This is a genomic window from Marinobacter sp. MIT930201 (genome assembly GCF_047122665.1).
Classification (GTDB): Bacteria; Pseudomonadota; Gammaproteobacteria; order Pseudomonadales; family Oleiphilaceae; genus Marinobacter; species Marinobacter salarius.
In genome coordinates, this window is sequence record NZ_CP138916.1 from 57,672 (window position 1) to 115,342 (window position 57,671).

Below are 57,671 nucleotides of genomic sequence, written 5' to 3' on the forward strand. Positions count from 1 at the left end.
CGCCGATTTTACCCGCTCACGCTCTGCCATGGGGTTCTCAGTGTCGTTCAGGCCGTGGTACCGAGTGCAGTATTCGTCAACCAGCCCGTCAAGCTGGTCCTCTGAAAGCAGCCCCACATCCACTACGAATTTCTCTTCACGTGGGTCCGGCTGGGGCTCGTGGCCTGCTTCGTCGGTCATTTTCAACTCCACCTCAAAGCAGCCATGGTAATGGGTTTGGCGAGGCTGTAGAAGACCGATTATCAGGCTTTTTTTCACCACTTGGCGTTGACCGCTCGGTCAGGCTGCCTTAAACCGGGAAATCAGTTGACGCATGGTGACCGATTCCTGTCTCAGGTATTCACTGATCTGGCGGGTGTTATCAACACTGGTGATCAGGGAACCCGAACTGTCATCAAGCGCCCTTGACCGCCGCCCGACACGGTCAATCTCTTCCCTCTGAACCGCAACCGCATCCCCAATTTCAGCACTGCGAAGCTCCAGCTCCGTGAACTGACTCGCAAGACGCTCCAGGTGGTCTTTCAGGGCATCAAGGTTCCGCCGGTTCATGCCACCGGCATCGCGCATTTCGTCCAGCAGGTCCTCAACGCCGGAAACCCCGGTTACCAGGTCGGTCACCCATTGGCGAATTTCCCTGGTGGAGTCCGACGTACGCTTCGACAGGGTGCGCACTTCGTCTGCCACCACGGCAAATCCCCGACCGTGTTCGCCGGCACGGGCCGCTTCAATCGCTGCATTCAATGCCAGCAAATTGGTCTGCTCCGCGATATCGGCAATGACGCCGATCACGCTCTCGATTTTGCCCGAGGATTCACTCAATGCCTGGATAGATAGGGACACCCGGCCAATTACCTCCACCGTGTGTTCAGCTGCCTGCTCACTGTTTCTGAGCCCTTCCTGAACCACCGCATTGGCCGCCACGGCATCTCGAACCGTAGTGGCTGAGTTCTCGGTGGCTAAATCAATGGCCGACGCCTGGTTCGCAATGGCCGCCATTGACTGGCTGACATCATGAATCTGCCGGCGGGTAGTATCAGTGGACGCCTGGACGTCCTCTGCCTGAGAGTCCAACGATGTGGACCGGTCATTGATGCTGTGGGCAGCCGTTCTCACTTCTCCGATAAAGAGCTCAAACCGGCTAACCAACCCTACCAGCGCGCGCGTCACACCAGCCACTTCATCGTGTCCGGTAATAACCGGGCGCCGGGAAAGATCTGAGGTCTCGTCCATTTCCCGGAGGCCGGACTCCAGCAACTGCAGGCGGCCAATCACTGAGCGCCGAAGCCAGAGCGTCATCAAGACCACAGACATCAGGAATACAGCAGAGCCCGCCAACAGCCAGATTTTCTGGGCATCCAGAAAGGCCAGCAGGTCCTGACTACGAACTTCAATGATGTTGCGGCTGGCTTCCTTACGGTTGTTGATCGCCGTGAGCATCGGGCCGAGGGCCGGGAACAAGTCAAAATCCACCACTTGCCCTACTCGATAGTAGCTCCGTCCTTCGATACCCGGTCTCATGGATTCGATGAGCGCCAGCACGCTCTCGAACAACGCTCGATTATCCGTCGCCCACTCGCTCAGCCCGGCATTGTCCTCGATAGCACGCCAGTGCTCCGGCAGCACCTCGGTCAATGCCTGGAATTCCGCATCGATTTCATCCCAGAGCATCAGCTGCGCCTTGATCTTGTAGGCGAGGTCCTGCAGCCGGCGATGGTCCTGTTCAAGATCTTCCAGCAGCCACGACTCCATAAGACTTTCCCGAACCAATGCCTCTGAAGCGGACTCCGCACGGGTCATAATGCTCGATGACAGGGCCGCCAATGCGGCCAAAGCAAACACCGATAGAAAGGAAAAGAACAGAATACGGCTGCGGACAGTTCTGAGCATGGTATCTCCACTGGGGGTATCGTCCAATGGAGCTTATGCCTGTTTTGTGACACTTTTATGTCGCGAATGGCGCCATTTTCCAGTCGGAAAGCCTCCGATAGACCATCATCGAATGTCGAATACGCGGGAAATCCCCTACGCTCATTCTTTTACCCATTGCGCCCAGCGCGATATTCTTTAGGTTGGCACTGATTCCGAATAGGCGTAAACGATGGTCCACAGCAAGCCTTTCTCACAGGCCTGTGTAAATAACAGGCAACCAATACTGGAATGCATCAAAACGGTGTTCACCGAGCCGGCCACCATATTGGAAATTGGAACGGGAACGGGGCAACACGCTGTTTATTTTGCAGCAGAGCTCCCCCACCTGACGTGGCAGCCCAGTGATCGGCCTGGAGGCGCCGATCATTCCCTCGGCTGGATCCAGGAGGCTGACCTTGCCAATATTCGCCCACCTCTAGAACTGGACGTTTCCCTGGGAAGCTGGCCGGTAGACACCATTGATGGCGCCTATTCCGCCAACACGGCTCACATCATGTCGTGGGAAGAGGTAGAGGCAATGTTCGCCGGGCTGGCTAAACGCCTCATTGCCGGCGGCCTGTTCTGCCTCTATGGGCCGTTTAATTATGAGGGGCAATTTACCAGCGACAGCAATCGACAGTTCGATCACCACCTGCGGAGTCAGGCCCCGCACATGGGCATCAGGAACATGGATGACATGCTGGAACTGGCGGGCCGAGTTCGGTTCGGGCTTGAAAGCGATTTCGAAATGCCTGCCAACAATCGACTGCTGGTATGGCGCAAACTGTAAAAAGCCACTCTATGTCAGGAGGGATCACGCAATGAGCCACCAGAGACTCACAATGCTGATCAGCGGCAAGGTCCAGGGCGTCTGCTATCGCGCCTCCGCGGCCGACATGGCCAACAGCCTGGGTGTTACCGGCTACGCCAGAAACCTGCCGGATGGCCGCGTAGAAATTGTTGCAGAGGGCTCACCGGCGTCACTGGTTTCGCTCAGACAGTGGTGCCGGGACGGCCCTCCCTCGGCAATCGTCGACAAAATCAACACCACCGAAGACTCTGCAACCGGTGAGTTCACTAACTTTGGAGTTCGGTAACCACCGGCTGGATGACACTACTCGGAACATTTCTTCACACCCTTGAGACCACGCTGCCGGTATTCGCCATGGTGTTTATCGGCCTTGGTCTCAGGCGGCTCGGCTGGATCGATACCAACTTTATTAACACGGCGTCGGCACTGGTCTTCCGCGCGACTCTGCCAACCCTGGTATTCCTCAGTATTGTACGCGCGGACCTGGATACCACCCTCAACCCCGCACTGCTTGGATTCTTCGTAGCCGCCACCCTCGCCAGCTTCCTCTTCTGCTGGCTTTGGGCCATACGTGCCGCACCAGCGATTGACCGGGGTGTGTATGTGCAGGGCGCTTTCAGGGGCAACTGCGGTATTGTGGGCCTCGCCCTGGCGGCCAGCCTCTATGGCGACTTTGGGCTTTCCGCCGGGGGTCTTCTCCTGGGCGTGGTCATTATTTCCTACAATGCGCTCTCTGTGGTTGTCCTGACAGCCTACCAGCCGGGCCAGACGGCCAGCTGGGGGCGCATTCTCGGTGATATCGGGCGCAACCCGCTCATTCTGGCGGTGGTCATCGCCGTTCCCTTCGCCTGGTCCGGGTTACAACTGCCGAACTGGCTGATGACCAGCGGTGACTATTTCGCCTCACTTACCTTGCCCCTGGCGCTGATGTGCATTGGCGGCACGCTCTCCTTGAGCGCCATGCGTACCGATCGCAAGCTGGCGATCAGTGCCAGTGTGATGAAGATGGTGACGTTACCGGTATTGTGTACGTTCGCTGCCTGGCTGGCCGGGTTTGAAGGGCGCGAACTTGGGCTGATGTTCCTGTTCTTCGCCAGCCCGACAGCCGCCGCCAGTTTTGTCATGGTCAAGGCGCTGGGCGGCAACGACCGCCTGGCAGCCAATATCGTGGCTTTGACCACGTTAATGGCCAGTGTAACGGTTACGGCGGGGGTGTTTGTGTTGCGGACGGCAGGGGTGGCTTAAGTGACATGCAATAAAAAACCCCAGCATCTCTGCTGGGGTTTTGTATTGGCGGAGAGGGAGGGATTCGAACCCTCGATACGCTATTAACGTATACACACTTTCCAGGCGTGCGCCTTCAGCCACTCGGCCACCTCTCCAATACTCTTTAAATAATCCGTTCCAAATCAGCAACGTTGTCGCTCATTTGAGGGCGCAAACTCTAATGGTTTTATCCCGGTTTGGCAACTCCAATTTTCAAATCCTTTTCCGACCAACCTCGATGCCCACAGAAACATGATGGCCGTCTATGCGATAATGGCCAAGATAGCCGATTCCCTAGACACTGTCCGGAGGCGACCCGTTATGATGATGAAAGCCGACGAATCCACGCTGGTACTGATTGACCTCCAGAAAAAACTCATGCCTGTCATCAGCCACGGAAATTTAATGCTGGCAGAGAGCGTTAGACTTGCGCAGATTGCCAAGCTGCTTGATGTGCCGGTGATTGCCACGGAACAGATCCCGGAGAAGCTTGGACACAACGACGAACAGATCAGTGCTCTCGCTGATCAAACCTTGTCCAAGACTCACTTTGATGCCTGCGGTGGAGGGCTGGTGGAGGCCATTGCCGATAACCGGAAACAGGTGGTTATTGGCGGTTGCGAAGCGCATGTATGCCTGTTGCAAACCGCCCTATCCCTCCTCGCTGCGGGTTTTCGTGTATGGGTGGTGGAAAACGCGACCGGCTCACGCCATGACAACGACCGGGATGCTGCCCTGGAACGAATGCAGCAGGCCGGGGCCGTTATCGTAACGCTTGAGATGGTGGCTTTTGAGTGGATGCGGGACTGCGAGCACCCACGTTTCCGGGAAGTTCAGAAACTGATCAAGTGACGAAGCGAATATCACCAATGCTGTCACTGGAATTACATCAGGGTTCCAGTGAGACACATTAGGGAAACTCTTGCTGAATTGGGGCGCCCCAAATATTTACGTTTACGTAAAGTAGATGTATCTGCCTGTTACCGCTGGAATTTTCAAAATCACCAAAAAATGCATGAATTTCAACCATTGACGACGATGTAAAAGCTATCTAGTCTTCTCTCGTTGAGCCCCAAAAGGGTATCAACACATGAAATCATGCCAACCGGCCTATCTGCCGGGGCACAACAACAATATTGACCACGGAAGCCGTGATCCGGCCTGGTGGAAGAGGATTTCAGCATGTCACTGGTAAAACAGTCCCTGAGCATGGGCCCATGCGCCCACACCCTGCAACACCCTACAGCTCCTTTCCTTTCTCTGACGTTTTGTGCATCCCGATCGCTCCGGCCGGATCTTTTACGACTTCCCACATTCGTGCAATCACCAAATCCGACCGGCAGCTAATCGCGTCCAACACCCGATAGCGATTGAGTTTCGGTAGCGCCCGCAATCTACCCGCCGGCCTCCGTAACTAAGGGCGACCCCCTGTGCAAGAACAACCCGGAGCAAAAGGAATCCAAACAATGACTGTATTTACCCATCCTGAATTCGACCACCACGAACATCTGACGTTTTGCTGCGATCCGGAGACCGGGCTGCGCGCCATTATCGCCGTACACAATACCTCTCGTGGACCCGCTCTAGGCGGATGCCGCATGTATCCCTACGCCAGCGACGACGAGGCTCTGACAGACGTGCTCCGCCTGTCACGAGGAATGACCTACAAGTCGGCACTGGCCAACCTTGATCTCGGCGGCGGCAAGTCCGTCATCATCGGCGATCCACGCCAGCACAAAACCGAAGCCTTGCTCGAATCCATGGGCCGCTTCCTGGAACAGCTCGGCGGACTTTATATCGCTGCCGAGGATTCGGGCACCAGCGTAGCCGACCTCCAGGTTATGGGCCGCAAAACATCCAATGTGGCTGGTATCAGCGAACGCCCGGGTTTTGATGGCAGGCCCAGCAACGGCGACCCCTCTCCCGCTACCGCCTGGGGCACCTTCGTGGGCATTAATGCTGCCGTTAAACACAAGCTCGGCCGCAGCGACCTGGAGGGGTTGAATGTGGCGGTACAGGGCATTGGCAACGTTGGTTACCGCCTGGCCCGACACCTCAAAGAAGCAGGCGCGAAGCTTTGGGTCTACGACGTCCACCAGGATCAGATGGATCGCGCAGTGGCAGAGTTGGGCGCCACCCCGGCTACCGCCGACGAAATCCTCTACCTGCCGGTAGACGTGGTTGCGCCCTGCGCCATGGGCGCCGTCCTGAATGATCACTCCATTCGTAAGCTACAGGCCACCATCGTGGCCGGCGCCGCTAACAATCAGTTGGCTACCCCGGCTCATGACCAGGCCCTGTTCGAACGTGGAGTGCTCTATGCCCCAGACTTTGTAATCAACGCTGGCGGCATTATCGACGTGTGTTACGAGCGCAAGGGCCCCGACCCCCAGGCCGTCCGCAAACACGTTGATTCCATAGCCAATACCCTGGAGGAGATCTTCCAGCGCTCGGATCGCGATGGCCTGCCCACCGGGCAGATCGCCGATCAACTCGCAGAGGAGCGATTCCGGCATAAATCCCGTTGATGGCGGCTAAACCGCCGCCACTCACTCCCCCGAAAACAAAAACAGTAAGCAGGAGAATACAATGAGTAATGCTTCTTCATCCGCTGAAGGCGGTGCCATGGGCCAGGCGACAGCGAAGCGTGGGCTGTGGTCTTCGCGCCTGGCATTCATACTTGCCGCAACAGGCTCAGCGGTGGGCCTGGGTAATATCTGGAAATTCCCCTACATCACCGGTGAAAACGGCGGTGGTGCCTTTGTTCTGGTTTATCTGCTGTGCATTGCGGCGGTGGGTCTTCCGATCATGATGGCTGAAGTACTAGTCGGTCGCCGTGGTGGTCTCAGCCCCGTCAACAGCATGCGGGCCATAACCAGCCAGGAAGGCCTGAAACCCGCCTGGCGCTGGGTGGCTGCCGTCGGGGTTCTGGCGGGGTTCCTGATTCTATCGTTCTATTCTGTGATCGGCGGATGGGCGATTTCCTATGTGGGCACCGCCGCCACGGGCCAGTTGGCTGGCCAGTCGGCAGAGTCCATAGGTGCCATCTTCTCCGGCCTGTTGGGCGACCCGATGAAGCTGCTTCTGTGGCACACCCTGTTCATGGCGTTGGTCATGATTGTGGTTGCACGAGGCGTACGTTCCGGGCTTGAACGCGCTGTCAGTATTCTGATGCCAGCCCTGTTCGTGCTCCTGCTGATTGTCGTGGGCTATGCGATGACCACTGGCCACTTTGGTCAGGCCGTCGCCTTCCTGTTCCAGCCTGACTTCTCAAAGCTCACCACTTCGGGCGTTTTGGTTGCCCTGGGCCACGCGTTTTTCACGCTCAGCCTCGGCATGGGTGTCATGATGGCCTACGGCTCCTATCTGCCCAAAAACATCTCCATCGCCAAAACCTCCGTGACCGTCTCGATCATGGATACCGCCGTGGCCTTGTTGGCCGGGCTGGCTATCTTCCCGATCGTATTCGCCAACGGCCTTGAGCCAGGCGCCGGCCCCGGCCTGATTTTCCAAACCCTGCCACTGGCGTTCGGCCAAATGCCCATGGGCAGCCTCTTCGGTACCCTGTTCTTCGTGTTGCTGATCTTTGCCGCCTGGACATCCGGCATTTCCCTGCTGGAGCCGATTGTTGAATGGCTTGAGGAACAGAAAGGTATGAACCGCACGGTGAGTACCGTCGGGGCAGGCATCGTGTGCTGGTTATTGGGTGTGGCCTCCGTGCTTTCGCTAAACCTGTGGTCGGACGTGACACCGCTGGGCATGTTTGCGATGTTCGAAGGCAAAACCATCTTCGACCTTCTGGACTTCCTGACCGCTAATATCCTGTTGCCCCTGGGCGGACTGCTGGTCGCCGTGTTTGTCGGCTGGACAATGTCTCGACAGGCGCTGGAAAGCGAACTGGGCATGTCAGCGGGCACATTCTCGCTCTGGTATCGCGTACTGCGTTACTTCACACCCGTTGCTGTAGCCATCGTCTTCGTCTACAACCTGGTATAAACATTCAAGCGGGATGCCGGCCCCTATTCTGGGGCCGGCTCATCAGCCAAACGGCCATCAAGACACCGTGTAACACCAGGAACGGTATGGCAATCAGCAACAATCCATTCCAGTCAAACGCCGCCAATACCGCACCAGCACTCAGTGCAGCTGTCGCCTGCGAGCCGAATACCATCAGGTCGTTGAGCCCCTGAACACGGAACCGCTCCTCATCGCGATATCCCTGCGGTAATAGCGTGGTGCCGCCGACGAACAGGAAGTTCCAGCCTACCCCCAACAGGATGAGTGCAAACAGGTAGTGGTGAAAGCTGATACCGCTGAACGCCAGGGCCACACACCCCAGATAGGCCAGCAATCCCAGGCCCATCATCCTTGGAATACCCACCACACGAATGAACCAGCCACTGATCAGCGACGGCAAATACATGGCCATGATGTGAATCTGAATGACCCACTTGGCATCTTCAAGCGGGTGGTCGGCCACTTCCGTCATACTCAGTGGTGTTGCCGTCATGATAAAGCTCATGAGGGCATAACCGATGGCCGCGGAACTGATCGCCGCCCAAATGACCGGTTGCCTCAGGATGTCAGACATCGGGCGACCGCCCTCCCCCAAGGCTTCCCGTACTCGCTCCCCGCTGGCGCGGTACCCGAAAACCAATACGACCATGGCAACCACCTGCACGACACTCAGTGCAAGCCATCCCCCCATGAAAGGGTACTCGGCTTGACCTCCACCGCCCAAAAGCGCAATTTCCGGCCCCAGCCACGCCGCTACTAGGCCGCCTAGAAGCACCCTGGCTGCTGCGGAGCCAGCCATCTCGGGCGCTACCGACTCCATGGCCGCAAAGCGGTATTGGTGAACCACCGCCAGCCCGGTTCCGCCCACAACCGCCGCAGCGCACAAGAACGGGAAACTCGCACTCCAGGCTGCCAGCGCACCGAACAACCCGGACACCACACCCGCCAGCGTGCCAAGCAACATAACCGGCTTGCGCCCCAGGCGTTCCATCAGCCACGTAGCAGGCTTTATAGCCAGGACCGTTCCAACTACCACAAGGCCCACGGGCAAGGTTGCCCACTCAGGTGATGGCGCCAGAAGACGTCCGTGAATGCTTCCGATAAAGACGATGAAAGGCGCTGTACACATGGCAAGCGCCTGGGCGGCGACCAGTATCCATACATTGATCGGCATTGGGTGGGCCTATTTCTTGCGGTAGATGATCCCAGGGTGGCACTGCACCATTTCGTAGAGATGAGGCAACCCGTTCAGCGATTCCGATGCTCCCAGTATCAGGTAACCACCGGGATTGAGAGTGGCATGGATACGGGTCAGGATGTCCTTTTTAAGCTCTGCCGAAAAGTAGATCAGTACGTTCCGGCACATAACAATGTCAAACTTCCCGAGCATGTAGCGTTCAAGCAGGTTCAGCTCCCTGAATTCCACCATGCTCTTGATTTGCGGTCGGATCTGCCAACTGCCATTCATGGCGGGAGTGAAAAACTGCTTTTGCCGCTCGGGTGACAGGCCCCGGCCAATGGCGATCATTTCGTACTCGCCACGGCGCGCAACCTCTAGAACGCTTTTGGAGATGTCGGTGGCGGTGATCTTCACATCCCGCAGCCTACCCGGCCGCTGGCGACGAAATTCTTCAATAATCATCGCTACCGAATAGGGCTCCTGGCCTGTCGAACAGGCTGCAGACCAGATACGAAGTGACTGCGCTGATTTTCTGTCGCCGAATTCCGGCAGCAGCTTTTCCTGCAGGATGCGGAACGGGTGATTGTCCCGAAACCAGAGGGTTTCATTCGTCGTCATCGCGTCGATCACGACTTCCTTCAAACTGCTACGTCCGGTTCGCTTCACGCGATCCAGCAGATCACCCAGGGTACTTAGCTTGTTCTCTTCCATGATCCGCCGTAAACGGCTTTTTACCAGATACTGCTTGTTCTCCCCGAGCAAAATGCCACACGCATCCTGCAGGAATGATTTAAAGGCCTCGTATTCCTGTGGCGTTATTTCAGCTTTCATTGGATCTCATTATCGAGTGAGTCGGGAGTAACGGAGGAGCGTCACTGCTCGCGGTCAACAATCTCCATGACCCTTTCAGCCAACTCATCGGGGCTGAACTTAGCCATAAAATCGTCAGCGCCTACCTTCTGCACCATCGCCTTGTTGAACACGCCACTCAGGGACGTGTGCAGCATGATAAATACATCCTTGATTGCAGGCTCATTTTTACACTTGGTGACCAGAGTGTACCCGTCCATTTCCGGCATTTCGACATCGGATATGATCAAACACAGGTGATCGATGGCGCGAGAGCCATCTGCCGTAACTTCTTTTAGGTAATCCAAGGCCTGCTTGCCATCATTTTTTGTCACCACTTCCATACCGATAGCCGTGAGGCAACGCTCGATCTGACGTCGGGCCACTGCGGAATCATCCACGACAAGCACTGGCAGATGACCGGGCACCCGCTCTGAACTGCGGTTGCGAACGTCTTCGGTGACATCTTCCTCAAACGGCGACACTTCAGACAGGATCTTTTCAACATCGATAATCTCAATCAGCTTGTCTTCAAAGTGCGTTACCGCTGTCAGGTAAACGTCTTTGCCCGCCCCCTTGGGTGGCGGCAGGATGTCTTCCCAGTTCATATTCACGATGCGGTCGACACCAGCCACCAGGAAACCCTGGGTTTTTCGGTTGTACTCAGTAATGATCACGAAGCTGGTGGCCATCTCTTCCTTGGGAATACCGGGAAGCCGGATTGACATACCAAGGTCAATGATAGGGATGGTCTCGCCACGAATATGGGCCACGCCCCGAACCATAGGGCGACTGTTCGGCAACGACGACAGCCTGGGGCACTGCAACACTTCCTTGACCTTGAAGACGTTGATGCCGTACATCTGCCGGCCACGAAGGCGAAATAACAGAAGCTCCAGACGATTCTGGCCCACCAGCTGGGTGCGCTGATTTACACTGTCCAATACCCCTGCCATCGTTTATATCTCCCACTCGAAACGTCTTGCTGCCGGCACGCATCTTGCTGCGTTATTCTAGAAAGTCGCGTGGAACCGGCTATGTGCCGGTTTATTGACTCACTCGATAGGCTTAACGGCCGAATCCGGAAATCATTAGGATATTCCTGAACTCGGGGCTTTACCCGGTTAATGACAGCATAGGACAAACTGCCGCGTATGCGCATTACCAATTTCGCCATCATATTGTTATTCGCCGTAACAGCCGGCCCGGCAATGGCCTCCACGACCACGGCCGAACAAATTCAAAGCAGCGCGGAACAATTTCTGGAGGCATTTTCAGAGGCTCAGGCAAACGAAGGCTTTACGGTTTCCCACGATACTGGCCAACTCGACGCACGCCTCTCGCTCGCAACCTGTGATACCCCACTCAGCGTATCGTTCAGCGGCGACCCCTGGAGAACCACCCAACCCTCGCTACTGGTTTCCTGCGAGGGCGAGCGCCCCTGGCGCATGTTCCTTCCGGTATCCGTCACGATAACCGGTGAAGCCATGGTCGCCGCCCGCCCCCTGGGGCGCGGCGAACGACTGACAAAAGCGGCAATACAGTCGGATAACGTGGTGGTGAATTCGATTCGACGGGGCGCAATAACCAATGTCGACCAGTTAATGGGCATGGAAATGCGCCGCGGCGTGAACGCCGGTACCGTATTTACACCGGATTTGGTGCTGGCTCCGGCAGCGATCGAACGCGGAGACCATGTTATCATCAGCGCCCGCAGCGGAAATTTTTCGGTAAACTCAAGGGGTAAGGCCCTGGCTAGTGCCGGGATTGGAGAACAGGTTCTGGTTGAGAACCTCTCGTCCTCCCGCACCGTGCGTGCCCGTGTGACTGCTCCCGGGCATGTCGAGATTCCCATGTAACCTCGTTCCCGGCATTGATTCACCGGAAACGGCAATCTGTTGCCGGTTTTTTGGAAAGATGACAAGAGTGTCATTTAACTCTTGCAAAAATCGCTAAAGAAACGTCAGGCCATGCCGATAGACAGGTATGAAATTTTGGAGCCGCCCAACGCGGCCGACCAGTTAAGCAGGTAACGTTATGTCAGTTGACTTTAATGGAATAGGCCCAGGCCAGGTCAACACCCAGAAAACCACGGCCGATAAATCTTCCGCTACCCAGAGCACTCAGCCCTCTACAGCTGAGCAGGCAAAGACCCAGGCGCAAGGCGCCCGTGGTGAAAATGTCAATTTGAGCAGCCAGGCGAAGAACCTGAAACAGCTCGAACAAAAGCTCGGCAGTTATCCGGAAATGGACGATGACCGTATCGAGCAGATCCGCTCTGCCCTTGAAAGCGGCTCCTACAAGGTTGATGCAGAGAAACTGGCCCAGAAAATGCTTGAGATGGATGAAAGCATTTTCGGGTGAGTAGATCATGGCCGCAATTGATGAACTGAAAGACCTTTTATCTCAGGATATCCGTCAACTCGAATCCCTGGCGGATGTCCTGCAGCAGGAAAAAGCCTGCCTTTCCACATCTGATATCCGTAAACTCGAATCACTGACTGGCGAGAAAAACACTCTGTTGGGTCAGATTCGTGAACGGGCCAAACTCAAAATCCGCCTTCTGGTGTCGATGGGGTTTCGACCTGAAAACGGAGCACCCTCACGGTTTATTCTCAGCGCCGGCCTGTCAGATGTTTACGACTTGTGGCGGGAGGCCGACGAACGCCTTAAGACCTGTCACCAGTTGAATAGCAATAATGGGCGGGTTGTCAGTCACCTTCAGAAGCGCCTTTCACGTCTTACTGATATATTCCGCGGCGTTTCCGGGCACCAGACCCTCTACGGTGCTCAGGGCGAGCAAAAGGCCGTATCACACCGTACCGTTCTGGCGAGCGCCTGACGGCTTCTGGGCTCCGCAAACGTCGGAGCCCAACGCATCCCATCAGCGAGTATAGATCGTCATCTGTGAATCGGGATGGAAGCGGATATTGTCGAGTGCAATGTTCCCCATGGACGGTCCCTGACTGCCGCTGACCCGTATATTGTCCATGCGGATCTGTTCGATCCTTTCCGGGAACGCCAGGGTGAGTCCGCCATCGTCACGAACCGTGTAACGGGGAACATCATCCCGATAATGCACACCGGATATCGTAAGATCAGAATCCAGGAAGTTCAGCACCGGCACGAAAATGTTCGCTGTTAGTTTCAGGCCTTCGATGACATCCGGATCAACCTCTCCTGTCCCGTCGTTACTTCCGGTCATGGCAGATACCGTGGCGATACGATCCAACAAGGATTGATCACCCTGCCCCGACACGCCGGCCATCTCGTCATCATTAAGCGGCGCCAAACCGGCACGCTCGTACAATTGCGCGGCGTCCGTAACGTCTCGTGAATCATTCGTGGTGCTGCCAGCGGCAAAACTGACCAATGGCTGAAAAGGCAATACCGCCATGGTGACCAGTGCAGCCGCGTTGCGGTAACGGGATTGGTGCTTGAGAACCCGATGCAACTCGCGCTCGGTAATCCAGCCGGACTGTATAAACACCTCGCCGAGCCGCTGACCGGTCTCATGCTGTAGGCGCAAGCCCTCTTCCAACTGAATTTCGGAAAGGTATCCCCGGTTTATCAGCAACCGACCGAGACGGGATTTTTCTTCGAAGCCCTGACGGATTTTCAAGGTATGCCTCCAATAGCTTCACAGTGATTGCCGTACAACCTGGCCCGGTCAGAGTGCATCAATGCCACTGATGCGATAAAAGGTTAGCTGATAGTCATGAACTCCGCAGGGAATATGCCCGACTTGACAAGTATTATCTGCTAACATCCTGCAACAGACTGGATTCATGGGAACAGTATCGCAGCAAACATTCCCGAAGCTACCTACTATTCCCTGAACTAACTACGTGAGCCATTATAGAATGACAAATTTCGTAAAACCGTTTCGTTATGTGATGCAAATCGCTCTATCTGTAACCTTCATGCTGGGTATCGGCAACTGCCTGGCGGCAGAAGGGCAACAGAATGAGCTGCCCCAGGTGATTATTGAAACCAGCGAAGGTGCCATTGAGGTGACTCTGCGCCCGGACATCGCTCCCGAGACCGTTGAGAATTTTATTACCTATGCCAAAAACGGGTTCTACGAGGGAACGCTGTTCCATAGGGTCATTCCAGGTTTCATGATCCAGGGCGGCGGTTTTGATCAGGATCTAAACCAGAAGCAGACCCGTAGCCCCATCCGGAACGAAGCCAGGCCAACCGCCAAAAACCTTCGCGGAACCATCGCCATGGCCCGCACAAGCTCACCGGACTCCGCCACGTCCCAGTTTTTTATCAACCTGACCGACAACGATTTCCTGAACGCAGGTGTCCGCGGCCCGGGCTACGCGGTATTTGGTAAGGTAACAGGGGGAATGGGTGTCGTGGATGCCATCGCCAGCAAGAAAACGGTGAGATCCCGAGGCATGGCGGATGTACCCCAGGAACCCGTCATTATTCGTAGCGTTTCGGTTCGGCAAACCGATACCGCGACAGAGTAGCCCGTTAAGCCTACTGACCGGATACAACGATCGTGACTGACCTCAGCCTCCCCTCCATTGAAACCGCCGACATTGATTGGAGCAATGGCGCGCCCCGCTGTCGCCGCTTTGGCGATGTTTACTTCTGCAGCGAGAATGGTCTTGAAGAAGCGCGATACGTGTTTATCGGCCAGAACCGGCTTCGCGAACGTTTTTCCTTATTGCCCGCAGCCTCCTCCTTCGTCATCGCGGAAACGGGGTTTGGCACTGGCCTGAATTTCCTCGCAGCCTGGCAAGCCTGGAATGAAACAGCCACACCACGCCACGGTTGCCTGCATTTCGTCTCCGCCGAACGCCACCCGTTGACTCCGGAGGACCTTGCCCGAGCACTTACGATGTGGCCGGAGCTCAAGGTTTACGCTGACCAACTGCTTGAACAATATCCTGCCCCCATCACCGGCACCCATCGCCTGGTACTCGCCGGCGGTCACGTCAGGCTGACCCTGTTTTTCGGCGACGTAGCCGATGCCTGGCGTGAGCTGGATTTTCAGGCGGATGCCTGGTTCCTGGACGGTTTCGCGCCCGCTAAAAATCCGGGCATGTGGACGAGTGAAGTCATCGACGCGATGCCGGGCCACAGCAAGCCCGGCGCGACGGTCGCCACCTTTACATCCGTTGGCGAGGTGCGGAGACGGCTGATTGCTGCTGGCTTCGCCATGCGAAAAGCACCCGGATTTGGCCAGAAATGGGACATGTTGACCGGCACACTGGGTGATGCCACCAGCCCCGGAACACCACCAGCCGCGAATGATGTTGAATCCATTGCCATCATCGGCGCCGGGGTTGCCGGCAGCCTGCTCGCCCGGAATCTGGCGGAGCGGGGATTGCATGTCACGGTGATTGACCAGGCTCAAGAGGCTGGAACAGCCGCCTCTGGCAATATCCAGGGTGCGCTGTATGTCAAACTGGGCATTGAGTTCAACGATCAGGCAAAGCTCGGTCTCTCATCGTTGCTGTTCAGTCAACGTTACTATCAACAGTTCGGCGGGGAGCACTGGCATCCTTCCGGGCTTGTTCAACTGGCGCACAGTGATAGCGAGCAAGACCGTCAGAACCGCTTCATCGCCCGCAACGACTATCCAAGCGCCGTATTGCAGCAGATCAGCCCGGAACAGGCGTCTGAGCTTGCCGGCATTCCGCTGACTCGGGGAGGCCTCTGGTTTCCTCGCAGTGGATGGCTTGAGCCCGGCGGCCTTTGCCGGGCATTGATAGAGCACGAGCGGATCTTTCAATGTTTTGGGTTTGACGTCCACCGACTTACTCCCTGCAACGGCAAATGGCATATCGCAGGTAACGGCGAGCAGGATGTTGTGGTCGACCGGGTGGTGATATGCGCCGGCCATCAGACACCGGACCTGATTCCGTTGAAGGGCGGCTTCCGTTTTCGTGCGATTAGAGGGCAAGTAACCCACTTGCCTGCGAAGGCGGTCAATTGCCCTGATGTAGTGGTATGTGGATCAGGGTATCTCAATCCCGCCCACGGTGGCATGACACTGGCGGGTGCCACCTTCGATCTTCATGACTCATCGCCAACCCTTTCCACCGAAAGCCACCGGGATAACCTTTCAATGCTGGATGCGATGGTTCCAGGCTCGGTAAACAGGGATTCAGGCGACGTTGATCCGGCGAAACTCGATGGCAAAGTCGGGTTTCGATGCACAACCCATGATTATCAGCCGGTCGCTGGTCCACTAGTGGACGCTTATGGGCAACCATTGGAAGGCATCAACCTGTTTACCGGCTTGGGCAGCAAGGGGTTGAGTTACGCTCCCCTGCTCGCAGAGTACCTTGCCGACCGGCTCTCCGGGCAGCCTGTCTGCCTCCCCGGATCCCTGGCAAAACGGGTCGCGACGGGCCGCTGCCACCGCGTGGAAATAACAGAGCAGGAAACTATTAGCGCCTGAAGAAATCAAATTGTCTGCCGATAACCGGAGAAGGCCCTGTTGTAACCGGAGCAGATCATTATGTCCATTCATGTCAGTGAACCCGGCAGACCCGTTGGGACACGCCTGCCGGAGATATTCCGGGGCCGCCGCGTAGGTGACGTTACAGAACTGAGCGAATCCCACAATATCGATGTTCAGCACAGTGAGGCAACCGACGCCGAGTTCCAGCTTGCCGCCCGCTCCGGACGGCAGCGTGCCATTGAGGAATACAGTGCCGCAGCGTCCGGTGAACCCAAAGAGCGGCGGGCCTACCTGCCGGTATCCCAGATCTGCACCCCCGCCCTGCACTCTCTGCCAGCCACCGCAAGCGTTGCTGACGCGATGGAAGCCATGGATGAAAACGGCGTCAACCATCTCGTGATTACCGCGGACGGTAACGTAGCAGGGCTTGTGGATCTACGCTGGTTGCTAGCCTGGCTCCACGAAACCGATGCAAACGCCATGAGCGCGAGCTTCGTGAATATCGAACTACCCGCCTTCCTGACCTCGTCGCCCGAGACCGATGCCCACCAGTTGGCAAGGCTGATGCTCGCTCACCAACTGAATGCGGCCCTGGTGGTTGATGAGAGGGGCCAGTCAGCAGGTATCGTCACCAGCACCGATTACCTGAAGTTGTACGCCAACGCCAGCCGGCACGAGGGTAGCGTATAGCAGTGGGCACATCGCCCGCATTCGATTAATGCAACGGCAGCCCCTCTCCAGTAAACAGCCGAACCTCCCAGGTCTCAGAGGCACCACTGACGATTTTGACCAGGGCTGTTATTTCGTCATCGCGGTAGTTTTCAAGCCGTTCTATTTCACCCTCAGCACCCACCAGTGGCAACTGAGTTCTCCATTCCCGGCTGCTGTCAGTGTCATCATCGCTGTTTTCTTCCAGTGAAATTCTCGCCAGGATCGGCTGAGTCTGGCTGTTTCCCTCGCTTTCGCTGAAATTACCGTTGGTACTTCCTGCAACCAGAATGTCCCGGTCGTAAGTGCGCACCGCACGTAAAGACTCAGTGGATGCATCATCCAAGTCATTGAACGTAAAGGCGCGAGTGACATCTCCCAACGCCGTATAGGACAATGCAAACCCGGCCTGGCTGTTGATCTGACGGCGCTTCAGTGAGCGGTTCCCATCGCCAGACTCGACGCTATAGTTGCCGGTACTCTGGCCCACCAACCAGACATTGTTGGTCCCGTAGATGCCGCCGGAGAGATCTTCGTTGCCAGCGGTTCCACGCTGCCTGACGTTAATTGTACTGTCTGCGCTGGAGGCAATATAAAAGAACGCGTCTTTTCCGCCAAGTTGGGGTTGGCCACTCACCGCGCCTGAGGAATCCCCGATCAGCAGCGGACTGCTGGTGGACGTACTGCCTCCTACAACCGACTCATCATGCCCTGCCGACCCGACCTGTCGTATCCAGGCAACCACCGGCACAACCGAGTTGCCGTCAACGGTAGTGTCAATTCTCTGGAGAAAACTGTCCACACCACCAGCAGCGTTTTCGTTCGTCCACTGGCCATTGGTTTCGCCGGCGTTTACAACGTAACCACCGTCTTCATCAATCCCGGTCCACCGGGGAAAATCATCACCGGATGTGCCGGTCACGATGCCCCAAACCGGTACATAACTGTCCGGATCCTGAGCGGTGTCAAAAAAGTACAGCAAGGTATGAACATCCACACCATTGCCGCCAGGGGCACCGTCCGGTGTCTGTTCACTGCCGAACGACACGACGAATTCGTAGCGGGTAACGTCGTCATCTCCTTCCTTAAAGTTACGTTCGACAAAACCGATAACCGGTTCCCCACCCTGGGCAATAGCGGCCTCTGACAACGGCTGCTCCGTTACTTCCCCTTTCTGCGTGACGATACGCACCCAGGGACGGTCACCATCATCGATACGATAGCCTGCAATGAAAAGACGACCGTTGTGCCCGAAGGCCGTGTCGGTGGGAACAAAGGCCGCACTGTTGCCCACCTCAATCGGTGAAGTCAGTTCGTTGATGTTCACCCGCAGTTTGTCCGCATCCGCCGAGGCCGCGAAATTCTCCCTTCCGGACTGATAACGTTCGTCCAGACCCAAAAGAAGGAAACGATCGTTTTCCAGCTGGCCGTTGGTGTAGTCGTCGGGAATGCGGATACGAAAGCGCATTTCCTCAACGCCCTCGGCAAAGGTCAGGAGATCCCCTTCCACCCACTCGCCATTCCCGTCCCGGACTTCCACAAGGAAATCCTCGCCCAGAATCACATCGGAGTCATCATCCTCTCCAAGTTTCACGCTATAAGCACCGGCTCGTTCACCGCTGATTAAAGCAACATACTCGCGAACTTCGCCGACATTAAGCGCATCGCGGGTACCGCCGGCCTCGGTTTCCAGGCGCACTGTTGGCTCATTGTCCGCAATCCGCAGTAATTCCCTGACACCGGAATTGGAACTGCCAAGCCCGGCGAGGCCGGACCGCACCTCGGTCAGTCGGATGTTCAGGGTTTCCAGGGGTTCGGCCTCGGTGTCCTCGATAACTTCCAGGCGGATGTAACATTCGGTGATTCCGGGCTCCAGAGTAATCACCCCCTTGGACAGGAACCCATCATCGTCTGGCTGATACTGAAGATAGGAAGGCACTGGTAAGGTCGGTTCGCTCTGCGTCCCCAAACCAACAATGTCCTTGCCGATGATCGCCTCGTTGTCGTTGGCGGCGCCATTTTCACAACGCTGATGAGGGGGATCAATATCCTCGTCACAGCGTTGTGGATTAAAGCTGGAGTCCAGCTCAAAGGCCACCGACACACGGGTGACAGAAGGCTGATCAAGCAGTACCCGCACAAGAACGGGATAGGTGGCGCTGGTGCGTTGAACGGTTTTAACGACGGCGCCATCATCGTCGTACTCGTTCACCTCATATGTCTGTCGACCGATTTCTCCGATCTCCGGAGCCTCACACCGATTATCCCGTTCCTCCGGCGCCTCGAACGCCTCTCCCTCGGTAAAATCGTCGATGGCCAGGCTGAGCACGTTTTCCCGGACCTCAATGTCAAATGGCTGTGTACCGGCCGCACGGCCATCATTGCCAACCAGAGTGATGTTCTCCGTAGTGCCGAGGTCATCACGGCCTCTCGAGCCACCGGTCAGCCCCGGAACGCCCCGCATGATGACGCCCTGGCGTGCCTTGTTGCTGGTGTCTTCCAGCGCCAGCCAGGACGGTGCATTGGTGAGTGAATAATCGAGAATATCGTCGCTGTCGAAAGCGCCAAAATTGTAGGCGTAGTCAACGCCCAGATAAGCTTCGTCCGGCGGTGTTCCCAGAATGTAGGGGTCTTCGGCGTCCTGTTCGGTCTTGCAACCGCCAATGACAACCAGGATCAGTGACAGCAGGGCAAGACAGCCCCCGCGAGGAAAACAGCGAAGAGCACAGGAGAGGCAAGAGAGCGAATCGGCGCGCATGAAAAAGTCCGTTTCAGAGCATTGTTTTTATAGGTGCTTTACACACCGTTACAGAACAAGCTCATGGTAATCAATTTCACGGAGGCAGGATCTGCGCGAGTTCTCAGATTCTGGCCACGGACGAACCATAGTGTGCGCCGTGGCCAGAGGTTTATTCCAGGCCGTGGGTACCAAGAAAATCGACGAAGGCGGACTCGTCCATTACCGGGACTCCCAAATTCTCGGCCTTCGTCAGCTTCGAACCGGCGGCTTCGCCGGCAACAACACAGGAGGTCTTGCCGGAGACGCTTCCCGCTACTTTGGCCCCAAGGGACTCCAATTTTGCCTTGGCGTCATCCCTCGTCATGTCGGACAGTGACCCCGTCAGTACCCAGGTCTCTCCCTTCAGCGGCTTTTCACTGGCGGTGATCTCTTCGGTCTGCCATTGAACCCCAGCGTCTTTCAGGGCCTGAATGGTTTCCTGGTTGTGGGTCTGGTCGAAGAAACTACGAATGTGGCCGGCGACAATGGGCCCAACGTCAGACACCGACTGCAGGGCATCCTCGTCAGCCTCACCAATGGCTTCCAGGGTGCCAAAGTGGCTGGCCAGGGCCTTGGCGGTTGCCTCGCCCACCTCCCGAATACCAAGGGCATACAGGAATTTCCAAAGGACCGGGTGGCGGGAGCGATCAATGGCATCGATCAGATTACCCGCGGATTTATCACCCATACGTTCAAGACCCGTCAAATCGGCTTTCTTTAACAGGTACAGATCCGCAACCGTGGTGACCAGTTCCCTGTCCACCAGAATATCAATCCACTTGTCCCCCAGCCCTTCTATGTCAAGCGCCTTTCGGGATGCATAGTGCCGGATGGCCTCCTTGCGCTGTGCCGGACAGAACAGCCCGCCAGAACAGCGGGCCACTACCTCGCCCTCGATCTGCACAATGTCAGACTGGCATACCGGGCAGGCGTCCGGAAGCTGGACTTCACGGGTATTGTCAGGGCGACGTTCGGCCACAACCTTGACCACCTGGGGAATCACATCCCCCGCCCGTCGAACGAACACGGTGTCTCCGATACGGACACCCAGTCGCTGGATTTCGTCCATATTATGCAAAGTGGCATTGCTTACGGTGACGCCTCCCACAAATACCGGCTTGAGCCGGGCGACTGGCGTAATCGCGCCGGTACGGCCGACCTGAAATTCCACGTCTTCAATGACCGTCAGCTCTTCCTGCGCCGGAAATTTCTGGGCAATGGCCCATCGGGGGGCTCGGGAGACAAACCCCAACTGCCGCTGCAATGCCAGGCTGTTTACCTTGAAGACAATGCCATCGATTTCATAAGGTAGGCTGGCACGCTTATCCATCAGCTCATTGTAAGCCTGCAGACAGTCCTCCGCGCCGGTCGCCCGACGCATCTCAGGGTTGATCCGGAAACCCCAGGCACCAACCTGTTGCAGCCCTTCCCAATGGGTGGCGGGCAGCCGGCTTTCGTCCTCAAGCGCGACACTGTAGGCGCACAATTCGAGTGGACGTCGGGCCGTCACGGTGGGCTTTTTCTGTCTCAGACTGCCGGCGGCAGCATTACGGGGGTTAACAAACGTCTTCTCTCCTTTGTCCGCCAGACGTTTGTTCAGGGTTTCGAACCCTTCCCGGGGCATATAGACCTCTCCCCGGACCTCCACCAGCTCAGGGATGTTGTCACCACGAAGTCTCAGGGGCACCGACGGGATGGTACGGATGTTGGCGGTGATATCCTCACCTGTATAGCCATCACCGCGTGTAGCGGCCCGGGTCAGCACGCCAGATTCGTAATGAAGACTAACCGCCAGCCCATCCAGCTTGGGCTCGCAGACATACTCAATGTCTTCTTCGGTCTTGAGCCGATCTCTCACCCGGCGGTCAAAGTCCCTCAGTTCTTCATCACTGAACGCATTGTCCAGGGAAAGCATGGGGATACGATGGACAACTTCCTCAAAGGTGGTTTCCACCGATGCCCCCACCCGGCGAGTGGGGGTATCAGGCGTCACAATATCGGGGTATTGCGCTTCGAGGCCCTGTAATTCCCGAAACAGGCGGTCGTACTCGGCATCCGGAACCCGGGGATCGTCCAGAACATAGTACTGATAGTTATGCTCAGTGATGATATCCCGGAGTTCTCCGGCCCGGCTGATAACGTCGGGAGAGGCTTTGGTCATTGTCTGGGGGATCGTTGTTTACGTTCAAATTCGCGGATGCGTTGGCGGCAGTGTTCAATGGTTTGCGGGGTCATCACGCTGCGGCGCTCGTCCTTCAGTTCACCGCCAAGATTGCGCACCACGCACTGCGCGGTTTCCAGCATGAACTCGAAGGCCTGCATGGAATTGGTGGGCCCGGGCATGCTCATGAAGAAGCTGATACCCGGTGTGGACAACGCCGGCATATCTTCCGGCTTGAAGGTTCCTGGCTCAACGGCACTGGCAACACTGAACTGGACGGGGCTGGTGGTGTCCGACTGTTCGTGGCGATGGTAGATATCCATGTCGCCATGTTCCAGGCCACAAGCTTCGAACAGCGCCTTGAGTTTGGTGCCCTCGAAATTCTGCTCACTTTTCGCCAACACATTGATAACCACCACTTCCCGGGCCTCCGGCCGGTTGGCTCCGGCGAGGGGCTGCCCGGATTGCCGTGCTGTGGCTTCCCGCCTTGCCGTGTCTTCCTCGACCTCGGTGGTTACCGTAGGGGGAACCTCTTCGTGGTCCGGGCCAGAATCCGCTATGTCGGTTTCCGGCTCCTCGTCTACGGCCCCCCAACCGATGTCAGAATCGTAGTCAACGTCACTGGGTTCACTGGCGGCCAGATTTTCCGGCTCCGGTTCACGCTCTGCAGTCAGCTCTTGGGAGTCATCCTTACCCGTCGCGCTCGCGCTGCTGACCACCGGCCTGGTCGGTTTGGGCTCGGGCTTGGCGAAACGGCTCTTTTCCGGTTTGACGTAGCCGCGCTCTTCCAGCGTGTCACGTGAAATGGTTCGCGCCCCACCATTTGGGAGCTCAGGGTTGTAGTCCTGGTCCAACGGGGAATCGTCGAGATCGTCCGCGCCCATGCCAGAGGATATCGCGATTGATTCCTTACGGGCGCGCCTCATCCGGCGCAGGCCATCAATCACAATACCGAGTATAACCAGGGTACCGATGGCAATTAACCATTCCCTAAGAGACATAGTGGTGCTGTCCTGTTTGCAGATCAGATATCGTTGCTACTCTAAGAAAAGCCTGTAATGAATACAACGCAAACACAGGCCAGATGGCAGTTTTGTCATTTTTGCACGAACCTTGACCGCCTGTCCGCCAGCGACATGTCATCATGCTTCAGCCAACGCGGCAGCCTCGTCAACATCTACCGATACCAGCCGTGAGCATCCTGGCTCATGCATCGTGACCCCCATCAGTTGGTCGGCCATTTCCATGGCGATCTTGTTGTGGGTAATGTAGATGAACTGTACCTGTTTTGACATTTCCTTGACCATGTTGGCGTACCGCCCCACGTTGGCGTCGTCCAACGGAGCATCCACCTCATCCAGCATACAGAACGGGGCCGGATTAAGCTGGAAGATGGAGAACACTAACGCAATAGCCGTCAGTGCTTTCTCCCCGCCGGAGAGCAAATGAATGGTGCTGTTTTTCTTGCCCGGCGGCCTTGCCATGATGGCAACCCCTGTTTCCAGCAGGTCCTCACCCGTAAGTTCAAGGTACGCATTGCCGCCGCCGAACACTTTCGGGAACAGCGCCTGGAGCCCCCCATTGACCTGATCGAACGTCTCCTTGAAGCGCTGCCGGGTTTCGCGATCGATCTTGCGTATGGCGTTGTCCAGGGTCTCCAGCGCTTCCATCAGATCTTCATGCTGACTGTCCAGATAGGTCTTACGCTCACTCTGAACCTGATACTCCTGGATGGCCGCAAGGTTGATGGCACCCAGACGCTGGATCCTTGAGCCGATCTTTTCCAGGTCCTCGGCCCAGGCCTTCTCACTGGCCTCTTCGGGCAATGCGGAGAGCACTTCCTGCAGGCGGACATCCAGTTCCTCGAGCTGCTCCAGGTGATTGCCTGCACGAATCTCCAGGGCCTGGGATTCCATTTTCAGCTTCTCGAGGCTGGCACGGACGTCCTGGATGGTATGTTCTATGCGGCTGCGACTTTGCTCCCGATCACGCACCTCCTGATCAATTTCTTCAAGCGCGTCTCGGGCAGCACCCAACTTTTCCTCTTCAGCCAAGCGCCTGTCCAGCAGGCCTTCCAGCTGCATTTTCAGATCTTCAATGGGCTCTTCGGCGTTTTCGCGGCTTTCACGGAGAATGTCGAGTCGCTCGTCCAGACGCTCTTTCTGCAATTGCATTCGATCAATGGTCTGACGCAAGCCATCGCGCTGGCTGTTCAAAGACTGAAGCTGGAGTTGTAACTGGTGGGCGTGATCGCGATCGTGCCGAGCCTCCTGGCGAAGCCGGTCAAGGTTTTCACGCAGCACGTCCCGACGCTCAAGCAGCCGCTCCTTCTCTTCATCGCTGTCTTCCGTCGATGCCAGGGCCTGCTGCCACTCCTCGCGGGTTTCCAGCAGTTGTCCCTGCTGCTCCTCGAGATTCATGGACACGTCAGCAAGATCGTCACGAATGCGTTGAAGCCTCGCATCAATCTGTTCCGCACGCGCCTTGAGACCACTGATCTTGGATGACAGGGTGGCGAGTTCCCGATCAGCATCCGCCAGCCGGCCCTGGGCATCGTCCCTGGCAGCTTCCGCCCGTTCTGACTGTTCCAGCAACCGGTCCAGATTATCGGTGGCGGCTTCCAGGGAGGCTTCCGCCTGCTCTAACTCTGCTGTCAGTGCGGTGACTTTCTTCTGGCGTTCGATTACGCCAATCTGGGCTGCGTCGGAATCGGGCATCAACACCCAGTCAACGGACAACCAGGCACCCTCGGGGGTAATGACACTCCTGCCCGGCGCCAAACCTTTCTGCCGTTCCAGCGCGTCCTCCATGGACTCCGCGGTATCAACAAGCGCCAGCAAGGATGCCATGCCCCCGGCACCGGATACTTTGCTTGCGAGCCCCGTTGATGGACCATTGGCGCTGGAGTCACTATTCACCAGGGCCAAACCTCGGGGAGCATCAGCCATGTTGGCATGCATTGCTCCCAGCCCCGGTACGCTCAGCCCCTGGCTGAAGCGCCCAATTACCTGCTCTACCGCAAATTCCCAGCCATCGTCGATACGAAGTTGCGTGGCCAGTCGTGGGCTGTCGCTAAGGCTGTGTTCATTAAGCCAGGCCTGCAGGGTGTCGTCCTGGCTGCCCATCTGTTCATCCAACAAGGCCTGCTGGGATTCAAGCGATGCCCTCAGACTCTGGACCTGCTGGCGCGCCTCGGTGGCAGCCTGATCTGCATCCCGCTGGTGGTGGCGTGCCTCCTGGAGTTCGTCCTGGACAACGTTGATTCGCTCCGCGGCTTCCTCCCTCTGCAGCTCCAGGGATTCCTGCTGCTCCAGAAGGTCGTCCAGTTCCGCCCGATCAACCTGTCCTTCAAGCAGATCCTGTTCTTCACGAAGCCGTTGTTGACGGGTGCGCAGTTGCTCAATGGCATTTTCCTGGGAACGGATACTGGACTGGGCCAGTTCCGCCTGTCGGCGCGCATCCGCTGAACGGGAACTGAAATCCTCCCAGTTGTGCTGCCATTCGCTCATGGCATCCTCGGCACTCTGGAGCTTTTCTCCGGATTCCTCCGATTTCAGGACCAGCGCCTCCTGTTCGGGCTCCAACATATCCAGTTCTTCCTGGATGCCCGCCAGTTTCTCTTCATCCTGTTCCAGTTCCCGAGCCAGTTCGCGCTGATTGGCCATGGCCTGGTCCAGTTCCGCGGCCGTCTGGCGGCTGCGCTCTCGTTGGTGCTCAAGGCTCTGCTCAATGCGGGCAATATCGGCACCGGCTTCGTAGTAACGCGCCTGCGCCCGATTGAAATGTTCGTTACGTTCCTGATGGCCGTCCCGCAGGGATTCAAGAGCTGTTTCCAGGCTGACACGTTCAGACAGCTGCTTCTCGAGCTCGAGCTCGGTATCCCGGATGCGAGTGCGCCAAGTCTGAAGATCGGTGTCCAGGGACTGCCAGCGCAACACCGTCAGCTCGGCCTTTTTCTGGCGCTCTTCCTGTTTGTAGGCTTTGTACTTTTCCGCCGACTGAGCCTGACGCTCAAGGTGTTGCAGCTGCCTGCCAAGTTCGTCCCGAAGATCCGTCAGGCGTTCCAGGTTCTCCTGGGTCCGGCGGATGCGGCTTTCGGTTTCCTTGCGGCGCTCCTTGTACTTGGAGATACCCGCCGCTTCCTCGATATACACCCGCAACTCTTCCGGCTTGGCCTCGATCAACCGCGAGATCATCCCCTGCTCGATGATGGCGTAGCTGCGGGGGCCTAGCCCGGTCCCGAGGAAAAGATCGGTAATATCACGCCGACGGCATTTGGAGCCGTTCAGGAAGTATTCCGACTGCCCCTCGCGGGAAACACGGCGGCGTACCGAAATTTCATTGAAACGTACGAACTCGCCGGGCGCCGAACCGTCGCTGTTGTCGAACACCAGTTCTATGGAGGCCTGGCCGACCGGTTTACGCGCACTGGAACCGTTGAAGATAACGTCCGACATGGACTCGCCACGCAGATATTTGGCCGAGCTTTCGCCCATCACCCAGCGCACCGCATCGATGATATTGGACTTGCCACAACCGTTGGGGCCCACGACCGCTGTCATGTTGGACGGAAACGGCACCGTGGTCGGGTCAACGAAAGATTTGAAACCGGATAACTTGATGGACTTCAGGCGCATATCAGGCGCTCACCTCTTCCCTGAGAATACTCAGTACCTGTTCACGCTGATGTTCGCCAAACTCACAGATGGCGGTTTCAAGGCCGGCGGCGTCGTCACGCACCGCTGCGTCCGCAAGTTGCCGGAAAAACCGCCCGGTTTCCGCCAGTTCATCGCGGAAATTCTCAAGCGCGACGAAATAGGTCCGGCTGATCGCAGGCCGGAAGTTTTCCAGGGTTTCCTCAAGGAACGGGTTTTCCACCAACCCATAGGCGTAGCGCATTACCCCGAATCCGGCATCAATGACCTGCTCGGCAGCATCTCCGCCGGAGGAATTGAGTGCATCAATGACCGCCTGGAGCTCCCGCACCTGACCCATAACGCCAGACAGTTCACTGCCGGACCAACGCTCAAGCACCTTACGCCCCAGCATGCACAGCAAATCAATGTAGATATCATAGAGGCTGTTGACCAGTTCCGGCGTCAAACGGGACACCACGGCACCACGGCGAGGAAAAATATCCACCAGATGGCGGCGCTGGAGAATCAACAGCGCCTCGCGCACGGAACCGCGACTGACATTCAGTTCACCGGCAACCTTGAGCTCCTGGATTCGCTCGCCCGGCCTCAGGTCGCCGGTCACAATGCGCTGCCCCAGGTGCTGGGCTATCTGTTCGGAAAGACTTTCGGGGGCCTGAAACCTCATAAAGTTGGTCGCTCACTCGCTACTGGCAGCAAAGAATAAGCGCAGAAGTTTACCACAGGCACCCGTGAGCCCAATCCCCTTGTCGGACATTTTAACGATCTGGTCATGCCGGCAAACCCGTGCCGGAAATTTGGCGTGCTCGCCACCAGGTCTGTTCTAATTCTTGAGAAATCGAGTAGGAAATAACTGTATATAATTGTTATTGAACGTTAATTAAATAATGGCCCCAAACATGCATGTTTATAAAAAAATACCTTAACAGGCAGTTTTAAGTGAAACAGATTCCGTCGATCAATAAGTCTGGACCACAACCTCAGAAACTCGCGGCCCTGAGACAGGCGCACCGCGACTGGAATGAATCCCCGGATGTGCTGACAAGGCTGACCCGAAGACTGTCCACGACACTCAGCCTGGAAACACAACTGGCAATTCTGGCTGAAGAGATCGCCAGCGTGGTTCCTTACGATTGCCTGACTTACCGGCATACCATAGCGTCAAGGGATTTTGTCTATGTAACCGGTAAGGGCGGCCCCCATAGCTGCGATTATCGGCTCAACCTCGAAGGCGGCTTCTATGGCACGCTTTCTCTCAGCCGTCGACAGAAATTCACGGAACAGGAGCTCGAAGGCATAGAGTTGATGCTTGCAGCCGCCATCTGCCCCATTCGCAATGCCTGCCAGTTTTTTACCATCGAACAGGCGTCTCTGACGGATTGCCTGACCGGTGTTCCCAACAAGCGTGCTATGGACGAGGCGCTGTCCCGTGCCAGTTGTCTTGGCGACAGGCATGGAGAGCAGTATTCACTGATCCTGTGCGATCTGGACCATTTCAAGCAGGTGAATGACCAACACGGCCATGTCGTGGGTGATCACATGCTGAAACTGGCGGCCGCCGAACTCGAAAAGGCCGTCAGAAATTCCGACAGCGTGTACCGCTTTGGCGGGGAAGAGTTTGCCATTCTGCTGGCCCATACCGACGAGGCGAACGCCCGCGAGGTTGGCGACCGTATTCGCGACTTCATCAATACCATTGTCGTGGACTGCGGGGATACCGATGTCACAGTAACCGCCAGCTGCGGCGTGGCCATGAGGCTGGCAGACGAGACCGCCGACCAGTGGCTTGCCCGCGCCGACGAAGCGTTGTACCAGGCGAAAGCCCATGGCCGCAATTGCACACGGGTTTTCGCCGCTATCAGCAACTGATCAGCGTTTTCCAGACTTTGCCGGTGGCTTGCCTGATGACTTCCGGCCCGTCGACGGGCCAGCACTGTCGACCTGCCATCGCGCGCCGCCTGATTTACGCGGACCTGCCCCGGCCTGTTTACGACGCTTACGATCAAGGGTCTTTTGCTCGGACGGCGTCTTGGCCGGAATGTCCACAGGCTTCAAATCGACGGCTTTGCTCAGCGAATCCACGGCTTTCTGATCCAGCTCTTCCCACTTACCAACCGTCAGGCGGCTTGGCAGGAAAATCGGCCCGTAGCGCACACGCTTCAAGCGGCTGACCCTCACACCCTGGGATTCCCAAAGCCTGCGCACTTCACGGTTACGGCCTTCCAGAAGCGTCACATGGAACCATTGGTTGATCCCCTTTCCCCCGGCCTCGCTGATGTCCGAAAACTTCGCCATACCGTCGTCGAGCAGCACGCCCTCAGACAATCTTTTGATCATAGCCTCATCCACTTCACCAAATACCCGGACCGCGTATTCGCGGTCAATCTGGCGTGACGGATGCATCAGCCGGTTGGCGAGTTCCCCATCGGTGGTGAACAGCACCAGGCCGGTGGTATTGATGTCCAGCCGCCCAATGGCAATCCAGCGATGGTCACGGAGCCGGGGAAGGCTGTCGAATACCGTCGGTCGTCCTTCCGGGTCGCGGCGTGTGGTGACCTCGCCTTCCGGTTTGTTGTAGATGAGTACACGCCTGACCACCTCGGCCCCGGCCGCAATGTCGAGGCGCTTGCCATCCAGCTCAATGCGATCATCAACCGTGACTTTCTGCCCCGGCTCAACCGGATTCCCATTGATGCTCAGGCGACCGGCTTCGATCCAGGATTCAACTTCCCGACGCGATCCCACACCGGCTCGTGCCAGTAGCTTCTGTATGCGCTCCGGGCCGGAAACGGTGGTTTCATCCGGCTGCCGCTGTTCGGGTTTCTTGGGGCGATTGGCCGCCATGGATCTATCCTTAAAGAGTGACTGACGCCGGTGGCATCAGTGAAGTGTTTGTCCTGGCGCGTTATCGGGATTGGAGTCATCCCCATCGTCACCAGTATTTCGGGCCGGAGATTCAAATTCGATCTCGGCCTGCATGTTCTTTTCGATTTCCCGACCGATCTCTTCCAGATCCCGGATTTCTGACAAGGGCGGCATCTGGTCCAGACCTTCCAGATTGAAATAGTCCAGAAACTGACGGGTGGTGGCATACATAGCAGGCCTGCCCGGCACGTCGCGGTGCCCAACTACCCTCACCCATTCCCGCTCAAGCAGCGTACGGACAATGTTGCTGCTGACGGTGACGCCCCGAATATCCTCAATTTCACCGCGGGTTATGGGCTGGCGATAGGCAACCAGTGCCAACGTCTCCAGCAGTGCTCGGGAGTACCTCTGGGGCTTTTCTTCGAATAAACGCCCCACCCACGGAGCAAACTCTTCCCGCACCTGCAGCCGGTAACCACTGGCGATTTTCTTCAGTTCGAATCCCCGCCCCTGGCAGGACTGTTCCAGCAAGACCAGCACATGCTCCATTACCTGGCGGGCCGGGCGCTCACCTTCTTCGAAAAGATCCCGTAACTGGTCGACCGTTAAGGGTTTGCCGGCGGCCAGCAATGCAGCTTCGGTAATGGCCTGTATTTTCCGGAGATTTTCCTCGTTCATACCGCTCTCGCCCTGACATGGATCGGGCCCAGCACCTCGGCCTGGACCACTTCGATCAATTGCTCCTTGACCAGTTCCAGGGTCGCCAGGAAACTCACCACGACCCCCAATCGCCCTTCCTCTGGAGTGAACAGACTTTCGAACGTCACGAACTGATCATCCCGCAAGACCGACAGTATTGCCGACATACGTTCACGGGTGGATAAACGCTCCCTCTCCACGTGGTGGCTGGTAAACAGATCTGCACGTTTGAGCATGCCCTGTAGGGCAAACAGTATTTCCCGCAGGTCCACGTCCGGATGGGGCTGACTGGAAGGCATCCGGGGCAACGCTGCAGAGGCAACGAAATTGTCCCGTTCAAGCCGTGGCAAGTCGTCAATATCTTCGGCGGCCTGCTTGAAGCGCTCATACTGCTGGAGCCTGCGTATCAGCTCCGCTCGCGGATCGATGTCCTCTTCGTCCTCGGATTCCTGTCGCGGCAACAGCATCCTGGATTTTATCTCCGCCAGGGTCGCTGCCATAACCAGATACTCCGCAGCCAGTTCGAAGCGCATGGCTTCAACGGCGCCGATGTAATCCATGTATTGCTTGGTAATCTCACTGACATCGATGTCGAGGATGTCCATGTTCTGACGTCGGATCAGATACAGCAACAGATCCAATGGCCCCTCAAAGGCCTCAAGGAAGACCGCCAGGGCATCGGGAGGTATATACAGGTCACGAGGCAGATCAACCACCGGCTTACCGGAGACACGGGCAAGTGGCGCCTGCTCAACGGGCACCTCAGCCCCCTCATCCGCCGTCGTATTGCCTGTGGTGTCCTCTGTCATGGTCTCTCCGGAATTGTCAGCGTCGGGGCTCAGCGGTAGTTCAGGCCCATGGCTGTCCGAACTTCCTCAAGGGTATCCCTCGCGGCATCCCTGGCATGCTCGCAGCCTTCTTCAATAATGGCGTGAACCAGGTCCGGATTGCCTTCATATTCACGAGCACGTTCATGCAGGGGCCGCTGCTCTTCAATAATCGAGTCAATCAGCGGCTTCTTGCATTCCAGGCAACCAATGCCCGCCGAGCGGCAGCCGGTTTGCACCCATTCCTGGGTATCCGCATCGGAATAAACCTGATGAAGCCCCCAAACCGGACACTTCTCCGGTTCGCCCGGATCGGTACGCCGTACCCGCTGGGGGTCGGTCTGCATGGTGCGGATTTTCTGGGCGACGCTGTCAGGCTCTTCGCGCAAACCGATATAGTTGTTGTAGGACTTGGACATTTTCTGGCCGTCCAGTCCTGGCATCTTCGATTCCGGTGTCAGCAGGGGCTGGGGCTCTGGAAGGATCACCTTACCGCCACCTTCGATATAACCGTACAGCCGCTCACGATCGCCCAGGGAGATGTTCTGCTGCTCCTTGAGCAATGCCCGCGCCGTTTCCAGGGCTTCCATATCGCCCTCTTCCTGATAACGCTTCTTCAGGGTGCGGTAAAGCTTGGCGTTTTTCTTGCCCATCTTGACGATGGCGCCCTCTGCCTGCTCTTCAAATCCCGGCTCACGGCCGTAGATGTGATTGAAGCGGCGAGCGACTTCGCGCGTGATTTCCACGTGGGACACCTGGTCTGCACCCACGGGTACCCGACCGGCCCGATACATCAGAATGTCCGCGCTCTGCAGCAGCGGATAGCCGAGAAAACCGTAGGTGGCCAGGTCTTTCTCGCGGAGCTTTTCCTGCTGATCCTTGTAGGTGGGTACACGCTCGAGCCAGCCCAATGGGGTAATCATCGACAACAGAAGGTGAAGCTCCGCGTGTTCCGGCACCTTGGACTGGATGAACATCGTTGAGGACCCGGGATTGACGCCTGCCGCGAGCCAGTCGATCACCATATCCCAGACGCTATCCTCAATGCCGCTGGGATCATCATAGTTAGTGGTCAACGCATGCCAGTCGGCAACGAAGAAGAAGCATTCGAATTCATGCTGGAGTTTCACCCAGTTCTTCAGAACACCGTGATAATGGCCGAGGTGCAACTTGCCGGTGGGACGCATGCCGGACAAAATCCGTTGCTGGGAATCGACAGAACTCAAAGCATGAACTCCTTTTATTTATAGGGAACAGCCATCATATTGCAGGCTGACCGGGCATTATAGTCTTATGTGTGGCCCGCGTTAAGAAGGCATTGAAAAACCTGCGCTGACGCCAGAAAACAAAAAGCCCCCGGCAGTCCACAAAACAGACCCGGGGGCTTTCATTCACCGGCGGTAGTTTACCAGCCAGTCACTTCCTTCAGCGCCTTGCCGATTTCAGCCAGGCTGCGCACAGTTTTGACACCGGCGTCGTTCAGAGCCGCGAATTTCTCATCCGCCGTACCCTTACCACCGGAGATAATCGCACCGGCGTGGCCCATACGCTTACCAGGAGGCGCCGTCACACCCGCGATGTAAGACACCACCGGCTTGCTGACGTTGTCCTTGATGAACGCAGCCGCTTCTTCCTCAGCGGTTCCGCCGATCTCGCCGATCATCACGATGGCTTCTGTCTGCGGATCGTCCTGTAGCAGCTGCAGGATATCGATGAAGTTGGAGCCCGGAATCGGGTCACCACCGATGCCAACGCAGGTAGACTGGCCGTAACCGAAGTCGGTGGTTTGCTTGACCGCTTCGTACGTCAGGGTACCAGAGCGGGACACGATGCCCACTTTGCCCGGCTTGTGGATGTGGCCCGGCATGATACCGATCTTGCTCTCGCCTGGCGTGATCACACCCGGGCAGTTCGGCCCGATCATGCGAACACCCTTGCGATCAACGTACTCTTTTGCGTAGAGCATGTCGATGGTCGGGATGCCTTCGGTGATGCAGACGATCAGCTGGATGCCAGCGTCAGCGGCTTCAACGATGGCGTCTTTACAGAACGGCGCCGGAACGTAGATAACCGTGGCTTCGGCGCCCGTCTTCTCGACCGCTTCACGCACGGTGTTGAACACCGGCAGGCCCAGGTGTTCGGTGCCACCCTTACCGGGGCTTACGCCACCAACCATTTTGGTGCCATATTCGATGGCCTGCTCAGAGTGGAACGTACCCTGTGCGCCGGTAAAGCCCTGGCAGATAACCTTGGTGTCTTTGTTGATCAGGATGCTCATTATTTACCCCCCGCGGCTTTAACGACTTGCTCTGCCGCATTCGACAGACTGGTGGCGGCAATGATGTTCAGGCCACTGTCAGCGAGTACTTTAGTGCCCTTCTCGGCGTTGTTGCCTTCCAGACGCACAACCACAGGAACCTTGACGCCAACATCTTTTACGGCGCCGATGATGCCTTCGGCAATCATGTCACAGCGAACAATGCCGCCGAAGATATTGACCAGTACCGCTTTCACGTTGTCGTCAGACAGGATGATCTTGAACGCTTCGGAAACACGTTCCTTGGTGGCACCGCCGCCAACGTCCAGAAAGTTCGCAGGCTGGCCGCCAGACAGCTTGATGATGTCCATGGTACCCATGGCCAATCCAGCGCCGTTAACCATGCAGCCGATGTTGCCATCCAGCGCCACGTAGTTGAGTTCCCACTTGGCAGCTTCCGCTTCCCGGGAATCTTCCTGGGAGGGATCGTGCATCTCGTGGATCTTCTTCTGACGGTACAGCGCGTTACCATCAACGCCAATCTTGGCGTCCAGGCAGTGCAGGTCACCGGCTGGAGTGATAACCAGTGGGTTAATCTCAACCAGCGCCAGATCGCACTCCTCGAACAGTTTCGCCAGGCCCAGGAAAATCTTGGTGAACTGACCAATTTGCTTGCCTTCCAGGCCTAGCTTGAACGCCAGTTCGCGCCCCTGGAATGGCTGTGCTCCGACCAGTGGGTCAACTTCGGCCTTCAGGATCTTTTCCGGGGTTTCTTCGGCAACCTTTTCGATTTCAACACCACCTTCGGTGGAAGCCATGAACACGATACGACGGGTACCGCGATCAACAACCGCGCCCAGGTAGAGTTCCTGGTCGATATCGGTAAGGGACTCAACAAGAATCTTGCTGACTGGCTGGCCGTTTTCGTCGGTCTGGTAGGTCACCAGATTCTTGCCAAGCCAGTTCTCAGCGAAGGCGCGGATATCGTCCTTGCTCTTGACCAGTTTTACACCGCCGGCCTTGCCGCGGCCACCAGCGTGAACCTGAGCTTTTACTACCCAGGCGTCGCCGCCGATTTCGTCAGCAGCGGCCACTGCGTCTTTGGGGGTATCGCAGGCAATGCCCTTGGATACTGGCAGGCCATATTCAGCGAAAAGCTGTTTGCCCTGATATTCATGCAAATTCATAGTTAATGTCCCGCTTTCTGATGGAGGATAACCACATACGGAAATTGAACCCGCGCAGTGCGAATTCGGTTTGATGCGCCGGGGATCACCTCAGCGCATCCTTAACGCGACCGAAAACCAGCCGTTTTAATAGCAGCGGGGCGCCGTCATTGGCGCCCCTGTTTCCTGGCTCGCGTTACTTCTTTTTGCGACGGTTGGCGATGTGAATCGCTCCGCCGGCAACACCCAGAGCCGCTTCATGCACGGACTCGGACAGAGTCGGATGTGCAAAACAGGTCAGGGCGAGATCTTCGGCACTGGAACCAAACTCCATGGCGATAACGCCCTGAGCAACGATTTCAGAGGCCTGGGGACCCACCACGTGGAAACCGACAATACGATCGGTTTTCGCGTCGGCGATGATCTTGACCATGCCGGACGCCGCATTCGCTGCCATGGCTCGACCATTGGCGGCGAATGGGAAAGTACCCACATTGTACTCCTCACCTTCCGCTTTCATCTCCTGCTCGGTCTTCCCGACCCAGGCAACTTCCGGCGACGTGTAGATCACGTTCGGGATGCAGTCGTAGTTAACCTGCGGCTTGTGCCCGGCAATACGCTCAGCAACCATAACGCCTTCTTCGGATGCCTTGTGGGCCAGCATCGGACCACGAACCACGTCACCAACCGCCCAGACACCGGGCGCTTCGGTTTTACAGTTGTCATCCACGAAGATGAAACCGCGTTCGTCCAACTTAACACCGGAGTCTTCAGACAGCAGGTTATCGGTATATGGGCGACGGCCAACGGCGACGATCAGCTTGTCAAACTTGGCTTCCTGCTTACCCTTCGAATCTTCATAGGTCACATTAACCAGTTTGCGCTTGACTTCCGCACCGGTCATACGTGCGCCCAGCACAACGTTAAGCCCCTGCTTCTGGAACTGTTTCAGTGCATCCTTGGCAACCTGCTGGTCAACGACTGGCAGGAAGGTGTCAACCGCTTCAAGTACGGTTACCTCTGCCCCCAGGCGAGCCCATACGCTGCCCAGCTCGAGACCGATAACACCTGCCCCGATAACGCCGAGACGCTTGGGAACCTCAGTGAATTCCAGAGCGCCCTCAGAGTCCACGATGTGCGTGCCATCGAACGGCGCAGGTGGAATCTGGATGGGACGTGAACCCGTGGCGATAATCACGTTCTCCGCCTCGTAGGTTTTTTTCTTGCCATCCTTGTCGGTCACTTCCACGTTACGGTTGGCCAACAGTTTCCCGTGGCCATAGATCGGTGTAACGCCGTTGGACTTGAACAGGCCGCCGATGCCACCGGTCAACTGGTCCACGATGCCTTCTTTGCGCTTCATCATCTTGGCGATGTCGAAGCCGACTTCCTTGGCGATAATGCCCTGCTCGGCAAAATCGTGGCTGGCTTCCTCATATTTATGGGAAATCTCCAGCAACGCCTTGGATGGAATGCAGCCCACATTCAGGCAGGTACCGCCTAGACGGTTCTTGCCTTCTTTATCGGTCCAGGACTCGATGCACGCGGTTTTCAGGCCCAGCTGAGCCGCTTTGATGGCGGCAACATAGCCGCCCGGGCCAGCGCCAATGACGATTACGTCGTACTTGTCAGACATGTTTTATCCCGTTTTCCAATTCGTTAAGTGTCAGCTCAGACGTCCAGCAGAATACGCGCTGGGTCTTCAAGCATTTCCTTGATAGCCACCAGGAACTGCACTGCTTCCTTGCCATCGATCATGCGGTGGTCGTAGGAAAGCGCCAGATACATCATCGGCTGAATCTCGACCTTGCCGTTCACTGCCATCGGACGCTCCTGGATCTTGTGCATACCCAGAATGGCCGTCTGTGGCGGGTTGAGGATCGGCGTGGAGATCAGTGAACCGAAGATACCACCGTTGGTGATGGTAAAGGTGCCACCGGTCATATCCTCGATACCGAGCTTGCCGTCTTTGGCCTTGGTTCCGTACTCGACGATTTTCTTCTCAATGTCGGCCAGGCCGAGCGCGTCGGTGTCACGAACCACAGGCACAACGAGGCCGCGATCACTTGACACAGCAATACCGATATCCTGGTAACCATGGTAAACCATGTCGTTACCGTCGATGGAGGCGTTAACCGCAGGGAAGCGTTTCAGCGCTTCGGTCGCTGCCTTGGTAAAGAAGGACATGAAACCGAGCTTGACCCCATGGCGCTTCTCGAAGCTTTCCTTGTATTGCTTGCGCAGCTCCATGACCGGCCCCATGTTCACTTCGTTGAACGTGGTGAGCATGGCCGCGGTCTGCTGAGCATTGACCAGTCGTTTCGCGATACTGGCACGCAGACGCGTCATGGGAACCCGCTTCTCCGGACGCTCGCCGGAACCAACATCCACCTGCGGCATATCGCCGGCCGGCTTCGATGCAGGAGTTGAAGAAGACCCTGAAGATTTACCAGCATCTATATGATTTTGAACATCTTCTTTTGTTACACGACCGTCTTTTCCGGTACCTTCGACGGCGTCCGGATCAACGCTATTCTCTTCCGCCAGCTTCCGCGCTGCCGGGCTGAGGATGGCTTCGCCAGATGACCTGGCTGGTGCTTCGGAGGACTTTTCCGAAGTCGCTTCGGGCTTACTTTCTTCTTTCTTGCTGTCATCTTTGGCTGCAGGCTTGGAATCACCAGCCGCGCCTTCCTTGAACTTACCGACGACTTCACCACTTTCTACTGTGTCGCCTTCGCCCTTGAGTACTTCCTCGATAACACCATCCGCCGGAGCTACCACCTCGAGTACGACCTTGTCGGTTTCAATATCGACAATCAGTTCGTCACGTGAACAGGCTTCGCCAGGCTGCTTATGCCAGGTCGCGACTGTCCCTTCTGCGACCGACTCTGGGAATACGGGGGCTTTTATTTCAGTTGACATCTCGGATCCTTAGTTCGGTAGCTCGTCAGATTTCAAACGCGTCGTTAACCAGTTTTTTCTGCTCTTCAATGTGAACCGACATATGGCCACAAGCCGGAGCAGCGGAGGCGTCACGACCGGCATACTGAAGATACAGCTTGGGATTATGACGATGCAGCGCATTACGCATATGATGCTGGCTGCAATACCAGGCCCCCTGGTTCATGGGCTCTTCCTGGCACCAGACCACGTGCTTGAGCTTGCTGTGCTGGCTCAGGAGCTCGTCCAGATCGTCACCCGGGAATGGGTATAGCTGTTCGATACGAACAATAGCAACGTCATCCCGCTCGTCCGCTTTCTTGCGCTCCAACAGGTCGAAGTAGACCTTACCGCTGCACAGAATCAGACGAGTGACCTTTTTCGGGTCGGAGGGTTCTTTCTCCGGCAGTACCGTCTTGAAGGTACCCGATGTCAGGTCGTCCAGTTCCGAGGTAGCTTCCTTATGACGCAACAGGCTCTTTGGCGTAATCGCAACCAAAGGTTTACGCAGCGGACGTTTGACCTGACGACGCAGCATGTGGAACACCTGGGATGGCGTGGTTGGCACGCAAACCTGGATGTTGTGTTCCGCGGACAACTGCAGGAAACGCTCCAGCCTTGCCGAACTGTGCTCCGGACCCTGGCCTTCATAGCCATGTGGCAACAGCAGCGTGAGGCCGCACAGACGCCCCCACTTGTGCTCACCACTGGTCAGGAACTGGTCAATCACCACCTGGGCGCCATTGGCGAAGTCACCAAACTGGGCTTCCCAGACCACAAGACCATTGGGTGCCGTGGTGGAATAACCATACTCGAACGCCATCACCGCCTCTTCTGAGAGCAGTGAGTCGTAGATTTCAAACTTCGGCTGGTTCTCGGCAATGTGCTCCAGCGCAATATGGTGGGCACCGTCCTTCTGGTTGTGCAGTACCGCATGGCGGTGAGAGAAGGTGCCGCGACCAACGTCCTGGCCGGTAATCCGGATGGGATGCCCTTCGTTCAGAAGCGTGGCGTAGGCCATCACTTCACCGTAGCCCCAGTTGATTGGTAGCGCGCCGGCGGTCATTTTTTCCCGGTCGCTGACAATCTTGGACACCTGGCGCTGAACACTGAAGCCTTCCGGCACGTGAGTCAGTTTCTTACCCAGTTTCTGGATCGTCTTGAGGGCGACACTGGATTTGCACTTGGCAGTCCACTCATGCCCCAGGTACGGCGTCCAGTCGACATACAGATCCTTGTTGGGCTCCTTGACCAGGGACTTGACCACGTGGTCGCCCTTATCCAACTCGTCCCGGTAGTCCAGTTCGATCTGTTTGGCTTCGTCCTCAGTGATCACACCGTCAGCAACAAGTTTTTCCGCATAGAGGTTGCGGGTGGTTGTCAGCTTGCGAATCTTTTCGTACATCACCGGCTGTGTTGCGGCCGGCTCATCTGCCTCATTGTGTCCGCGGCGGCGATAGCACACCAGATCGATCACCACATCGTTCTTGAACTCGTGGCGGTAATCCATGGCCATCTGGGTCACGAACATGACCGCCTCGGGATCGTCCGCGTTCACGTGCAGGATCGGGGCCTGAATCATCTTGGCCACATCGGTGCAGTATTCCGTGGAACGGGCATCTTCCTGCTTGCTGGTGGTAAAACCGACCTGGTTGTTGATGACGATATGAATAGTACCGCCAACACCATAGCCCCGGGTCTGGGACATCTGGAAGGTTTCCATAACCACACCCTGCCCGGCGAACGCTGCGTCACCGTGCATGATGATGGGCACACACTGGGTGCCGTTAGGGTCGTTGCGCCGGGTCTGGCGGGCACGGACTGAGCCTTCAACCACCGGAGACACGATCTCAAGGTGCGACGGGTTAAACGCCAGCGCAAGGTGGATTTCGCCACCTTCGGTCATCACGTTGGAAGAGAAACCCTGATGGTATTTAACGTCACCAGAACCGGAATCAGCGAGTTTCTTGCCTTCAAACTCGTCAAACAGTTCTTTCGGGTTCTTGCCGAGTGTATTAACCAGAACATTCAACCTGCCCCGGTGGGCCATGCCCAACACAATTTCCTTCGCGCCGTAGCTGCCTGCCCGCTGGATCAGCTCATCCAGACAGGGAATCAGGCTCTCGCCACCTTCAAGCCCAAACCGTTTTACGCCCGGATAGCGGGAACCCAGATACTTTTCGAGGCCTTCCGCTGCGGTTAACCGTTCCAGCAAATGCTTACGGGTTCCAGACTCGTAGTTGGGACGCGAGCGTACCGGCTCCATGCGTTGCTGGAACCAGCGTTTGATACGAGTGTCCACAACGTGCATATATTCCGCACCGATGCTTTCACAGTACGTCTGCCGAAGACCACCAACGATGTCCCGAAGCTTCATTGTCTCGGAGCCAAAGTTCAGCGAGCCGGTCTGAAACTCGAGGTCGTAGTCCGCTTCCGATAGTTCGTGAAAGGATGGATCGAGATCTTCAACCTGTGGACGGTTCCATACACCGAGGGGATCCAGCTTTGCTTCCTGGTGGCCACGAAAACGGAAGGCATTGATCAACTGGAGGACACGGATCTGCTTTTTGTCGGCATCAACCGTTGCACTGGCAGGCACGCCGCTGCTGGCTAGAAAGCGCTGGTTACGGGATATGTGTTCAAACTGCTGGCGGATGGACGAATGATCTATATCACGGCCTTTGTAGCCATCCACACTGGGAAGTTTATCGAAATAGCTGCGCCATTCTTCGGGAACGGCATTGGGGTCTGTCAGGTAGGTTTCGAAAAGCTGTTCAACATAGGCGAGATTCCCTCCTTGTAGGTGGGAAGTCTGCCACAACTGCTCCATTATGCTTTCGTGCATTTTGAATAGCTCACCTTGGGCTGGTGCGGGGAGCTGGCTATGGTCGGCCAGGGGTATATCTGAGTCAATACGGGTTTTTACGGGATCGACTTTGGCCACCACATCCAACAAGGATGTTTTCCGTTCCCCGGTGGTTATTATACTCAGCAATCCGTCAGGAACCTTTTAAGCTCCCGTGACGGCCTGCGTAGTGTGCACCCTGCTAAGACTTTTGACTATAAGCCTTTGGTTGAAGGGCCCGCGTCGTTGCGGGCCCTTCCGGGTGCGAGCCTTGTCAGCACAGTATAGCGTTTGTTTCAGATTCTGCTTACGTCGCCCGCTGAAGCAGAAGGTTCCGAATGTGGCCGATCGCCCGTGTTGGGTTAAGGCCTTTCGGACAAACGCTGACACAGTTCATGATGCCCCGACAGCGGAATACGCTGAACGGATCATCCAGATTGGCAAGACGCTCCTCCTGTGCAGTATCCCGGCTGTCGGCCAGGAACCGGTAGGCTTGCAGCAATCCGGCCGGGCCAACGAACTTGTCCGGATTCCACCAGAATGAGGGGCAAGCCGTGGAACAGCAGGCACAGAGAATACACTCGTACAGGCCGTCCAGCTTTTCCCGGTCTTCCGGTGACTGGTAACGCTCAATGGCGGGCGCCGGATTGTCGTTGACCAGGTACGGCATAACCTTCTCGTACTGCTTGTAGAACAGGCTCATGTCCACAACCAGGTCACGAATCACCGGCAGGCCCGGAAGTGGGCGAACAACCAGCTTGTTGTTCTTGAGCACTTCCGACAGCGGCGTGATGCAGGCAAGACCGTTCTTGCCATTCATGTTCATACCATCGGACCCACAGACGCCTTCCCGACAGGAACGGCGATAGGCCATTGAGGGGTCTTGCTCCTTGACCAGGTTAAGGACATCCAGAACCATCAGGTCCTTTCCTTCCGGTATATCCAGCTCTACGTCCTGCATATAGGGCGCATTGTCGGTTTCCGGGTTGTAGCGGTACAGGCTTACTAACATTGCACAATCCCCCTTAGTAAGTCCGGATCTTCGGCTGGAATGTATCCACCGTTTTCGGAGCGAAGTTTACATCACGCTTTCCAACACGCTTGTCCAGCGGGAAGTACAGCGAATGCTTCAGCCAGTTTTCATCATCACGCTCGGTAAAATCGTTACGGGCATGAGCACCGCGACTTTCCTTGCGCTCGTAGGCTGAAACAGCCGTTGCAAGTGCAACTTCATAAAGGTTATCAAGCTCAAGGGCTTCGATACGCGCGGTGTTGAAGGCATTGCTGGTATCCGCGAGCCTGGTATTGCGTACGCGCTTACCAATCGCTTCCAGCTTCTCAAGACCTTCTTCCATGCTCTTGCCGTCACGGAACACACCGAAGTAAAGCTGCATGCAGTTCTGCAGATCCTTGCGCACTTCGGCAACGCTCTCGCCTTCCGAGGCGCTGTTCAGGCGATCAAGGCGCGCCATCGCGTTCTTGATGTCTTCCTCACTGGCGCCGTCCACCTCAAAGCCGCCGCGAAGCTGCTCTTCAATGTGCAAGCCAGCGGCACGGCCGAAGACGACCAGATCCAGCAGGGAGTTACCGCCAAGACGGTTGGCACCATGAACGGACACACAAGCTGCTTCACCGCAGGCAAACAACCCGGGAATGGGCGTGTCGTTACCGCTCTCATCCTGAGTCAGGGCCTGACCACCTACGTTGGTGGGAATCCCGCCCATCATGTAGTGACAGGTTGGCACAACCGGCACCGGCTCTTTAACCGGGTCCACGTGCGCAAAGGTGCGTGAAAGCTCACAAATACCCGGCAGGCGCAGGTTCAGTGTTTCTTCACCAAGGTGGTCCAGCTTCAATAGAACGTGATCCTTGTCCGGACCGCATCCACGGCCTTCCAGGATCTCAATCACCATGGAGCGGGCAACCACGTCGCGACCAGCCAGGTCTTTGGCGTTCGGAGCGTAACGCTCCATGAAACGTTCACCCTCGGAATTGATCAGATAACCGCCCTCACCTCGACAACCTTCTGTTACCAGAGTACCGGCGCCATGAATGCCCGTGGGGTGGAACTGCCACATCTCCATGTCCTGCATCGGGAAACCGGCACGGAGCGCCATACCAATACCGTCGCCGGTATTGATCAGGGCGTTGGTGGTGGAGGCGTAGATACGACCTGCACCGCCAGTGGCAAGAACGGTTGCCTTGGACTTGATGTAAGCCACTTCGCCAGTCTCGATTTCGATGGCGACGACACCAACCACTTCGTTTTTACTGTTCTTCACCAGATCAACGGCGTACCACTCGTTCAGGAAGGTGGTTCCGCCCTTGAGGTTCGCCTGATAGAGCGTGTGCAGGAGCGCGTGACCGGTACGGTCCGCAGCAGCACAGGTACGCGCCGCCTGGGCAGGATTGTCCGGCCCCTTGGACTGACCACCAAACGGACGCTGATAAATACGGCCCTGCTCGGTACGGGAGAACGGCAGCCCCATGTGTTCCAGCTCGAACACAGCCTGCGGGCCCACGGAACACATGTACTCAATCGCGTCCTGGTCACCGATATAGTCGGAACCCTTGACGGTGTCGTACATGTGCCAGCGCCAGTCATCATTGGGGTCGGCACTGGCGATGGCGCAGGTAATACCGCCCTGGGCAGATACAGTGTGGGAACGGGTCGGAAATACCTTGGTGATACATGCGGTATTGACGCCGGATTCTGTCAACTGAAGGGCGGCACGCATACCGGCACCGCCGCCACCGATAACAATCGCGTCATAAGACATGGTCTTGATATTAGCCATTAATTAAAGCCCCCAAAGAATCTGAATGCCCCAGACCAAATACACGAACATGGCCAGACCGCAAAGTGCCTGTACCAGGAAGCGCGGCAGGGTCGCCTTGATGTAATCCGTTGTCACTGTCCAGAGCCCAACCCAGGCGTGCGCGCCGATTGAGAGCAGTGCAAGCAGGGTGAAGATGCGGAACCAGGTCTGGTCGAAAAGCGCCGACCAGCTGTCGTAATTAACGTCAGTGGTCAGGATGAACCCGAAAAGAAAAACTGTATACAGAGCAAGCACGTAGGCGGTAACACGCTGGATCATCCAGTCGAAAACACCGCTACGCCCGAGATTCGTGACGCTGTTTACCATACCCAGACTCCTGCCAGAAGGATGAGAATAACGGAGATGACGACTGTGGCTTTCGCCGCGAGCCGGCCACTTTCCAGCTCTTCGCCGATGCCCATATCCATCAGCAGGTGCTTGATACCCGCAACCAGGTGGTACAGCAAGGCAGACAGAATGCCCCAGGTAATCAGCTTCGCAAGGAAGCTGTCCAGCAAGCCACTAACCCGACTGAAGCCTTCTTCCCCGGAAAGGGAAAGCTGAAGCCCGTACAACATGAAAGCAACACCCACAAAAATGATGATGCCACTGACGCGATGCAGTATGGACGTGATGGCTGGCAGCGGAAAATGAAACTTGCCGAGATCGAGATTTACTGGTCGTTTGCTATTCACAGCGCTCTCACACTCTCTCTTGGTTCCGCGGGGCCGGAAAAAACCGGATGCGGATGGTTGGTATGTAAGGATCGGTATGCTGAACGGATCCGGCACACGATATGTTCAGGAGGGAGAAAAACCGGCATGCGCTCTTTTGATATCTGACGCTGCGGCCTGTTATATCCCCGATTCCGGGCTACGGATTATAAGGAGTACCCTTTTCAATTACAAACGCGCAACTCTGTCAGGGCCCGTTAAATCAGGCCCTGGGACTCGCTATAAAGAGGATTGACAAAATCAATTAAACCTCGAAAGCAGCCGTATTCCGGATTTCCCTGATTTACAGCAGGCGTCAAATAATGGGTTTTATTGCCTCTTCCATTGACAAAAAAAGCCAACGCCCTATATTTTGCCGCCAGTTTTGCGATAATACGCGCCTTCTAGCGCTTCCAAATGCTGATAAATAGGAGAGCACCATGACCGACAGGAAAGCCACGCTTTCGGTGGGTGACAAGTCCATTGAGCTACCGGTTTACTCAGGCACCGTCGGCCCTGACGTCATTGACGTGAGAAGCCTCGTCCAGGAAGGCGTCTTTACGTACGACCCTGGATTTGTATCCACCGCAGCCTGCGAATCCCAGATCACCTACATCGACGGAGCCAAGGGCGTTCTCCTGCACCGAGGCTACCCAATCGAGGAATTGGCAGAAAACTCCGACTACCTGGAAGTCTGCTACCTCCTGCTTAACGGCGAGCTTCCGACAGCGGAAGAGAACAAGCGCTTCCACGACACCATCAAAAACCACACGATGTTGCACGACCAGATGCGCAACTTCTTCCAGGGTTTCCGCCGTGATGCGCATCCGATGGCCATTATGTGCGGCGTCGTTGGAGCCCTGTCGGCTTTCTATCACGACCAGATGGATGTCACCAACGTCGAGCAGCGTGAAATCACTGCTCACCGACTGATCGCCAAAATGCCGACCATTGCGGCCTGGTGTTACAAGTACAGCATTGGTCAGCCGTTCATGTATCCCCGCAACGACCTGACCTATTCTGAGAATTTCCTGCAGATGATGTTTGGTGTTCCCTGTGAGGAATACAAGCCAAACCCGATCCTCGCCAAGGCGATGGACAAGATTTTCATCCTGCATGCCGATCACGAACAAAACGCGTCCACCTCAACCGTTCGCCTGGCCGGCTCAACCGGCGCCAACCCCTACGCGTGTATTGCCTCCGGTATTGCAGCGCTGTGGGGCCCTGCACACGGCGGCGCCAACGAAGCAGTTCTGGACATGCTCGCGGAAATCGGGGACGAGTCCAACATCGAGAAATTCATCGCCAAGGCGAAGGACAAGGACGACCCATTCCGCCTGATGGGCTTTGGTCACCGGGTCTACAAGAACTTTGACCCGCGCGCCAAGGTAATGGCCGAAACTGCGCATGAAGTTCTGACTGAGCTCGGCCTGGAGAACGACCCTCTCCTGAAGATCGCACAGCGTCTCGAGAAGATTGCCCTTGAAGACGAGTATTTCGTCCAGCGCAAACTCTACCCGAACGTGGACTTCTACTCCGGCCTGATCCTCAAGGCCATCGGCATTCCGACGTCCATGTTTACGGTTATATTCGCCCTTTCGCGGACCATTGGCTGGTTCTCACACTGGAACGAAATGGTCAGCGGCGACTACCGCATTGGCCGGCCGCGACAGCTCTACACAGGCTCCGAAGCAAGAAGCTACCCCAAGAAGTAGCTCCCGGATAGCCGAAATCGAAAGGCCGCTGCATCAGCGGCCTTTTTTGTGCCCTCACATTCTGCAATGATTGATGCCTACTTCGCGCTAACACCAACCACGTCTGGAGAAACAGTGATGAACGTAACTGCCGCATTTATCGGTCTCGGCGTAATGGGCTATCCAATGGCCGGCCACCTGGCAAACGCCGGCCTTACAGTCCAGGTATGGAACCGCACTCACGCCAAAGCAGAGAGCTGGGCGAGCCAGTATAAAGGCAAGGCCTGCGACTCTATCGCCGCCGCCGTTGCTGACGCAGACTTCGTATTTACCTGTGTGGGTGCCGATGTAGATCTGGAAAAAGTCTATGAAGGCCCTGAGGGCATCATTGCCAACGCCAAGCCCGGCGCCGTGCTGGTCGACCATACAACTGCTTCGGCAGGCATTGCAGAGCAACTGGGCCAGCTTGCCAGCGCCCGCAACCTTGAGTTCATTGACGCCCCGGTATCCGGTGGCCAGCAGGGTGCGGAAAACGGCCAGCTTACCATTATGTGTGGTGGGGAGGCCGACCCTTTTTCGCAAGCGAAACCGCTGATGGAGCATTACGCCAAAGCCCTGAACCACATGGGACCGATCGGCAGCGGCCAGAAGACGAAGATGGTCAACCAGATCGCCATCGCCGGACTGGTTCAGGGCCTCTCGGAAGCCCTTCACTTTGCCGAACAGGCGGAACTGGATGTCCGCAAGGTCGTCGACGTGATCTCAAAAGGAGCAGCTCAATCGTGGCAGATGGAAAATCGCTCAGGCACCATGATTGATGGGGAGTTCGAGCACGGCTTCGCTGTCAACTGGATGCGCAAGGATCTGGCAATCTGCCTCGAAGAGGCGCGAAAAAACGGCTCAAGGATTCCGGTCGCCGCACTCGTTGACCAGTTCTATGGAGATGTTCAGCAGATGGGGGGAAGCCGCTGGGATACGTCTTCACTGATACAACGGCTGCGCAAGAAACCCTGAGGTTCGCTTTCAAACAACTGGCAGGATAGGTGTCGAGCCCAACCTGCCAGTCATCCTATAGTCACTTCTCTTTCGGCTGCCATTTGCCGTTCACAAACCACGCAGACCAGCCTGTCGCTTTGCCGTCCTTTTCCGACATCACATACTGCTCCTTGCTCTTCCGGCTGTAACGGATAACCGTCGGATTACCTTCCGGGTCACGCTCCGGAGCATCCATCAAGTAACCGTACTTGGGATCAATTTCCTTGCGGTGAGGTTTGATCTCCATAACCAGCGGCGGACGCGTCTCCCGATTCTTGGGAAACTTGCTGGCAGCCAGGAACAATCCGGAAGCGCCATCACGCAGCACATAGGTGTCTTCAACCTTCTGGCACTGCAGCTCAGGCATCGGCACCGGATCCATCTTGGGAGGCGCAGGCTCGCCGCTTTTCAGCAGCTTGCGTGTGTTCTTGCATTCGGTGTTGGTACAGCCGAAGTATTTCCCAAAACGCCCGGTTTTAAGCTGCATTTCGGAGCCGCACTTGTCGCACTCCAGGGTTGGACCTTCATAACCCTTGATTCGGAACGTACCCTTCTCCACTTCATAGCCGGAACAATCCGGGTTGTTACCGCACACATGGAGTTTGCGACCTTCGTCCACCAGGTAACTGTCCATGGCCGTTCCGCATTTCGGGCAACGCCGCTTCTTTCGGAGCAGACGGGTTTCACCTTCGCCATCGACATCTTCGTCCGCGCTGACAACCTCGTCACCGGACACCAGGTTGATGGTCGTTTTGCACCGTTCTTTAGGCGGCAGGGAGTACCCTGAGCATCCCAGGAAAACGCCGGTACTGGCCACGCGAATCTGCATGGGGCGACTGCAAGTCGGGCACGGAATGTCGGTCTCGGTCGGGGTATTCGCCCGCATGCTTCCGTCTTCGCCACTCTCGGCGGTTTCCAGTTGCTGACGGAAACGACCATAGAAATCATTGAGCACCTTTTTCCAGTCCACCTCGCCACCGGCGATGTCATCCAGCTCACCTTCCATTTTGGCGGTGAAGTCAAAGTCCATCAGGTTCGGAAAGGATTCCGACAACCGTTCGGTGACGATCTCGCCCATTTTTTCAGCGTAGAAGCGGCGATTCTGCAAACGGACGTAGCCGCGATCCTGAATGGTGGAGATAATCGATGCGTAGGTGGATGGCCGCCCAATACCCTGCTTCTCCAGCTCCTTGACCAGGCTCGCCTCGGTATAGCGCGGCGACGGCTTGGTGAAATGCTGGCTGGGATCGAGCTTCTTCAGTGTCAGGGTTTCGTCAACCTTGATGTCAGGAAGCGCGATATCTTCATCTTTCTTGGCCGACTGGGGCGCCACTTTGAGGAAACCCTCGAACTTGATGATCCGCCCCCGCGTACGAAGCTCGTAATCACCGTTGGCAACCACAATGGACGTGCTCAGAAATTCAGCATCAGCCATCTGGCAGGCAATAAACTGGCGCCAGATCAGGTCGTAGAGCTTCTCAGCATCTTTCTCCAGGCCGCTTATATCGGCCGGCCTACGACTAACATCGGTCGGACGGATGGCCTCGTGGGCCTCCTGGGCGCCCTCTTTGCTACCGTATACCCTTGGCTTCTCCGGCAGGAATTTATCACCGAACTGCTTTTTGACAAATTCGCGGCAACCGCTCACGGCGTCCTGGCTCAGGTTGGTCGAGTCGGTACGCATGTAGGTAATGAAGCCGGCTTCATAGAGGCGCTGGGCCAGCATCATGGTTTTCTTGACGCTGAACCCCATCCGGTTGCTGGCCGCCTGCTGCAGCGTGGACGTAATAAAGGGGGCGGAGGGACGTGAGCGTGTCGGCTTGTCCTCTCGTTTGGCCACCTTGAACGTGCCATCTTTCAGGCGGTCAACATGTTCGACACTCTGTTTCTCACTGACTGGACGATAGGCTTTATCGTCGTACCGGGTCACTTCAAAACGAACGGGCTGCTCGGCCTGCTTCGAAGCCAGGTCAGCATGCAACTGCCAAAACTCTTCGGGAATGAACTTGCGGATTTCCCGTTCGCGTTCGACGATAAGCCGGACCGCAACCGACTGAACCCGACCGGCCGAAAGGCCGCGTGCTATCTTTGCCCACAGCAATGGCGATACCATATAGCCGACGACCCGGTCGAGGAATCGACGCGCCTGCTGCGCGTTAACGCGGTTGTTATCGAGATTCCCCGGATCCTTGAAGGCCTCCTGGATGGCACGCTTGGTGATCTCATTGAACACCACGCGGCGATACTTTTCCGGCTCACCACCAATGGTTTGCTGGAGGTGCCAGGCGATCGCCTCCCCTTCACGGTCCAAATCCGTCGCGAGATAGATATGATCGGCGGACTTTGCCAACCGTTTGAGTTCGCTGACAACCTTTTCCTTGCCGGGCAGTATCTCGTATCGGGCGCTCCAGTCCTGGTCAGGATCCACCCCCATGCGGGCAACCAGTTGCTCCCTGGACTTCCGTTTCTTGTGAACCACCTTCTCTTCCGGGCTCATCTTGCGGGTCAACGCGGCCTGCCTGGCACGTTCTTTCGGATCTGACGTTGAGCCGCTACCGCTGACCGGAAGGTCGCGAATGTGCCCGACGCTGGACTTCACAATGAAGTCGGACCCCAGGTATTTGTTGATGGTCTTCGCTTTCGCTGGCGACTCGACAATAACGAGGCTTTTACCCATATCGGAGATCTGTGTCCTTGGCGATAATCGGTTAAAAAATCAGCAAACCGGAAACTCGCTGTAAAATCAGTCGGCTAGAAAACAGTCCATAGCCGCCACAAGTGTATAGGTGCATTGTTTTACAGGGTCAAGAAAAGCAAGACAACCCATTCTTTTATTTCCAGGCGCCTTTTTCTCCAGTCAGAGACAGGAAAGCCCGGCGTTTGCCGGGCCTCCTGAGACAGCGTTACTGATTCTGCTCAATGAATCAGAGACGCTCCCATACCGTTGCAATGCCCTGCCCCAGGCCGATACACATGGTGGAAACACCAAGCTTACCGCCTTTGGCCTGCATGACATTCAGCAGGGTTGTAGAGATACGTGCACCGGAACAACCCAGCGGATGCCCAAGGGCAATCGCGCCACCATTCAGGTTTACTTTCTCTTCCATTACACCCAACAGCTTCAGGTCTTTCAGGACCGGCAGGGACTGACCCGCAAAGGCTTCGTTCAGTTCCCAGAAGTCGATATCTTCGACTTTCAGGCCTGCGCGCTTCAACGCCTTCTTGGTGGCCGGAACCGGGCCGTAACCCATGATCGCGGGATCACAACCGGCAACAGCCATGCTGCGAATCCTGGCAACCGGCTTCAGGCCCAAAGCTTCAGCACGCTCTGCGGACATCAGCACCATGGCTGCGGCACCGTCAGTCAGCTGCGAGGACGTACCTGCAGTCACTGTACCGTTTTTCGGATCGAACGCTGGCTTCAGCTGACCCAGCGATTCAGCGGTGGTTTCGGGACGAATGGTCTCGTCTTCCTCGATCAGCACTTTAAAGCCGTTCTCGTCATGACCTTCAATCGGAACGATTTCGTTCTTGAAGCGGCCTTCCTGAGTGGCTTCATGCGCCAGGCGATGTGAACGTGCGCCAAACTCGTCCTGCTGCTCACGGGTGATGCCGTGCATCTTGGCGAGCATTTCTGCGGTCAGGCCCATCATATTGGACGCTTTGGCAGAGTACTTGGACGCAGCCGGGTTGTGGTCAAAACCGTCGGTCATGGGAATGTGACCCATGTGCTCAACACCACCCACGAAGAACACATCGCCGTTGCCAGTCTGGATCGCCTGGGCGGCGGTGTGGATCGCGCTCATGGCAGAACCACACAGACGGTTCACGGTCTGCGCAGCAGACTCATGAGGGATGCGGGTCAGCAATGAAATCTGACGCGCCACGTTGAAGCCCTGCTCTTTGGTCTGGTTTACACAGCCCCAGATCACATCTTCAACTTCTTTCGGGTCGAGCTTCGGGTTGCGCTCAAACAGTGCTTCGATAAGCGCAGCCGACAGGGTCTCCGCACGAACATTGCGGAAGCAGCCGTTTTTGGCACGCCCCATCGGAGTCCGCACGCAATCGACGACGACAACGTCTCTCGGATTAAGGCTCATAGATCTTTCTCCGTTCGGAAATCTCGTTCAGGGTTAGCCAAAGAACTTTTCGCCAGTCTTGGCCATTTCACGCAGCTTCTCGGTCGGATGGTACAGGGGACCAAGATCTGCAAACTTGTCTGCCAGCTCGACGAACTTGTCGACACCCATGTCGTCGATATAACGCAGGGCGCCACCACGGAACGGCGGGAAGCCGATACCGAAAATCAGGCCCATATCGGCGTCTGCCGGGTCTTCAACAATGCCGTCTTCCAGGCAGCGAACGGTTTCGAGGCACAGAGGCAGCATCATACGTGCGATGATGTCCTCGTCGCTGAAATCGTTCTTACCCTGAACAACCGGCTCAAGCAGCTTGTAGGTTTCTTCGTCGACAACCTTCTTCTGCTTGCCCTTGCGGTCCAGTTCGTACTTATAGAAGCCCTTGTCGTTCTTCTGTCCGTAACGGCTGTTATCGAACATCACGTCAATGGCGGTAGTACCTTCGTGCTTCATGCGGTCCGGGAAGCCGTCAGCCATGACTTCGCCAGCGTGCTTGCCGGTGTCCATGCCAACCACGTCCAGCAGATAGGCAGGGCCCATCGGCCAACCGAACTTCTCCATGACCTTGTCGACGTGCTGGAAATCCGCGCCGTCACGTACCAGGTTCACAAAACCACCGAAGTACGGGAACAGCACACGGTTGACCAAGAAGCCTGGGCAATCGTTGACCACAATCGGGGTCTTACCCATGGCCTTGGCGTAGGCCACTGTGGTGGCAATAGCCTTGTCACTGGTCTTCTCACCACGGATAACCTCAACCAGGGGCATCATGTGCACCGGGTTAAAGAAGTGCATGCCGCAGAAGTTTTCCGGACGCTTCAGGTTCTTGGCCAGAAGATCGATGGAAATGGTGGAGGTATTGGACGTCAGGATCGCGTCTTCACGAACATTGTCTTCGGTCTCACGCAGAACAGCGTCTTTAACCTTCGGGTTCTCAACAACGGCCTCAACAACCAAATCGACGTTCTTGAAGTCGCCGTAGTTGAGTGTCGGCGTGATGCTGTTCAGAACGTCAGCCATCTTGCTGGCGTCCATTTTACCCTTGTCAACGCGCTTGGAAAGAAGCTTCTTGGCCTCTTTAAGACCCAGAGCGATGCCTTCCTGGGCGATGTCCTTCATGATGATGGGCGTACCCTTCAATGCGGACTGGTAAGCCACACCGCCACCCATGATGCCAGCGCCCAGAACGGCCGCCAGTTTCACGTCATTGGCTTCCTTCTCCCAGGCCTTGGCCTTTTTCTTCAGCTCCTGGTCGTTCAGGAACAGGCCAACCAGGCAGGCTGCCACGTTGGTTTTGGCCATCTTGGCGAAGCCTTTAGCCTCAACCTCGATCGCTTTGTCACGGGTAAGGCCGGCATGCTTCTGCATGACCTTGATCGCCTCGACCGGTGCCGGATAGTTCTTGCCAGCCTGGCCGGCAACGTACGCCTTGGAGATCTCGAAAGCCATCATGCTTTCCATGGCGTTCAGCTTGATCTTGCCCTTCTTCTCTTCACGACGCGCCTGGTAATCCAGCTTGCCGTCGTTGCACTGGTTGATAATGCTGATGGCCGCATCTACCAGCTTCTCACCCTCAAGTACGGCATCAACTGCACCGACTTTAAGGGCTTTGTCGGCACGGTTCTCAGTGCCGCCGCAGATCCATTCAACCGCGTAGTCAACACCGACCAGACGGGACAGACGCACAGTGCCACCGAAACCTGGGAAAATGCCCAGCTTTACTTCCGGAAGACCTACTTTGGCCTTCTTGTCCATCACCCGGTAGTCCGTGGCAAGACACATTTCAAAGCCGCCACCCAACGCCATACCGTTGATCGCCGTTACGGTGGGGAAAGGCAGATCTTCAATCGCGCTGAATACTTCATTGGCCTTGAGGTTGTTGGCAACGAGGTCTTCTTCCGGCCCGGCAAACAGGTCGGTGAATTCCGTAATGTCGGCGCCAACAATAAAGCTGTCCTTGGAACTGGTCACAACCAGGCCTTTCAGGCCCTTCTGCGCTTCCAGTTTGTCAGTCGCGGCGCGGAGCTCTTCAATCGTGAGACGGTTGAACTTGTTCACTGACTCGCCCTGCAAGTCAAAGTTCAACTGAGCGATCCCGCCTTCGATCTCTTTAACCGTGATGGCTTTACCTTCGTAAATCATCAACTGATCTCCAGTCTGTGTTTGGAACTGCTGAAACAGCCGCACAAGCGCTTCGCAAGACGACCGCTGATGCAGCGAGATTTCGGTCACTGTTTTCAATCAATACCCGATCAAGCGATCCAAAAATTCATACAGTCGTTTGAATCGTGGTGTGACACGATGAAAAAAAACGGCTCGTTTGTCAATTTGTTTCTGGAAGAATCAACCCGACCAGCCTCGAAATGGACAGCCGAACGGCATCAGGAGGCGAATGGAATTGTTGTTTATCAAGTATGTAGTTCGAGGTATTGATGCGAAACGGTAGGTTTATCACGTAAATTTTAAATTTGTTTACATTTACTCCCGTAGCGCCCCCCAAAACAACTTGATTGGTCGGCGGAGTTACTTTACCTTCAGCCTAAGACTTTAGTCCACAATAATAAAACAGCCTTAACGGAGACCCATCCGATGAAAGACGCTCGCTTGCGGGTACGTTCCCTGGTAACGGCGCTCGCGCTGTTACTGATCACCTCCTTTACGGTCCGCGCCCAGGAAGGCGACGGCTTTCTTTCGGACCTGCATAATTTCCGGGTCAATAACTACATGGCACTCGACGCCTACTATCGGTTCAGCGCAAGCGGCGATACCGAAACCCTGAACGAGATTGTCGCCAGTATCAATGCCGCCAACGAATCCATGAATTCGGTCGCCGACAGCACCGCCGGCGTATTGTCCGGAGAACAGGTTGAAAGCCTCAACGTGGAGTTCGACAAATTCAAGGATCTGATGCGGAGCAACATCAACGACGTGCGCAACACCGGTTATCCCGACCTGCGCCTGGTGTCCGATATGGCGAACCAGGCGTTATCGATGAACCAGGTGGCTTCAGAGATGTACGCGGTTGCCCGGGAAAGCGCCGAAGTCGCAACTGCCCAGAGAGTTGAAGCCGCACGCTCGGCGGCAGTCACTATGGCACAGATGATGGCCAAGTACTCCGCCCGCACCCATTCCTCGGTATCGCAAACCTTCCAGGGCTCCTCCAACGACATCCCTCTTGACGAGCAGGCAAAGCAGTTTGACGCCTTCCTGTCACAGATCACCAAAGGCGGTGCCCAAGGCCCACTAAAAGCCGCTCTGGACGACCTGACCTCCAAGTGGGAGTTCATTCGGGGCTCCTATATTAACTATAACGACAACAACGTTGCGTTTGTGATCGACCGCTATTCCAAAGGCATTCTCCGGGGCCTGGAAACAACCATTGGCCTGTTGCGCGAAAACGCCTGACGTCCACTCCGGCTGGGGCAGATTGTAGCCCCAGCCAACTCTCCTTTTGTCACCTTTCCAGTCAGTCATTGATACCTGTCAGTGTTGGTTTACACTTATGGGACAAGGTACTGCTTTGGCACACCAAGAGTTTGACCCCATCCGCGAAGGAGCGATGCGATGTCGATCTATAAGAAGATACTGGTGGCAATCGATCTGACCGAAGAGGCCCCCCAGGTACTCAATAAGGCCGTCGAAATAAGCAAAGCCCATAGTGCTGAGTTGATGCTTGTGCACGTAGTGGAGCCTGTTGGCTACGCCTATGGGGGCGACATTCCGATGGACCTGACGGAACTTCAGGATCAACTGGACAAGGCGGCAAAGGAACAGCTTGCCGGGTACGGTGAAAAGTACAATGTTGGCAAAGACAATCAGATAGTGACGGTGGGGCGCCCTGAATCCGAAATCCATCGGCTGTCTGAAGAGCAGAGTGTGGACCTGGTCATCGTGGGAAGCCACGGCCGCAAAGGGTTCCAGTTGCTTCTCGGATCAACCGCCAACGGTGTGTTGCATGGCACCGTCTGCGATGTCCTTGCGATCCGCATCCAGTAGCCGGACGATGGCCGCGGCGCCCTAGTCGGCGCCGTCGCCCTTCATTTTTGCTTCCAGTTTTCGAAGCTGACTTTCCAGGGAAAAGCTCACACTGGAGGCCATTGAGAAGAAGTTCAGCAATGCCTTCAGGTTACTGTCCCCCTCGCACACCGAATGAATCCGCTGCCATAACGCCTGGTTGACCAACTGCAGGCGTTGATTTCTCTCCACCAGCCCTTTCAGTTCCCAGTCTGGCTCCTTGTGGTTACGTTTCGCCAGGTACTGCTGCAAAAGGTAGTGAGACACACTCCTCATGATGAATTCATCGTTGCTGGCAAACGGCAAGTGATGCACGGCCATCGACTTCAGTTCGGACAACACCGGACACCCGCTTGTCGCCATTTTCAGCCCCAGCAATGACCTCAGGGACTCCTCAAGCGTGGTGTCCTTGGAATAACGTCTGCGGTCGTCTGTAACCTCCACAGTCACCTTCTGGTAGGCGTCCTCTGCCTGAAAGGCGTTCACAACCGGAAGCATTTCAACGGCGGCGGGACATCGTGGCGACTCCGATGCTTTCAGCGGGCAGTTGGCGCATTGGCAGTGCTCCAACCTTGTCCAGCTCGGCAGGTTGCCCACCGGCTCAGCTGGCCGGTCCGTTACTTTAAACGTCTCGGAACGCTTGTCTTCAAATTTGAAGTGGTACGTTACATTCATTGATTCGCCTGTTCTTCCAGCTCCATCCAGCGCTCGATGACCTTCTCCAGGTGGGCTTCCTTGTCCCCGAGGTCCGCCAGGGTCGTGGAGACGCTCTCAGCGGGCCCGGAGTAGAATTCCGGATCGGAAATCTGTGCCCGAAGCTTTTCCAGTTCCGCCTCCAGCTCTTCAATCTGGCCCGGAAGTTTTTCCAGTTCAAGCTTCAGTTTGTAGCTGAGTTTTACGGGTTTTGTTTTTTTGGTGTCTGCCACTGCGGGCGCTTCCGGCTTCTTTTCCGGCACTGGGTTCTGGTTCTTTGGCGGCTTGGTGGCCTTTCGCCTTACCCCCTCAGAAGGGAACCGGCCACCCTGCCTCCGCCAATCGGTATACCCACCGACAAACTCCGCGACTCTGCCAGAGCCGTCCAGGAACACCGTATCAGTAGCGACGTTATCGAGGAACTCGCGGTCGTGGCTGATAACGATCACAGTACCGGCAAATTCCACCAGCCGGGATTCAAGTAACTCCAGGGTCTCCACGTCCAGATCATTGGTCGGCTCATCCAGCACCAGGATATTGGCAGGCTTGCTGAAGAGCTTGGCAAGAAGAAGACGCGCACGCTCACCCCCGGAAAAGACACGCACAGGGGACCGCGCCCGTTCCGGGCTGAACAAAAATTCCTGCAGATATCCCAGTACGTGCTTGCTTTGGCCGTTAATTTCGATGAACTCCCGCCCCTCGGACAGGTTATCCAGCGCATTGCGTTCAAGATCGAGCTCACCCCGGAGCTGGTCGAAGTAGGCGATCTGCAAATTGGTGCCGAGGCGAATTCGGCCATCTGTGGGCTTCAGGTCTCCCAGCATTAGCCGGACCAGGGTGGTCTTCCCAGTGCCATTTTCACCAACGAGGCCAATCTTATCGCCCCTTAGGACCGTCATGTTCATGTCGCGAATGACCACGGTACCATCAGGATAGGCAAATCCGGCATCACTGGCTTCCACCACCAGTTTTCCGGAACGGGCGGCGTCTTCCACCGAAAAGCTCGCAGTTCCACCGCGTTCGCGACGTTGCTGGCGTTCTTCACGCATGGCCTTTAGCGCCCTCACCCGGCCCATATTGCGGGTCCTACGAGCCTTGATCCCCTGGCGTATCCACGCCTCTTCCTGTTTTAGCCGCTTGTCGAACAACGCATTCTGGCGATCTTCCTCCTCCAGAGCCTTTTCCTTTAGGTCCAGATAGCGGTCGTACGTAGCGGCAAAACTCACCAGGTGCCCGCGGTCCAGTTCCACGATCCGCGTGGCCATGCGGCGTATAAATGCGCGGTCGTGGCTGACAAACAGAATCGCGCCACGGAATTGACCAAGGGCCTCTTCCAGCCAGGCAATGGCGGGCACATCCAGGTGGTTGGTAGGCTCATCCAGCAACAGGATATCCGGCTCGGTCACCAGGGCACGCGCCAACAGGACACGTCGCTGCCAACCGCCGGAAAGCGTGTTCAGACGCTGCTCCGGGTCGATGCCATATTGCTCGAGGATGGCGCCGACTTTCTGGTCCAGACGCCAGCCATCCAGCGCCTCAAGGCGCTCCTGTACTTTCATCAGCCGGTCCAGGCTGGCTTCATCCGCAGTCTGGGACAACCGATGAAATTCCGCGAGCAATTCCCCGGTCTCCGGGAAAGCACCGGAAACGGCCTCATACGCGGTTCGAGTATCATTGACGGGGAGATTCTGGGGCAGCACTGACAACACCGCACCGTCGTCCAGCCGGACAACACCGCCGTCCGCCGTTACCTCACCGCTGACGATCTTCAGTAGTGTGGATTTTCCCTCGCCATTCCTGCCAAGAAGACACACACGTTCACCTGCCTCGATGGTCATAGAGGCTTGGTCGAGCAATGGCTGCATGCCAAAAGCAAGGGATACGGCATCCAGCGTTAACAATGGCACGTTACTGATTCTCCGTTGTGGCAGTCGTTTGCAGAGTAATCGGATCACCGACCCGGATGGTCCCGTCCGATTCATGAATGGCGTTCATTCCGAAAATGACGCCGTCAGAGGTTCGCCGATAGGTTCCAAGCATCCTTAAAGGCTGCAGATCTACGGACTTTACGCCTTGGTCCGGATCCACGGTGGTCATAACACAGCGGGAACAGGGCTTTACCAGCGTGAATGCCGTTTCCCCGATGCGTGCAGATGTCCAGTTGTCCTCATCCCAGGCCCCCGCGCCCTCAACAACAATGTTCG

General features: G+C 56.4%; 47 protein-coding genes and 1 tRNA gene (2 of these 48 cut by a window edge). 17 read left to right on the plus strand and 31 right to left on the minus strand.

The features are described 5' to 3' along the window. Both SIC19_RS00275 and SIC19_RS00280 read right to left on the minus strand, forming a co-directional pair. On the minus strand, positions 1 to 180 hold the 5' portion of the coding sequence (locus SIC19_RS00275; RefSeq protein ID WP_036208476.1) for a hypothetical protein. 72 nt of this gene lie to the left of the window's left edge; the window shows 180 of its 252 coding nt (coding positions 1–180); its start codon is at positions 178 to 180; the stop codon falls past the left edge of the window. A 99-nt stretch (positions 181 to 279) separates the two neighbouring features. Next, on the minus strand, positions 280 to 1,887 hold the full coding sequence (locus SIC19_RS00280; RefSeq protein WP_036207976.1) for a methyl-accepting chemotaxis protein: 1,608 nt from the start codon (positions 1,885 to 1,887) through the stop codon (positions 280 to 282). A gap of 211 nt (positions 1,888 to 2,098) precedes the next feature. Between SIC19_RS00280 and SIC19_RS00285 the strand changes: the two genes are divergently transcribed. From SIC19_RS00285 to SIC19_RS00295, 3 genes are read left to right on the plus strand one after another with little or no spacing between them, the layout of a single operon-like run. Next, a complete protein-coding gene (locus SIC19_RS00285; protein WP_126812824.1) occupies positions 2,099 to 2,698 on the plus strand; it encodes a DUF938 domain-containing protein in 600 nt (199 codons plus the stop codon). Positions 2,699 to 2,729: 31 nt separating this feature from the next. Next, complete coding sequence (locus SIC19_RS00290; RefSeq protein ID WP_036207982.1) at positions 2,730 to 3,005, plus strand: acylphosphatase; 276 nt, start codon at positions 2,730 to 2,732, stop codon at positions 3,003 to 3,005. An 11-nt stretch (positions 3,006 to 3,016) separates the two neighbouring features. Beyond that, positions 3,017 to 3,964 carry an AEC family transporter gene (locus SIC19_RS00295; RefSeq protein WP_127401156.1) on the plus strand — a complete coding sequence of 316 codons (948 nt, stop codon included), beginning with the start codon at positions 3,017 to 3,019 and terminating at the stop codon, positions 3,962 to 3,964. A 46-nt stretch (positions 3,965 to 4,010) separates the two neighbouring features. Here the strand turns inward: SIC19_RS00295 and SIC19_RS00300 are convergent. Next, positions 4,011 to 4,101: transfer RNA gene (locus SIC19_RS00300), tRNA-Ser, on the minus strand. A 205-nt stretch (positions 4,102 to 4,306) separates the two neighbouring features. On the opposite strand from SIC19_RS00300, the gene SIC19_RS00305 reads away from it, so the two are divergent. The 3 genes from SIC19_RS00305 to SIC19_RS00315 all read left to right on the plus strand — a co-directional run bounded on the left by SIC19_RS00305 (position 4,307) and on the right by SIC19_RS00315 (position 7,981). Further along, positions 4,307 to 4,837, plus strand: coding sequence for an isochorismatase family protein (locus SIC19_RS00305; RefSeq protein WP_036207985.1), 531 nt, complete (start codon positions 4,307 to 4,309; stop codon positions 4,835 to 4,837). Between the two features lie 614 nt (positions 4,838 to 5,451). Beyond that, on the plus strand, positions 5,452 to 6,513 hold the full coding sequence (locus SIC19_RS00310; protein WP_075196818.1) for a Glu/Leu/Phe/Val family dehydrogenase: 1,062 nt from the start codon (positions 5,452 to 5,454) through the stop codon (positions 6,511 to 6,513). A 61-nt stretch (positions 6,514 to 6,574) separates the two neighbouring features. Continuing rightward, positions 6,575 to 7,981 carry a sodium-dependent transporter gene (locus SIC19_RS00315; RefSeq protein ID WP_036207990.1) on the plus strand — a complete coding sequence of 469 codons (1,407 nt, stop codon included), beginning with the start codon at positions 6,575 to 6,577 and terminating at the stop codon, positions 7,979 to 7,981. Positions 7,982 to 7,985: 4 nt separating this feature from the next. Here the strand turns inward: SIC19_RS00315 and SIC19_RS00320 are convergent, their stop codons facing one another. The 3 genes from SIC19_RS00320 to SIC19_RS00330 are packed head-to-tail and all read right to left on the minus strand — an operon-like array spanning position 7,986 to position 10,987. Further along, a complete protein-coding gene (locus SIC19_RS00320) occupies positions 7,986 to 9,176 on the minus strand; it encodes an MFS transporter (protein ID WP_127401154.1) in 1,191 nt (396 codons plus the stop codon). A 9-nt stretch (positions 9,177 to 9,185) separates the two neighbouring features. Further along, positions 9,186 to 10,013 (minus strand): CheR family methyltransferase, encoded by an 828-nt coding sequence (locus tag SIC19_RS00325; RefSeq protein WP_127401152.1) that lies wholly within the window; start codon positions 10,011 to 10,013, stop codon positions 9,186 to 9,188. A gap of 41 nt (positions 10,014 to 10,054) precedes the next feature. Beyond that, entirely contained in the window at positions 10,055 to 10,987 is a 933-nt protein-coding gene (locus tag SIC19_RS00330; protein ID WP_127401150.1) for a chemotaxis protein CheV, read from the minus strand. A gap of 198 nt (positions 10,988 to 11,185) precedes the next feature. Here SIC19_RS00330 and flgA point away from each other — a divergent pair, with 198 nt between their 5' ends. From flgA to SIC19_RS00345, 3 genes are all read left to right on the plus strand, one after another. Then, entirely contained in the window at positions 11,186 to 11,890 is a 705-nt protein-coding gene (flgA, locus tag SIC19_RS00335) for a flagellar basal body P-ring formation chaperone FlgA (protein WP_091642089.1), read from the plus strand. A gap of 178 nt (positions 11,891 to 12,068) precedes the next feature. Further along, positions 12,069 to 12,395, plus strand: a complete 327-nt coding sequence (gene flgM, locus SIC19_RS00340; protein WP_036208006.1) for a flagellar biosynthesis anti-sigma factor FlgM — start codon at positions 12,069 to 12,071, stop codon at positions 12,393 to 12,395. Between the two features lie 7 nt (positions 12,396 to 12,402). Then, positions 12,403 to 12,873, plus strand: coding sequence for a flagella synthesis protein FlgN (locus SIC19_RS00345; RefSeq protein ID WP_036208010.1), 471 nt, complete (start codon positions 12,403 to 12,405; stop codon positions 12,871 to 12,873). 42 nt (positions 12,874 to 12,915) lie between these two features. On the opposite strand, the gene SIC19_RS00350 is transcribed toward SIC19_RS00345, so the two are convergent. Beyond that, complete coding sequence (locus SIC19_RS00350; RefSeq protein WP_036208013.1) at positions 12,916 to 13,653, minus strand: hypothetical protein; 738 nt, start codon at positions 13,651 to 13,653, stop codon at positions 12,916 to 12,918. Between the two features lie 241 nt (positions 13,654 to 13,894). Between SIC19_RS00350 and SIC19_RS00355 the strand changes: the two genes are divergently transcribed. From SIC19_RS00355 to SIC19_RS00365, 3 genes are read left to right on the plus strand one after another with little or no spacing between them, the layout of a single operon-like run. Continuing rightward, on the plus strand, positions 13,895 to 14,512 hold the full coding sequence (locus SIC19_RS00355) for a peptidylprolyl isomerase (RefSeq protein ID WP_091642083.1): 618 nt from the start codon (positions 13,895 to 13,897) through the stop codon (positions 14,510 to 14,512). Positions 14,513 to 14,541: 29 nt separating this feature from the next. Further along, positions 14,542 to 16,455: a bifunctional tRNA (5-methylaminomethyl-2-thiouridine)(34)-methyltransferase MnmD/FAD-dependent 5-carboxymethylaminomethyl-2-thiouridine(34) oxidoreductase MnmC gene (gene mnmC, locus SIC19_RS00360; RefSeq protein ID WP_127401148.1), complete on the plus strand. Its 1,914-nt coding sequence runs from the start codon at positions 14,542 to 14,544 to the stop codon at positions 16,453 to 16,455. Between the two features lie 60 nt (positions 16,456 to 16,515). After that, the gene (locus tag SIC19_RS00365; RefSeq protein ID WP_127401147.1) at positions 16,516 to 17,148 is read left to right on the plus strand and encodes an HPP family protein; all 633 of its coding nucleotides are present in this window, start codon (positions 16,516 to 16,518) and stop codon (positions 17,146 to 17,148) included. Between the two features lie 25 nt (positions 17,149 to 17,173). Here SIC19_RS00365 and SIC19_RS00370 read toward each other — a convergent pair whose 3' ends face one another. The 5 genes from SIC19_RS00370 to SIC19_RS00390 all read right to left on the minus strand — a co-directional run bounded on the left by SIC19_RS00370 (position 17,174) and on the right by SIC19_RS00390 (position 27,428). Then, complete coding sequence (locus SIC19_RS00370) at positions 17,174 to 19,924, minus strand: hypothetical protein (RefSeq protein WP_127401145.1); 2,751 nt, start codon at positions 19,922 to 19,924, stop codon at positions 17,174 to 17,176. A 151-nt stretch (positions 19,925 to 20,075) separates the two neighbouring features. Then, a complete protein-coding gene (gene ligA / locus SIC19_RS00375) occupies positions 20,076 to 22,106 on the minus strand; it encodes an NAD-dependent DNA ligase LigA (protein WP_127401143.1) in 2,031 nt (676 codons plus the stop codon). Beyond that, positions 22,103 to 23,107 (minus strand): cell division protein ZipA, encoded by a 1,005-nt coding sequence (gene zipA / locus SIC19_RS00380; RefSeq protein ID WP_085680822.1) that lies wholly within the window; start codon positions 23,105 to 23,107, stop codon positions 22,103 to 22,105. The genes ligA and zipA overlap by 4 nt, the downstream gene beginning before the upstream one ends. 141 nt (positions 23,108 to 23,248) lie before the next feature. Beyond that, positions 23,249 to 26,743, minus strand: coding sequence for a chromosome segregation protein SMC (smc, locus tag SIC19_RS00385; RefSeq protein WP_127401141.1), 3,495 nt, complete (start codon positions 26,741 to 26,743; stop codon positions 23,249 to 23,251). A 1-nt stretch (position 26,744) separates the two neighbouring features. Beyond that, entirely contained in the window at positions 26,745 to 27,428 is a 684-nt protein-coding gene (locus tag SIC19_RS00390; RefSeq protein ID WP_036208039.1) for a GntR family transcriptional regulator, read from the minus strand. A gap of 272 nt (positions 27,429 to 27,700) precedes the next feature. Between SIC19_RS00390 and SIC19_RS00395 the strand changes: the two genes are divergently transcribed. Further along, the gene (locus SIC19_RS00395; protein WP_091642067.1) at positions 27,701 to 28,630 is read left to right on the plus strand and encodes a GGDEF domain-containing protein; all 930 of its coding nucleotides are present in this window, start codon (positions 27,701 to 27,703) and stop codon (positions 28,628 to 28,630) included. On the opposite strand, the gene rluB is transcribed toward SIC19_RS00395, so the two are convergent. The 13 genes from rluB to sdhC form a co-directional block, all read right to left on the minus strand. Next, complete coding sequence (gene rluB / locus SIC19_RS00400; protein ID WP_091642064.1) at positions 28,631 to 29,605, minus strand: 23S rRNA pseudouridine(2605) synthase RluB; 975 nt, start codon at positions 29,603 to 29,605, stop codon at positions 28,631 to 28,633. Positions 29,606 to 29,641: 36 nt separating this feature from the next. After that, the gene (gene scpB, locus SIC19_RS00405; protein ID WP_091642061.1) at positions 29,642 to 30,304 is read right to left on the minus strand and encodes an SMC-Scp complex subunit ScpB; all 663 of its coding nucleotides are present in this window, start codon (positions 30,302 to 30,304) and stop codon (positions 29,642 to 29,644) included. Next, on the minus strand, positions 30,301 to 31,134 hold the full coding sequence (locus tag SIC19_RS00410; RefSeq protein WP_091642058.1) for a segregation and condensation protein A: 834 nt from the start codon (positions 31,132 to 31,134) through the stop codon (positions 30,301 to 30,303). Before SIC19_RS00410 ends, scpB begins: the two co-directional genes overlap by 4 nt. A gap of 29 nt (positions 31,135 to 31,163) precedes the next feature. Next, positions 31,164 to 32,339 (minus strand): tryptophan--tRNA ligase, encoded by a 1,176-nt coding sequence (locus SIC19_RS00415; protein ID WP_036208479.1) that lies wholly within the window; start codon positions 32,337 to 32,339, stop codon positions 31,164 to 31,166. A 218-nt stretch (positions 32,340 to 32,557) separates the two neighbouring features. Further along, positions 32,558 to 33,430 (minus strand): succinate--CoA ligase subunit alpha, encoded by an 873-nt coding sequence (gene sucD, locus SIC19_RS00420; protein WP_036208055.1) that lies wholly within the window; start codon positions 33,428 to 33,430, stop codon positions 32,558 to 32,560. After that, on the minus strand, positions 33,430 to 34,596 hold the full coding sequence (gene sucC, locus SIC19_RS00425) for an ADP-forming succinate--CoA ligase subunit beta (protein WP_036208058.1): 1,167 nt from the start codon (positions 34,594 to 34,596) through the stop codon (positions 33,430 to 33,432). The genes sucD and sucC overlap by 1 nt, the downstream gene beginning before the upstream one ends. A 175-nt stretch (positions 34,597 to 34,771) precedes the next feature. After that, positions 34,772 to 36,211 (minus strand): dihydrolipoyl dehydrogenase, encoded by a 1,440-nt coding sequence (gene lpdA / locus SIC19_RS00430; RefSeq protein ID WP_036208061.1) that lies wholly within the window; start codon positions 36,209 to 36,211, stop codon positions 34,772 to 34,774. 35 nt (positions 36,212 to 36,246) lie between these two features. Continuing rightward, positions 36,247 to 37,497, minus strand: coding sequence for a 2-oxoglutarate dehydrogenase complex dihydrolipoyllysine-residue succinyltransferase (gene odhB / locus SIC19_RS00435; RefSeq protein WP_091642055.1), 1,251 nt, complete (start codon positions 37,495 to 37,497; stop codon positions 36,247 to 36,249). 25 nt (positions 37,498 to 37,522) lie between these two features. After that, positions 37,523 to 40,360, minus strand: a complete 2,838-nt coding sequence (locus SIC19_RS00440) for a 2-oxoglutarate dehydrogenase E1 component (RefSeq protein WP_036208482.1) — start codon at positions 40,358 to 40,360, stop codon at positions 37,523 to 37,525. A 307-nt stretch (positions 40,361 to 40,667) separates the two neighbouring features. After that, positions 40,668 to 41,372, minus strand: a complete 705-nt coding sequence (locus tag SIC19_RS00445; protein WP_036208067.1) for a succinate dehydrogenase iron-sulfur subunit — start codon at positions 41,370 to 41,372, stop codon at positions 40,668 to 40,670. Positions 41,373 to 41,385: 13 nt separating this feature from the next. After that, on the minus strand, positions 41,386 to 43,158 hold the full coding sequence (sdhA, locus tag SIC19_RS00450) for a succinate dehydrogenase flavoprotein subunit (protein ID WP_075196838.1): 1,773 nt from the start codon (positions 43,156 to 43,158) through the stop codon (positions 41,386 to 41,388). A gap of 3 nt (positions 43,159 to 43,161) precedes the next feature. Continuing rightward, positions 43,162 to 43,506, minus strand: coding sequence for a succinate dehydrogenase, hydrophobic membrane anchor protein (gene sdhD / locus SIC19_RS00455; protein WP_036208073.1), 345 nt, complete (start codon positions 43,504 to 43,506; stop codon positions 43,162 to 43,164). Continuing rightward, entirely contained in the window at positions 43,500 to 43,874 is a 375-nt protein-coding gene (sdhC, locus tag SIC19_RS00460; RefSeq protein WP_036208076.1) for a succinate dehydrogenase, cytochrome b556 subunit, read from the minus strand. Before sdhC ends, sdhD begins: the two co-directional genes overlap by 7 nt. A 458-nt stretch (positions 43,875 to 44,332) precedes the next feature. On the opposite strand from sdhC, the gene gltA reads away from it, so the two are divergent. Both gltA and SIC19_RS00470 read left to right on the plus strand, forming a co-directional pair. Next, positions 44,333 to 45,607, plus strand: coding sequence for a citrate synthase (gltA, locus tag SIC19_RS00465; RefSeq protein WP_036208079.1), 1,275 nt, complete (start codon positions 44,333 to 44,335; stop codon positions 45,605 to 45,607). 117 nt (positions 45,608 to 45,724) lie between these two features. After that, positions 45,725 to 46,600: an NAD(P)-dependent oxidoreductase gene (locus SIC19_RS00470; RefSeq protein WP_075196839.1), complete on the plus strand. Its 876-nt coding sequence runs from the start codon at positions 45,725 to 45,727 to the stop codon at positions 46,598 to 46,600. 61 nt (positions 46,601 to 46,661) lie between these two features. On the opposite strand, the gene topA is transcribed toward SIC19_RS00470, so the two are convergent. From topA to fadB, 3 genes are all read right to left on the minus strand, one after another. Beyond that, positions 46,662 to 49,298, minus strand: a complete 2,637-nt coding sequence (gene topA, locus SIC19_RS00475; protein WP_036208086.1) for a type I DNA topoisomerase — start codon at positions 49,296 to 49,298, stop codon at positions 46,662 to 46,664. 247 nt (positions 49,299 to 49,545) lie between these two features. Further along, positions 49,546 to 50,721 carry an acetyl-CoA C-acyltransferase FadA gene (gene fadA, locus SIC19_RS00480; RefSeq protein WP_036208088.1) on the minus strand — a complete coding sequence of 392 codons (1,176 nt, stop codon included), beginning with the start codon at positions 50,719 to 50,721 and terminating at the stop codon, positions 49,546 to 49,548. Positions 50,722 to 50,754: 33 nt separating this feature from the next. Then, positions 50,755 to 52,902 carry a fatty acid oxidation complex subunit alpha FadB gene (fadB, locus tag SIC19_RS00485; RefSeq protein WP_127401139.1) on the minus strand — a complete coding sequence of 716 codons (2,148 nt, stop codon included), beginning with the start codon at positions 52,900 to 52,902 and terminating at the stop codon, positions 50,755 to 50,757. Between the two features lie 447 nt (positions 52,903 to 53,349). On the opposite strand from fadB, the gene SIC19_RS00490 reads away from it, so the two are divergent. After that, positions 53,350 to 54,165 (plus strand): hypothetical protein, encoded by an 816-nt coding sequence (locus SIC19_RS00490; RefSeq protein WP_127401137.1) that lies wholly within the window; start codon positions 53,350 to 53,352, stop codon positions 54,163 to 54,165. Between the two features lie 159 nt (positions 54,166 to 54,324). Beyond that, a complete protein-coding gene (locus SIC19_RS00495) occupies positions 54,325 to 54,756 on the plus strand; it encodes a universal stress protein (RefSeq protein ID WP_041333209.1) in 432 nt (143 codons plus the stop codon). A 21-nt stretch (positions 54,757 to 54,777) separates the two neighbouring features. Here SIC19_RS00495 and SIC19_RS00500 read toward each other — a convergent pair whose 3' ends face one another. The 3 genes in view from SIC19_RS00500 to SIC19_RS00510 are tightly spaced (at most 1 nt apart) and all read right to left on the minus strand, a layout consistent with a single transcriptional unit that may run on beyond the window. After that, positions 54,778 to 55,449, minus strand: a complete 672-nt coding sequence (locus tag SIC19_RS00500) for a DUF6901 family protein (RefSeq protein WP_075196843.1) — start codon at positions 55,447 to 55,449, stop codon at positions 54,778 to 54,780. Next, positions 55,446 to 57,374, minus strand: a complete 1,929-nt coding sequence (locus SIC19_RS00505) for an ATP-binding cassette domain-containing protein (RefSeq protein ID WP_127401136.1) — start codon at positions 57,372 to 57,374, stop codon at positions 55,446 to 55,448. The genes SIC19_RS00500 and SIC19_RS00505 overlap by 4 nt, the downstream gene beginning before the upstream one ends. A gap of 1 nt (position 57,375) precedes the next feature. After that, positions 57,376 to 57,671 carry the end of an MOSC domain-containing protein gene (locus tag SIC19_RS00510; protein ID WP_127401134.1) on the minus strand. Its footprint extends 514 nt past the window's final position, so 296 of the gene's 810 nt are visible here — the last part of the coding sequence; the start codon falls outside the window, past its right edge; the stop codon is at positions 57,376 to 57,378.

Bases quoted from the DNA above. Each gene is read 5' to 3' on its own strand.
- SIC19_RS00280 (WP_036207976.1), bottom strand. From the start codon at position 1,887: ATGCTCAGAACTGTCCGCAGCCGTATTCTGTTCTTTTCCTTTCTATCG.
- SIC19_RS00285 (WP_126812824.1), top strand. From the start codon at position 2,099: ATGGTCCACAGCAAGCCTTTCTCACAGGCCTGTGTAAATAACAGGCAA.
- SIC19_RS00290 (WP_036207982.1), top strand. From the start codon at position 2,730: ATGAGCCACCAGAGACTCACAATGCTGATCAGCGGCAAGGTCCAGGGC.
- SIC19_RS00295 (WP_127401156.1), top strand. From the start codon at position 3,017: ATGACACTACTCGGAACATTTCTTCACACCCTTGAGACCACGCTGCCG.
- SIC19_RS00305 (WP_036207985.1), top strand. From the start codon at position 4,307: ATGATGATGAAAGCCGACGAATCCACGCTGGTACTGATTGACCTCCAG.
- SIC19_RS00310 (WP_075196818.1), top strand. From the start codon at position 5,452: ATGACTGTATTTACCCATCCTGAATTCGACCACCACGAACATCTGACG.
- SIC19_RS00315 (WP_036207990.1), top strand. From the start codon at position 6,575: ATGAGTAATGCTTCTTCATCCGCTGAAGGCGGTGCCATGGGCCAGGCG.
- SIC19_RS00320 (WP_127401154.1), bottom strand. From the start codon at position 9,176: ATGCCGATCAATGTATGGATACTGGTCGCCGCCCAGGCGCTTGCCATG.
- SIC19_RS00325 (WP_127401152.1), bottom strand. From the start codon at position 10,013: ATGAAAGCTGAAATAACGCCACAGGAATACGAGGCCTTTAAATCATTC.
- SIC19_RS00330 (WP_127401150.1), bottom strand. From the start codon at position 10,987: ATGGCAGGGGTATTGGACAGTGTAAATCAGCGCACCCAGCTGGTGGGC.
- flgA (WP_091642089.1), top strand. From the start codon at position 11,186: ATGCGCATTACCAATTTCGCCATCATATTGTTATTCGCCGTAACAGCC.
- flgM (WP_036208006.1), top strand. From the start codon at position 12,069: ATGTCAGTTGACTTTAATGGAATAGGCCCAGGCCAGGTCAACACCCAG.
- SIC19_RS00345 (WP_036208010.1), top strand. From the start codon at position 12,403: ATGGCCGCAATTGATGAACTGAAAGACCTTTTATCTCAGGATATCCGT.
- SIC19_RS00355 (WP_091642083.1), top strand. From the start codon at position 13,895: ATGACAAATTTCGTAAAACCGTTTCGTTATGTGATGCAAATCGCTCTA.
- SIC19_RS00365 (WP_127401147.1), top strand. From the start codon at position 16,516: ATGTCCATTCATGTCAGTGAACCCGGCAGACCCGTTGGGACACGCCTG.
- SIC19_RS00370 (WP_127401145.1), bottom strand. From the start codon at position 19,924: ATGCGCGCCGATTCGCTCTCTTGCCTCTCCTGTGCTCTTCGCTGTTTT.
- ligA (WP_127401143.1), bottom strand. From the start codon at position 22,106: ATGACCAAAGCCTCTCCCGACGTTATCAGCCGGGCCGGAGAACTCCGG.
- zipA (WP_085680822.1), bottom strand. From the start codon at position 23,107: ATGTCTCTTAGGGAATGGTTAATTGCCATCGGTACCCTGGTTATACTC.
- smc (WP_127401141.1), bottom strand. From the start codon at position 26,743: ATGCGCCTGAAGTCCATCAAGTTATCCGGTTTCAAATCTTTCGTTGAC.
- SIC19_RS00390 (WP_036208039.1), bottom strand. From the start codon at position 27,428: ATGAGGTTTCAGGCCCCCGAAAGTCTTTCCGAACAGATAGCCCAGCAC.
- rluB (WP_091642064.1), bottom strand. From the start codon at position 29,605: ATGGCGGCCAATCGCCCCAAGAAACCCGAACAGCGGCAGCCGGATGAA.
- scpB (WP_091642061.1), bottom strand. From the start codon at position 30,304: ATGAACGAGGAAAATCTCCGGAAAATACAGGCCATTACCGAAGCTGCA.
- SIC19_RS00410 (WP_091642058.1), bottom strand. From the start codon at position 31,134: ATGACAGAGGACACCACAGGCAATACGACGGCGGATGAGGGGGCTGAG.
- SIC19_RS00415 (WP_036208479.1), bottom strand. From the start codon at position 32,339: ATGCGTCCCACCGGCAAGTTGCACCTCGGCCATTATCACGGTGTTCTG.
- sucD (WP_036208055.1), bottom strand. From the start codon at position 33,430: ATGAGCATCCTGATCAACAAAGACACCAAGGTTATCTGCCAGGGCTTT.
- sucC (WP_036208058.1), bottom strand. From the start codon at position 34,596: ATGAATTTGCATGAATATCAGGGCAAACAGCTTTTCGCTGAATATGGC.
- lpdA (WP_036208061.1), bottom strand. From the start codon at position 36,211: ATGTCTGACAAGTACGACGTAATCGTCATTGGCGCTGGCCCGGGCGGC.
- odhB (WP_091642055.1), bottom strand. From the start codon at position 37,497: ATGTCAACTGAAATAAAAGCCCCCGTATTCCCAGAGTCGGTCGCAGAA.
- SIC19_RS00440 (WP_036208482.1), bottom strand. From the start codon at position 40,360: ATGCACGAAAGCATAATGGAGCAGTTGTGGCAGACTTCCCACCTACAA.
- SIC19_RS00445 (WP_036208067.1), bottom strand. From the start codon at position 41,372: ATGTTAGTAAGCCTGTACCGCTACAACCCGGAAACCGACAATGCGCCC.
- sdhA (WP_075196838.1), bottom strand. From the start codon at position 43,158: ATGGCTAATATCAAGACCATGTCTTATGACGCGATTGTTATCGGTGGC.
- sdhD (WP_036208073.1), bottom strand. From the start codon at position 43,506: ATGGTAAACAGCGTCACGAATCTCGGGCGTAGCGGTGTTTTCGACTGG.
- gltA (WP_036208079.1), top strand. From the start codon at position 44,333: ATGACCGACAGGAAAGCCACGCTTTCGGTGGGTGACAAGTCCATTGAG.
- SIC19_RS00470 (WP_075196839.1), top strand. From the start codon at position 45,725: ATGAACGTAACTGCCGCATTTATCGGTCTCGGCGTAATGGGCTATCCA.
- topA (WP_036208086.1), bottom strand. From the start codon at position 49,298: ATGGGTAAAAGCCTCGTTATTGTCGAGTCGCCAGCGAAAGCGAAGACC.
- fadA (WP_036208088.1), bottom strand. From the start codon at position 50,721: ATGAGCCTTAATCCGAGAGACGTTGTCGTCGTCGATTGCGTGCGGACT.
- fadB (WP_127401139.1), bottom strand. From the start codon at position 52,902: ATGATTTACGAAGGTAAAGCCATCACGGTTAAAGAGATCGAAGGCGGG.
- SIC19_RS00490 (WP_127401137.1), top strand. From the start codon at position 53,350: ATGAAAGACGCTCGCTTGCGGGTACGTTCCCTGGTAACGGCGCTCGCG.
- SIC19_RS00495 (WP_041333209.1), top strand. From the start codon at position 54,325: ATGTCGATCTATAAGAAGATACTGGTGGCAATCGATCTGACCGAAGAG.
- SIC19_RS00500 (WP_075196843.1), bottom strand. From the start codon at position 55,449: ATGAATGTAACGTACCACTTCAAATTTGAAGACAAGCGTTCCGAGACG.